Raw genomic sequence first — 57,671 nt, forward strand, 5'->3', positions numbered from 1 at the left:
TCCCTCATTGGGGGGGTTGGGTTTGCGTGTCTTGCTTCTAGTCGTGTGTTGGGGGGTGTGTTGGGTGGTGGGGGGGGGGGGGGGGGGTGTTTCCCTCCCTTCCCCCCCCCCCCCCCCCCCCCGGTCCGCCGCTAGACGGCGAGCAGCCGGTGCACCGACTCGTCCTGGAGGTCGGCGCGGACGCCGGCACGGGCCACCTCGCCCGCGTCGAGGATGACGAACCGGTCGGCGATCCGCAGGGCAAGTTCGAGGTACTGCTCGACCAGCAGGATCGCCAGTCCCAACTCGTTGTGCAGCCGCTCGATAGCGGCCTCGATCTCCAGGATGATCGACGGTTGGATGCCCTCGGTCGGCTCGTCCAGCAGCAGCATCTTCGGGCGGGTGACCAGGGCCCGCGCGATCGCGAGTTGCTGTTGCTGGCCGCCGGAGAGGAAGCCGGCCCGGCGGCGCAGCAGTGGCGGCAGGGCGGGGAAGAGGTCCAGCGCCTCGTCCACCGCGCTCCGGTCGCCGCCGCCGGGAGACGCCTCCAGCGCCACCTGGAGGTTCTCCCAGACGGTGAGCTGGGGGAAGGTCTCGTGCCCCTGCGGCACGTAGCCGAGGCCGAGGCGCACCCGCTCGTGGGTCTTGAGCCGGGTGATGTCCCGGTCGCCGAACTCGATGGTGCCCTTCTTCGCCGGCAGTACCCCCATGATCGCCTTGAGCAGGGTGGTCTTGCCGACCCCGTTGCGCCCCATCACGCAGACCAGGGAGCCGGCGGGCGCCCACAGGTCCACCCCGAACAGGGCCTGCGCCCGGCCGTACGCGACGTCCAGTCCCGACACCCGCAGCAACTAACCCGCCTCCTTGATCAGCTCGGTGCTCTCCCTACGGGTCCGCCCGAGGTAGACCTCCTGCACCCGGGGATCGGCCTGCACCTGCGCCACCGTCCCCTCGCAGAGCAACCGGCCCTCGTGCAGGACGCTGACCGTGCTGGCGAAGCGGCGCAGGAACTCCATGTCGTGCTCGATCACGATCACGGTGTGTTCCCGGGCCACCTCCTGCAACAGCTCGCCGGTACGTTCCCGTTCCGGCCGGCTCATCCCGGCCACCGGCTCGTCCAGCAGCAGCAGGCTCGGCCGCTGCACGACCAGCATGCCGATCTCCAGCCACTGCCGCTGGCCGTGCGAGAGCACCCCGGCGGGCCGGTGCGCGAGTTCGGTCAGCCCGGTCGTCTCCAGTGCGGCGGCGACCTCGTCGGAGGTGCCCCGGCGCCGCCGCAGCAGGGCGCCGATCCGGCGCCGGAAACTGGCCGCGAGGTCGAGGTTCTCCAGCACCGACAGCTCCTCGAAGACCACCGAGGTCTGGAAGGTGCGCCCGACCCCGAGCCGGACGATCCGGTGCTCGCGCCGACCGACGAGTTCGGTGCCGGCGAAGGTCACCGAACCGGACGCCGGTTTGGTCAGCCCGGTGATCACGTCGATCAGGGTGGTCTTGCCGGCGCCGTTCGGCCCGATCAGGAAGCGCAGTTCACCGGCGGCGACGGTGAAGTCGAGATCGGTGATGGCCCGGAAGCCGGAGAAGGTGACGTTCAGCCCTCGTACCCGGAGCAGTTCGGTCATCTCGCCACCTCGCTCGGCTCGGGCGCCGTGGCGGACGGCGTGGTGTCCACCGGCGGCTGGTCCGGTGGTGTCACCGGCGATCGGGTACGCCGCCGGCGCACCGCCGCACGCCCGTCGGCGAGCAGGCCGGCGAGTCCGCGCGGTGCCCAGAGCATCACCGCGATGAACATCGCGCCCTGGAGGTAGATCCAGTTGTCGGCCGACTCCTCGCTGAAGACCGTCTTGGCGTAGTTGACCAGCAGCGCGCCGCCGACCGCCCCGGCCAGCGAGAAGCGACCGCCGATGGCCACCCCGACCAGCAGTTCGAGGGAGGCGACGATGCCCAGGTTGGCCGGGCTGAGCAGGCCGACCATCGGCACGAACAGGGCACCGGCCAGCCCGGCCATGCCGGCCGAGATGGCGAACGTGATGGTCTTGACCACGGCCGGGTCGTAGCCGAGGAACCGTACCCGGTCCTCGCCGTCGCGGATCGCGACCAGCAGTTTGCCGAACCGGCTGTGGCTCAGTTGCCAGGCGACCAGGAAGGTCAGCCCGAGCACCAGCACCACCACCAGGTAGAGCAGCCGTTTGTCGGCCGGGTCGTAGAGGTCGAGGCCGAAGAAGAACTGGAAGTTGGTCAGCCCGTTGGTGCCGCCGGTCAGGCCCTGCTGACCGACCAGCAGGATGACGAACGCCGCCGCCAGGGCCTGGGACAGTACGGCGAAGTAGGCGCCCCGGACCCGCTGGCGGAAGACCAGCAGGCCGAGCAGGACCGCCACGGTCACCGGTAGCAGCACCGCCATGGCGATGGCGAAGACCGGGTTGGCGAACGGTCGCCAGAGCGCGGGCAGGCTCTCCACCCCGCTCCAGACCATGAAGTCGGGCAGCCCGCCCGGCCCGGCCTCGCGCAGTTTGAGGTGCATGCCCATGGCGTAGCCGCCGAGGCCGAAGAAGACGCCCTGGCCGAGGGTGAGCATGCCGCCGCGCCCCCAGGCCAGGGCGATGCCGACGGCGACGATGGCGAAGCAGAGGTACTTGCCGAGCAGGTCCAGCCGGAACGGCGAGAGCAGGTTCGGCGCGGCCAGGAAGAGCAGGGCCACCACGAGGAAGAGCAGCGGTCCGCCGAGCCGGCCGCGCCAGCGGCGACCGGTGGCGGGGGCCGCCGGGGCGCTCATGCCAGCCCCCTGGTCCGGACCACGAACATGCCCTGCGGCCGGAACTGGAGGAAGGCGATGATCACCGCGAACAGCACCACCTTGGCGAAGCTGGCGCCGTTGTCGACCCAGAACTCGACGAAGCTGTTCAGGATGCCGAGCGCGAACGCGGCGATCACCGCACCGCGCAGTTGGCCGAGCCCGCCGGCCACCACGACCAGGAACGCGTCGACGATGTAGTTGGTGCCCAGGGTCGGGCCGACCGGGCCGATCAGGGTCAGCGCCACCCCGGCGACCCCGGCCAGGCCGGACCCGATGAAGAAGGTGAGCTGGTCGACCCGGCCGGTGGCGACGCCGCTGACGGCGGCGAGCTGCCGGTTCTGCATCACCGCGCGCATCCGCCGGCCGTGTCGCAGCTTGGTCAGGTAGGCCCAGATGCCGATCACGCAGGCGGCGGCGAGCAGCATGATGAAAATCCGGTTGTACGGCAGCCGTACGCCGCCGAGGTCCAGCCCGCCGGTGAGCCAGCCGGGTGCGCGTACCTGGACGTTGGGGGCGCCGAAGATGTCCCGGGCCACCTGTTGCAGGACCAGGCTGACGCCCCAGGTGAGCAGCAGGGTGTCCAGTGGCCGGCCGTAGAAGTGCCGGATCGCCAGCCGTTCCAGGACCAGCCCGAGCAGCCCGCCGACTCCGAACGCCACCGGGATGGCGGCCGGGACCGCCTGCGCCCCGAACACCGGTTGCAGCAGGTACGCCGTGTACGCCCCGGCCATGATGAACTCGCCGTGCGCCATGTTGATGACGCCCATCTGGCCGAACGTGAAGGTCAGGCCGAGCGCGATGAGCAGCAGCACCGCGCCGATGCTCGCGCCGATGACCAGTTGGTTGAGGGTGGCCACGTCTCGACTCCTCCCGCCGTCGCCTCAGGAGAGCCCGCTGGCCCAGGGGTAACCCTTGAGGTACGGGTCGGGCTTGATCGGCTTGCCGGAGTTCCAGACCTCCTTGATCTGCCCGTCCGGCTGGACCAGCCCGATCCTGGCCGTCTTGTAGACGTGCTGGTTCTCGCCGTCGATGGTGACGGTGCCCTCGGGTGCCTCGAACGTGATGCCGCCGGCCGCCGCCTTGACCGCCGCCACGTCGACGCTGCCGGCCTTCTTCACCGCCTCGGCCCAGAGGTGGACGGCGTTGTAGCCGGCCTCCATCGGGTCGGAGGTGACCTTCGCGGCGCCGTACTTGGCCTTGAACGCCTTGACGAAGGTGTCGTTACGGGCACCGGTGGTGGTCTGGTAGTAGTTCCAGGCGACCAGGTGTCCGGCGACGTTGTCCGGGCCGATGCCGACGACCTCCTCCTCGGCGACGCTGACCGAGACCGTGGGCATCGCCTGCGCGGTGATGCCGGCGCTGCGCAGCTGCTTGAAGAAGGCGACGTTGCTGTCCCCGTTGAGGGTGTTGAAGACCGCGTCCGGCTTGGCCTGTTGGAGCTTGTTGACCACGGTGCTGTACTCGGTGTGGCCGAGCGGGGTGTACTCCTCGCCGAGGATCTCCATCCCGTTCGCGGCCGCGTACGCCTTGATGATCTTGTTCGCGGTACGCGGGAAGACGTAGTCGCTGCCAACCAGGAAGATCTTCTTCTTGCCCTGTTCGGCGAGGTAGTCCAGACCGGGCACGATCTGCTGGTTGGTGGTGGCCCCGGTGTAGAAGATGTACGGCGAGCTCTCCAGGCCCTCGTACTGCACCGGATACCAGAGCAGCGCCTTGTTGCGCTCGAAGACCGGCAGCATCGCCTTGCGGCTGGCCGAGGTCCAGCCGCCGAAGACGGTGGCGACCTTGTCCTGCGAGATCAGCTTCTGCGCCTTCTCGGCGAAGGTGGGCCAGTCCGACGCGCCGTCCTCGACCACCGGCTCGATCTTCTTGCCGAGCACACCCCCGGCGGCGTTGATCTCCTCGATCGCCAGCAGTTCGGCGTCCCGTACGGTGACCTCGCTGATCGCCATCGTGCCGCTGAGCGAGTGCAGGATGCCGACCTTGATGGTGGCCGAATCCCCGGCCGAGCTGCCGGGATCCTCGACGCAGCCAGCCGTCAGGAGAAATGTCGACAATATACAAACGGCGGCCAGCCGGTTGCGCAACCCTCGTGCCATCCGGGTCTCCTTCGAGTCGATGTCGGAGTGCCGCCACCGTAGGAACCAGGGATTTCATGAATCTGAGTACATCGATGTCATGCGTGTTAACGGCTTCTCACGCGCCCGACGAGCAGCGGGTGAGTATCGATCGCACCCCAGGTCAGAGGCTATACATGGCGGGTATACACGTCGTGTAGAGTGCTCCGCATGTCAATCGGGCAGACCTTCCTCGGGCTCCTGGAGTCCCACCCCCGCCACGGCTACGACCTCAAGCGGGCCTACGACGAACGGTTCGGACACGGCCGACCGCTGCACTACGGTCAGGTCTACTCGACCCTGGCCCGGCTACTCAAGAGCGGCCTGGTCGAAATCGACGGCGTCGAACCGGGCGAGGGCCCCGAACGCAAGCGGTACGCCGTCACCGCCTCCGGCGTCACCGACGTGCAGACCTGGCTGGCCAGCCCGGAGAAGCCCGACCTCTACCTGCAGAGCACCCTCTACACCAAGGTCCTGCTCGCCCTGCTGACCGAACGGAACGCGGCCGAGATCCTCGACGTGCAGCGGGCCGAACACCTGCGTCTGATGCGCGAGCTCACCCAGCGCAAGCTCGGCGGCGACCTGTCCGACCAGCTCATCTGCGACCACGCCCTGTTCCACCTGGAGGCCGACCTGCGCTGGCTGGAGCTGACCACCGCCCGCCTCGACCAGCTCGCCGCGACGGTGCGCAAGTGACCGCCGAACCAGGGCCCGACCAGCGGCCCACCGACGCCGCCGAGCCGCTCCTGGTCGCCCTCGACCTGCACAAGACGTACGGGTCGACGCCGGCCCTGGACGGGGCGTCGATCACCGTACGGGCCGGCGAGATGGTCGCCGTGATGGGCGCGTCGGGATCCGGCAAGTCCACCCTGCTGCACTGCCTGGCCGGCATCGTCCGGCCCGACTCCGGACAGGTCCGCTACCGGGACCGGGAACTGTCCGCGATGTCCGACGGCGAGCGCAGCGCGCTGCGCCGGGGCGAGTTCGGCTTCGTCTTCCAGTTCGGCCAACTGGTGCCCGAGCTGACCTGCCTGGAGAACGTGGCCCTGCCACTGCGGCTGGACGGGGTCCGACGCCGGGAGGCCGAGCGGCGGGCCGCCGAGTGGCTGGAGCGCCTTGAGGTCGCCGACGTGGCCGGCAAGCGGCCGGGCGAGATCTCCGGCGGCCAGGGGCAGCGGGTGGCGGTCGGCCGGGCCCTGGTCACCGCCCCTCGGGTGATCTTCGCCGACGAGCCGACCGGAGCCCTGGACTCGCTCAACGGCGAACGGGTGATGCGGCTGCTGCGCGAAGCCGCCAAGCAGACCGGTGCGGCCGTGGTGCTGGTCACCCACGAGCCCCGGGTGGCCGCGTACTCCGACCGTGAGGTGGTGGTCCGCGACGGCCGCAGCCGCGACCTCGAACTGGTGTCGCCGTGAGCCGTGACCACCACGACCGGCGGTCCGGGCCCGGCCGCTGGCGCGACGACCTGCTGCTCGGCGCCCGGCTGGTCTTCGTCGGCGGCCGGGAGGGGCTGCTGCGGAGCACGCTGGCCGCGATCGGCGTCGGCCTCGGCGTGGCACTGCTGCTGGTCGCCGTCTCCATCCCGACCATGCTCGGCGACCGGTCCGAGCGCGGCGCCGCCCGCGACGACCAGCAGTACGAGATCGAGCTGACCGCGCCCGCCGCGAACACCGCGCTGATCGGCCAGTTCAACACCAGGTTCGGCGATCACTCGCTGCGCGGCCGGGTGCTGCGACCGGAGGGACCGGACGCCCCGGTGCCGCCCGGCCTGGACCGACTGCCCGGACCGGACGAGATCGTCGTCTCGCCGGCCCTGGCCGACCTGCTCGCCTCCCCCGAGGGCACGCTGCTGCGGCCCCGACTCGACTACCCGATCGTCGGCACCATCGGCGACCGGGGCCTGACCGGCCCCCGCGAGTACGCCTTCTACCTGGGCAGCGACCGGATCAGCATGGGCCAGTCCGGGATCGGCCGGATCGACCACTTCGGCGACCCGAGCACCGGCGAGGGGCTCGACCCGGTTCTGCTGCTGCTCGTGGTGATCATCCTGGTGGTCCTGCTGCTGCCGATCGCCGTGTTCATCGGCACCGCCGTACGTTTCGGCGGCGAACACCGGGACCGCCGGTTGGCGGCGCTGCGCCTGGTCGGCGCCGACCGGCGGATGACCATCCGGATCGCCGCCGGGGAGTCCCTGGTCAGCGCCCTGCTCGGGCTCGCCGCCGGGGCGCTGTTCTTCCTCGTCGGGCGACAGTTCGTCGGGCTGTTCGCCCTCCAGGAGATCAGCGTCTTCCCGGCCGACGTCCGCCCCGACCCGGTGCTGACCGTGCTGATCCTGCTCGGCGTGCCGGCCACGGCCGTGGGGGTTTCGCTGCTCGCCCTGCGCCGGGTGGCGATCGAACCGCTCGGCGTGGTCCGCCGCGCCACCGGGACCCGACGCCGACTCTGGTGGCGACTGATCGCACCGGTCGCCGGTGCCGCCCTGCTCTTCCCGCTGGCCGGCTCGGTCAGCCGGGCCGGGGAGCCGGTCAACTCGGCCCGGATCGCCGTCGGTGTGCTGCTGCTGCTCGTCGGGGTGACCACCGTGCTGCCCTGGCTGGTCGAAACCGTGGTGGGCCGGCTGCGCGGCGGTGGCGTCGCCTGGCAGCTCGCCACCCGGCGGCTGCAACTCGACAGCGCCGCCTCCGCCCGCATGGTCAACGGGGTGGCGGTCGCCGTCGCCGGTGGCATCGCGCTCCAGATGCTCTTCGGCGGCGTCTCGCCGACCTACCGCACGGAGACCGGCCAGGACCCCACCCGAGCCGACATGTACGCCGAGATCACGCTCGGCGACACCGGCGGCACCAGCGCCGACGCCGCCACGATCGAGGAGCGGCTGCGGACCACCACCGGGGTCCGGTCGGTGACCCCGGTGGTGCAGACCTACCTGTTCCCCGCCGGCACGACCCCCGGCAGGGACGGGAACCGCCGGGTCTGGCCGCTGCTGGTCGGTGACTGTGCCGCCCTGGCCGAGGTGGCCACCCTCGACCACTGCGCCGACGGCGACACGTTCGCCGTACCGGGCGAGGGGTTGGAGTCGCTGCCGTCGGGCGGGCAACGGGTCGAGGTCGGCTCGCCGGAGGACGTCACCGGTCGGCCCTGGACCGTGCCGGCCGGGATCCGCGCGGCGACCAGCCGACCCTCCCCGGACGCGGGCAACCGCAGCGGGATCCTGGCCACCCCCGGGGCGGTGGACCCGGCCGCCCTGCGGGACTCGCTGATCTTCGTCTACCTGCGACTGGACCCGGCGGTGCCGGACGCGGTGGAACACGTACGCAACACCGCGGCGGGCATCAGCCCCGTGATGAACATCTGGCCGCTGCGGGCCACGGCCGAGAGCAACAGGTTCGGCGACATCAGCCGTGGCCTGTTCGTCGGGGTGGTGGCGGTGCTGCTGCTGATCGGCGCGAGCCTGCTGGTCACCACCCTGGAGCAGTTGCGGGAACGACGCCGGCTGCTCGCTGTACTGGTCGCGTTCGGCACCCGGCGCACCACGATGATCTGGTCGGTGCTGCTCCAGACGGCGGTGCCGGTGCTGCTCGGGCTGGCTCTGGCGACCGTACTCGGCGCCGGCCTCGGCGGGGTGCTGCAACGGATGGTGCAACTGCCGGTACGGCTGGACTGGGTGAGCCTGGCCCAGCTCTCCGGCGTGGCCGCCGGGGTGGTACTGCTGGTGACCGTACTCAGCCTGCCGGCGCTCTGGCGGCTGATGCGCCCGGACGGGCTGCGGACCGAATGACGGCGGTGTGCGGGCCCCTTTCCCCACCGGAGAGGGGCCCGTGCACGGTCAGCGGGCGAGGCGGGCCGCTCGCGCGTCGCGCTTCTCCTCGAACCGGGAGGCCGCCTGGTCCAGCTCCTCCAGGTGCGCGGCGAGCTGCTCACGGGCAGCCTCGCCGTCGGCGTCCAGCCCGGTGACGTTCCAGACGTCCCACTGGCGCAGCACCGGCACCAGCACGTCGTCCCGGTGCTGGCGCAGGTCGTAGATGCCGGCCAGGGCGATCGCCACCGACTTGCGGGTGAAGCCGTCGATGCCGTTGCCGGGCATCTGGAAGTTGGCGGCCACGTCCGCCACCGCCCGCATCGCCTGGCTCGGTGCCAGCGCGAAGGCGGCGGCGAGCAGGTTGCGGTAGAAGATCATGTGCAGGTTCTCGTCGGCCGCCACCCGGGCGAGCAGCTGCTCGCAGAGCGGGTCGCCGGTGACCCGGCCGGTGTTGCGGTGCGAGATCCGGGTGGCGAGTTCCTGGAACGACACGTACGCCAGCGAGTGCAGCACCTCGTCCGGGTGGTCGTTGCTGAACCCGGCGGACATGTGCACCATCCGGGCCCGCTCCAGCGCCACCGGGTCGACCGCCCGGGTGACCGTCAGGTAGTCGCGGATCGCGACCCCGTGCCGGCCCTCCTCGGCCGTCCAGCGGTGCACCCAGGTCCCCCACGCGCCGTCGCGCCCGAACAGCTTCGCGATCTCGTGGTGGTACGACGGCAGGTTGTCCTCGGTGAGCAGGTTGACCACCAGCGCGGTCCGGGCCACCTCGGGAAGCTTGAAGTCCTCCGGGGACCACGGGTCGCCACCCAGCAACCCGTCGAACGTCCGCCCGTCGCTCCACGGCACGTACTCGTGCGGGAACCACTCCTTGGCGACCGCGAGGTGCCGGTCGAGGTTCTGGGCGACGACGGAGTCCAGCTCGGTCAGCAACGCGGTCTGGCTGAGCGGACGGGTGATGGCGGCAGTCACGGGCTCTCCCTACGGTGGCGTAAGTTACGCTACCGTAGGTCAAGCCGGACCGCAGCGCCAGTCCGCCCGCTCAGCCGGCCCGCTTGCTCAGCCGGCCCGCCCGAGCCGCCCGACGCTCAGCTGACCAGGGGACGCAGGTCCTCGACCGGCGGTGTCCAGTCCTCCGCCGTGGCCGGCACCTGCTCGCCGGAGCGGATGTCCTTCACCTCGTCCACCGCGTCCTGCGCGCCCGGGAACCACACGTACGGGATCCCGCGCCGCTCGGCGTACCGGATCTGCTTGCCGTACTTCGCCGCCGACGGGGAGACCTCGGTGGCGATCCCGCGCCGGCGCAGCGCCGCCGCGATCCGGTCACTGGACGGCCGGTCCTCCTCGGCCGAGAGCGCCACCAGCACACAGGTCGGCACCAACCGGGAGACGTGCAGCTCACCCGCGCCGAAGAGGAGCCCGAGCAGCCGGGTCACGCCGATCGAGATGCCGACACCGGGGTACGTGGTCGAGCCGGCGGTGGCCAGGTTGTCGTACCGGCCGCCGGAGCAGATCGAGCCGAACCGCTCGTAGCCGCGCATCTGCGTCTCGTAGACCGTACCGGTGTAGTAGTCCAGGCCACGGGCGATGCGCAGGTCGGCGACGCAGAGGCCGGGCGAGTGCGCCCCCGCCGTCTCCACCACCGTGACCAGCTCGGCCAGCCCCTCGTCGAGCAGCGGGTGCTCCACCCCGAGGGCCCGGACCGCGTCGGCGAACGACGCGTCCGGCCCGCTGATCTCGGCCAGGGCGAGACACGCCTTGGCCTGCGCCTCGGTCGCGCCCGCGGTCTCGACCAGCAGCGCCGCGACCCGGTCCGGCCCGATCTTGTCGAGCTTGTCCACGGCACGCAGCGCGGCATCCGGGTCGGTCAGCCCGATGCCCCGGTAGAAGCCCTCGCTGACCTTGCGGTTGTTCACCTGGATCACGATCGGCGGGATCGGCAGGCCGCCGAGGGCGTCGCCGATGACCAGCGGCAACTCGGCCTCGTAGTGCGCCGGCAGGGTGTCCCGGTCGACGATGTCGATGTCGGCCTGGAGGAACTCCCGGTAGCGCCCCTCCTGCGGGCGCTCGCCCCGCCACACCTTCTGGATCTGGTAGCGGCGGAACGGGAACTGCAACTTGCCGGCGTTCTCCAGCACGTAGCGGGCGAACGGCACGGTCAGGTCGAAGTGCAGGCCCAGGGCGTCGTCACCGGCCGGACCGCCCGGGTCCTCCTGCAACCGGCGCAGCAGGTAGACCTCCTTGGAGGTCTCCCCCTTGCGCAGCAACTGGTCCAGTGGCTCGACCGACCGGGTCTCCAGCGGCGCGAAGCCGTACAGCTCGAAGGTCCGCTGGATCCGGTCGACCACGTACTGCTCGATCATCCGCTGCGGCGGGGCCCACTCGGGGAAACCGGAGATGGGCGTGGGCTTGCTCATGATGCTCCTTGAACTCCCGCGCGACGCGCGCGGGCGGGATCTGGGTGACGCGAGGCGCGGACCTGCTACCAGCCCCGCTGGGAACCGGCCGGTCGCGCTTCGTCGGACGAGACGACCTGACGCAGGTACGGGTTGCTCGCGCGCTCGCGGCCGATGGTGGTCTCGGGTCCGTGGCCGGGCAGGACGACGGTGTCGTCGGCGAGCGGGAGGATCTTGTCCCGCAGGCTGGTCAGCATGGCCGGCATGCTGCCCCCCGGCAGGTCGGTGCGGCCGATCGAACCGGCGAACAGGACGTCCCCGGAGAGGCAGAGCTGGTCCGCCTCCCAGATCGATCCGACCGCCGGCAACCGGAAGAGCACCGACCCGCCGGTATGGCCCGGTGCGTGGTCGACGGTGATCTCCAGCCCGGCGAGGCTCATGCTCGCGCCGTCGGTCAGCTCGGCCACGTCCTCCGGCTCGGCGTACGGCAGCCGGCCGCCGAAGAGCTGGTTCAGCTCGGCGGAGAGCCCCTTGCTCGGGTCGGCGAGCAGTTCCCGGTCGGCCGGATGCACGTACGCGGTGATCCCGCGGGCACCGCAGACCGGTGCGACGGAGAAGACGTGGTCGAGATGGCCGTGGGTCAGCAGGACGGCGGCCGGCTGCAACCGGTGCTCGTGCAGGAGGGCGTCGAGTTGGTCGATCACTCCGATTCCCGGGTCGACCACGACACACTGCTCTCCCGGCGCGGTCGCGAGCACGTAGCAGTTGGTGCCGAAGGCGTCCGCGGGAAACCCGGCGACGAACACGTCCGCTCCCCTCCCGTCGACGTTGGCGTCCCCCGCAGCCTATCCGTCGGGCCGCTCGGGTGCCGCGCCGCACACACCGTCCGGGCCCCGTCGAGGCGTCCCGCCCGGCGGTCCGGGTGTACCGGCGGATCGGACACCGGGTCACGTACGCCGCACGCGGTGTCGGCCGAGTCGATCGGCGTGGGGGGATATATCCGATAGAACGGTCAGCAGTAGTGCCGACGGGCGGTCCGGGGACAGAGATTTACGCAGCGGCCACCTCGTACACCACATTCTCAGGAGATAGCCGTACACTCTGGCGGGCGTGTGGCGTGGCGCACTTGACGCCCGACGGCGGAAACGTGGCCGTCCGCCACGACCAGGGTAGAGGGAAAAGGAGCGCGGGTGGCTTCCAGCAGGGACCGGCAGCGCAAGTTGGCGCGTGCCAAGCTCGACCGGCAGATGGCTCGGCGAGCCGCCTCCGCCCGGCGTCGGCGACAGATCCAGGCCGGGGTCGGCGCGGCTCTCGCGCTGGCGCTGATCGTGGTCGGGTCGGTCTGGGCGCTCGGCGGTTTCGACCGCGAGCCGAGCCCGGCCGCAGCGCCGGAGATCTGCGCCTGGACCCCGCAGGACGCCGCGTCGAACAGCAGCCTCAAGGACGTCGGCCAGCCGTCGACCACGGGGCTGCCCACCGCCGGCACCCGCCCGATGACGATCACCACCAACCAGGGCAGCCCGGTCACGGTCGACCTCGACCTGGCCAACGCGCCCTGCGCCGGGGCGAGCTTCGCCCACCTGGCCGGCCGGTCGTTCTACGACAACACCACGTGCCACGAGATCACCGCCGACGGCGCGCTGCGCTGCGGCGACCCGAGCGGCACCGGCCAGGGCGGCCCCACCTACACCTTCACCAGCGAGAACGTGCCGTCGGCACCGGCGCCGGAACCGAGCCCGTCGGCCAGCCCGGCAGCGGGCCAGCCGCCGCTCTACCCGGCCGGCACCGTCGCCCTGATCGGCAGCGCGCCCGGCGCCAACGGCAGCCAGTTCCTGATCTTCTTCAAGGACTTCAACCCGACCGAGCCGGCGTACCCGATCGTGGGGAAGGTCAGCTCCGGCCTCGACGTGATCCAGAAGATCGGCACCACCGAACTGGTGGACAATGGCAGTGGCGAGAAGGTCAAGCCGAAGACCGACGTGGTGATCCAGAGCCTGACCGTCGGCGAGGTCGCCACCGACGCACCGCCCGCCGCCCCACCGGCGACGCCGACCGCCAGCCCGTCGGCGGCCGGGCAGTCCTGAAGCAGAGCCCAGAAACCAGCCGCGGACGCAGCACCGCAGCGTTGATAGCCCAGGAGGAGTCACCGTGACGTCCACGAGAGAGCGGCAGCGCGCCGCGGCGCGGGCACGGCTCGAACGGGAGATGGCCCAGCGGGCCGCCGCCGCCCGTAAGCGCCGCCAGCTGCAGACGACCGTCGGCGCCGGGGTGGCTCTGCTACTGGTCATCGCCGGCACCGTGTGGCTGGTCGCCAGCCTCGGCGACGACAACAAGGCCACCGACGCGGCGCCGGTCGGTGCCGGCTCGACCCAGTGCACCTGGACCGACATCCCGGCCGACCAGCGGACACCGACGACCAAGGACGTCGGGCTGCCGCCGACCTCGGCACCGAACGTCGGCTCGCAGACGATGACCATCGACACCGGGCTCGGGCCGATCACCGCCAAGCTCGACCTGTCGAAGGTGCCGTGCACGGCGGCCAGCTTCACCCACCTGGCGGAGAAGAAGTTCTTCGACAACACCAAGTGCCACCGACTGGTGACCGAGGGCCTCCAGGTGCTCCAGTGCGGCGACCCGAGCGCCACCGGCGCCGGCTGGCGGGACAGCGACGGCACCGGTGGCCCGAGCTACCGGATGGCCGAGGAGAACCTGCCGACCGAGCAGCGTCCGCCGTACCCGGCGGGGGTCATCGCGATGGCCAACTCCGGCCAGCCCGGCTCCAGCGGCAGCCAGTTCTTCATCGTGTACGGCGACTCGCAGCTCGACGCGACCTACACCGTGCTCGGTACCGTCACCAGCGGGATGGACCTGGTCAAGGAGGTCGGCGCGGCCGGCGACGACGGCGCCTTCGCCCAGCAGGCCGGCGGCGGCCACCCGAAGAAGGAAGTTCTGATCAAGTCGTTGACGATGAGCAGCGTGGCCGGCTGAGCAAGCCGCCACCAGCGCCACGGCAACGAGAAGGGGCGGTCCGCTACGGCGGGCCGCCCCTTCTGTTCGTCCTCGGTCGTGCTGCCGCTTCCGTGCCTGCCGTCGGTTCCGGGCGGGTCAGGCGCCGGAGGTGACCCGGTAGGCGTCGAAGACGCCGTCGACCTTGCGGACCGCGGCCAGCAGGTGCCCCAGGTGCTTCGGGTCGGCCATCTCGAAGCTGAACCGGCTCACCGCCACCCGGTCGCGGGTGGTGGTGACGGTCGCGGAGAGGATGTTGACCCGCTCGTCGGAGAGGACCCGGGTCACGTCGGCGAGCAGCTTGTGCCGGTCCAGCGCCTCGACCTGGATCGCCACCAGGAAGGTCGACGCCGAGGTGAGCTTCCAGCTCACCTCCACGATCCGCTCCCCCTGCACCCGGAGGTCCTCGGCGTTGGCGCAGTCGTCCCGGTGCACGCTGACCCCGCCGGAGCGGGTCACGAAGCCGAACACCGAGTCCGGCGGCACCGGGGTGCAGCATCGGGCGAGCTTGATCCACACGTCGCTGACCCCCCGGACCACCACACCGGGGTCGTGGCTGGAGGTACGGCTGCGCGGCGGACGGGTGGCGACGGCGGTCTCGGCGATGTCCTCCGCCGCGCCCTCCTCGCCGCCGTAGCCGGCCATCAGCCGCTGCACCACCGACTGGGCGGAGACCTGGCTGTCACCGACCGCCGCGTAGAGCGACGCCACGTCGGCCAGGTGCAGGTCCCGGGCGATCGCCATCAGGTTGTCGGAGCTGAGCATCCGCTGCAACGGCATGCCCTGCTTGCGCATCTGCTTGACGATCGCGTCCTTGCCGGCCTCGATCGCCTCCTCGCGGCGCTCCTTGTTGAAGTACTGACGGATCTTCGTCCGGGCCCGGGGGCTCTTGACGAAGCCCAACCAGTCCTGGGTCGGGCCGGCGGTGTCGGACTTCGAGGTGAAGATCTCGATCACGTCGCCGTTGGAGAGCGTCGACTCCAGCGGCACCAGCTTGCCGTTGACCCGGGCGCCGATGCACTTGTGCCCGACCTCGGTGTGCACCGCGTACGCGAAGTCGACCGGAGTCGACGCCGTCGGCAGCGGGATCACGTCGCCCTTCGGCGTGAAGACGTACACCTCCTGGCTGGACAGGTCGAAGCGGAGCGCGTCGAGGAACTCGCTCGGGTCGCTCGCCTCCCGCTGCCAGTCCAGCAGCTGCCGCAGCCAGGTCATCTCGTCGATGTTGGCCGGCGGGCCGACGACGGTCGCGCCCTTCTGCTCCTTGTACTTCCAGTGCGCGGCGATGCCGAACTCCGCGGTGCGGTGCATCGCGTACGTCCGGATCTGCATCTCCACCGGCTTGCCGCTCGGGCCGATCACGGTGGTGTGCAGGGACTGGTACATGTTGAACTTCGGCATCGCGATGTAGTCCTTGAACCGGCCCGGTACGGGCTGCCAGTTCGCGTGGATCACACCGAGCGCGGCGTAGCAGTCGCGGACCGTCTCGACCAGGATCCGCACCCCGACCAGGTCGTAGATGTCGTTGAAGTCCCGGCCCCGGACGATCATCTTCTGGTAGATCGAGTAGAGGTGCTTCGGGCGCCCGGTCGTCTCCGCCTTGATCTTGGCGGCCTTGAGGTCGACCTGCACCTTCTGCGTCACCTGGCGCAGCAGTGCCTCGCGCTGCGGCTGGTGCTCGCCGATCAGCCGGTTGATCTCCTCGAACCGCTTGGGGAACAGCGTGCCGAAGGCGAGATCCTCCAGCTCCCACTTGATCGTGTTCATACCCAGGCGGTGCGCCAGCGGGGCCAGGATCTCCAGCGTCTCCTTGGCCTTCTGCTCCTGCTTGGCGCGGGGCAGGAAGGTCAGCGTACGCATGTTGTGCAGCCGGTCGGCGAGCTTGATCACCAGGACCCGGGGGTCCTTGGCCATCGCGACGACCATCTTCCGGATCGTCTCGGCCTTGGCCGCGTCCCCCAGCTTGACCTTGTCGAGCTTGGTGACCCCGTCGACCAGCAGGGCCACCTCGGCCCCGAAGTCGATCCGCATCTGGTCCAGGCCGTAGTTGGTGTCCTCGATGGTGTCGTGCAGCAGCGCGGCGACCAGCGTGGTGGTGTCCATGCCGAGGTTGGCCAGGATGGTGGCCACCGCCAGCGGATGGGTGATGTACGGGTCACCGGACTTGCGGTACTGCCCCGAGTGCCAGCGGGCGGCCATGTCGAAGGCGCGTTGCAGCAGCCGGGCGTCCATCTTGGGGTGGGCGGCCCGGTGCGTGGCGATCAGCGGTTCGAGCACCTCGCTCACCTGCGGCGTCTGCCAGGGAGCGTTGAACCGGGCCAGCCGGGCCCGGACCCGCCGCCCGGTCGGCGCGCTGGCCAGACCGAAGCTGGACGTGGGCGCGCCGGGTTCGTCGGTGGTGACGAGGCGACCGGCCATGCCGATCGGCACCACGACGCCACCGACCGGGACGATCGGTACGGGTACGGATGTCGCGGTCGCGCCGAGACCGTTGACCGGGGACCCCGACGGGGCGACCGCGATCGGGACGACGGCGGCGGGATCGTCACCGGCCACCGCCGCGATCGGTACGACGACAGCACCGTCACCGGAGGCGCCGTTACCGCCGTGGAGCGCGCCGCCGTTGCCGGGCTGGGCCGCGCCGGGGTGACCGTTGTCAGCACCCGACGTGCCATTGCTGCCGGACCGGGGAGTTTCCGCCCCGTCGACACCGGGCTCCGGGTCACCGGGGCCGGGATCATCGGCCGCCACGCCGTCGGTGTGAACCGAAGCGACGTCACCGGACTCACCGGCGGGGGCGGCGGAACTGGCACCGGCGGTCGCGGTCGGAACCGACGCGCCGACCGGATCGGCCACCTGGGCGACACCGCCGGCCTCGCTGGTCGATTGCACCGTGCCCTCCGCCGGAGGGGCGACATCGTGGGACACCGGCCTCCTCACACCTCGCTTGGGACGAGCCGACCGTAACCGGTCGGCCGGGTCCTGCGCCAGCCCGGTAGAACGGCCTCCACCTGGTCAGCGAAAGGCAATGCTACCCGTCCCGACGGCCGGATGCCGCTCCCCCGTACGCACCGGATCGGGCCCCGACGACAAGACCTACTAAACGGTCAGAAGTGCATGGACAGGACGGGGGGCCAGGCGCTCGCGGCCCCCGAGGAAAGAGAGTTCCAACAGTACGGACAGCCCCGCCACGGTCCCACCGGCCCGCTCGACCAGGCTCAGCGTCGCCTCCGCCGTACCGCCGGTGGCGAGCACGTCGTCCACCACCAGTACCCGGTGACCGGCGGTGAAGGCATCCTGGTGCACCTCCAGGGTGGCCTCGCCGTACTCCAGGGCGTAGGAGGCGGCGTACGCCGCACGGGGCAGCTTGCCGGCCTTGCGCACCGGCACCACACCCACCCCGGTCGCGTACGCGATCGCGGCGGCGAGCACGAAGCCGCGCGCCTCGATGCCGGCGACCACGTCGAACGAGTCCCGCCCGTGGTATTCGATGATCCCGTCGATCACCCCACGGAACACCTCACCGTCGGCGAAGAGCGGCATCAGGTCCTTGAACACCACTCCGGGCCGGGGAAAGTCCGGTACGTCCAGCACCCGGCTGGCCACCAGCTCCGCCGTGGCCGGGCCGCTGTCGCCCCGTACCCCGGTCTGGGTCTCCGTCACGCTGCTCCTCTCGCCGGACGTCCACACCGGTCACGCCATACGAAAGGCGCCCGGCACGCCGCTGAAGCCAGCATGCCGGACGCCCCCTTCGTCTGTTCCGCCAGGGTCAGCGGCGCTTGGCCCCACTCGGCCGGTTACCGCCACCGCCACCCGGTCGACCACCCCGGGCACCGGAGGGCCGCTTGCCCGCAGGACGGGCACCGACCTTCGGGGCGGCGCCGGCCAGGGCCGCCGCCTCCTCGTCGGTCGGTTCGGCCGCGACGGTCGCGTCGCCGACCGGTTCCTCGCCGGTCCGGGCAGCCGGCCGACGGGCACCGCCGGCCGGGCGTCCGCCACCGGTGGAACGCCGGGCCAGGACCCTCTTGGTGTGCGTCTGGATCCGCGGCTCGTAGTCCTTGAGCACGCTCAGCACCGGGGTCGCGAAGAAGATCGAGGAGTAGACCGCGATACCCATACCGAGGAAGAGCACCAGACCGAGGTCCTCCAGGGTGCCCGCGCCGAGCAGGCCGGCACCGATGAAGAGCAGACCGCCGACCGGCAGCAGCGCCACCAGACCGGTGTTGATCGACCGCATCAGGGTCTGGTTGATGGCCAGGTTGGCCGCCTCGCCGTAGGTCTGGGTGCCACTCGCGGTGATGCCGCGGGTGTTCTCCTGGACCTTGTCGAAGACCACCACGACGTCGTAGAGCGCGAAGCCGAGGATGGTGAGGAAGCCGACGATCGTCGAGGGGGTCACCTCGAAGCCGACCAGGGCGTAGATACCGGCGGTCAGCGCCAGGTTGAGGAAGAGCGACGAGACGGCGGCGACCGCCATCCGCCACTCGAACCGCAGGATCAGGTAGATCATGACCAGGACGACGAAGACCACCAGGCCGAGCACGGCCCGTTCGGTGACCTGGTCACCCCAGGCCGCGCTCACCTGGTTGATGCTGATCTGGTCCTCGGCGATGCCGAACTTGCCGGCCAGGTCGGCCTGGACGTCGTTGGACTGCTGGGTGTTCAGCTCGGTGGTGCGCAGCTCGTAGAAGGAGCCACCGACACCGTTGACCGTCTGGGTGGAGACGACGTGTGCGCCCTCGTCGCCACCGAGGCTGCTCAGTGCCGCGTCGACCTGCTCCTCGGCGTGGTCGATCGTGCCGACGCTGGCGGGCACCTGGAAGGAGTTGCCGCCGGAGAACTCGATGCCGAGCTTGAACCCGGGGGTCCAGAGGCTCACGATCGCGACCAGCGCCAGCCCGAGGGCGATGCCGATCCACAGCCGGCGACGTCCGATGATGTTGAGACCGGCCTCGCCCTGGTAGAGCCGGGTGGCCAGACCGCTACGGCGGCTCATGCCGCTACCTCGCTTTGCTCTGCGCCGGCCGGGTGGGCCGGGGCGCTGCCCTGGATGACTGGCTCGCTCATGCTAGGCCTCCTTGGCGCGCGGGTTGCGCGGCTCGGTCGGCTCGGCCTCGGCCTTGTGCAGCACCCGTCCGAGTCCGCTGACCCGGGGCGACAGGAACGCCCTGGTGTTGGCGAACATCGTCATGATCGGATGCCGGAAGAGGAAGACGACGACCAGGTCGAGGATCGTGGCCAGACCGAGCGCGAACGCGAAGCCCTTCACCGTACCGACCGAGACGATGTAGAGCACGACCGCCGCGAGGATGGAGATGGCGTTGGCCGAGATGATCGTCCGCCGGGCCCGGGCCCAGGCGCGCGGCACCGCACTACGCGGGCTGCGTCCCTCGCGGATCTCGTCCTTGAGTCGTTCGAAGTAGATGACGAACGAGTCGGCGGCGACACCCAGGGAGACGATGAATCCGGCGATGCCGGCGAGGGTCAGGGTGAAGCCGATCTGCCGGCCGAGCACGATCAGCGCACCGAAGACCAGCAGGGCCGAGAGGCCCAGGCTGAGGATGATGACCGTACCGAGCAGGCGGTAGTAGAAGAACGAGTAGATCGCGACCAGCAGCAGACCCACCCCGGCGGCCAGCAGACCGGCCTTGAGGTGGCTGGAGCCGAGCGTCGCGGAGACCGTCTCCTGCTCCTGCGGCTCGAACGTCACCGGCAGCGCGCCGAAGCGGAGCTGGCCGGCGAGGGTGTTGGCGTCCTTGCTGGTGAAGTTGCCGGTGATCTGCGAGTCGCCGGTGAGCACGCCCTGGATCTCGGGCGAGGAGACGATCTCGTTGTCGAGCACCACGGCGACCCGGCAGTTGCCGTCCGGGCCGAGCGCGCTCTGGTCGCAGCTGCCACCCTGGTTGCCGAACGCCTCGCGGGTGAGGTTGGTCCAGGCCTTCTGCCCGTCGCCGGTGAAGTCGAGGCTGACCACCCACTGGCTGTTCTGGTCCAGCACGCCGCTGGCGTCGCTGACATCGGTGCCCAGCACCTTGGCCACGTCGAGCAGGTTCTTGACCGGGCCCTCACAGGCCACGACCTGCTGGTCCTTGGCGCTGATCGAGGCCGGCGGGCGCTGTCCGAGCAGGTCACAGGTGATCGTCGGTACGTTGAACTGCATCGTCGTGGGCAGCGCGGCGACCTCGCGGCCGGTCAGCTCACCGAACGGCTTGAGCGTGTCGAGCAGGGTCGGGTCGGCGGTCAGGTCGGCCGGCGCCTGTAGCGCGCTGGCCGCCTGCCAGGCCGCCGGGCCCACCTTCTGCTGCACCGCGGCCCGCGCCTGCTCCACGCTCTGCGGCACCGGAGCCTCGGAGGCCGAGGGGCTCGGGGCCGGGCTGGCGGGTGGACTGGTGGCACCGGCGCTCGGCGTCGGGGCCGGCGCCATCCCGCCCTGCCCACCGGCGGACGGCGTGGTGCTCGGCGCACCCGCCGCGGGAGCGCTCGGGGTGGCACCGGGTGACGGGGTCGCCGCCGCTCCGGACGGGGTCGGGGTCGCGGCCGGCGTCGGCTGGGCCGCGCTCGGCGCCCCACCGTCGGTCGCCTTGATCACCTTGCGGAACCGCAGTTCGGCCGCGTTGCCGACCTCGCTGAGGTCGCGGCTCTGGCCGGGCAGCGAGATGACGATGTTGCGGTTGCCCTCGGTCACCACCTCGGCCTCGGAGACACCCTGGGCGTTGACCCGGTTCTCGATGATCTGCCGGGCCTCCTCCAGGTTCTCGGCCGTGGGGGGCTGGTTGTTGAGGCTGGTCGCCTCGAGCGTCATCCGGGTGCCACCGACGAGGTCGAGGCCCAGCTTCGGCTCCAACCGGTCGCGGAAGCTCCCGCTAGCACCGCCGGCGAAGAAGACTAAGAGGTAGAGGACGACGAAGATGCCCCCGAGTACGGCTAGCTGCCGCCCGGGGTGCATCTGTCCCTGAGGTGGTGCCACGGCTGTCCTGTCTCCCTGCACGGTTCGGCCGCTGGTGGTGGGCGGCGGTGGGCGCGCCGGCATGCCCGGCGACATGCGTACCTCTCCGGCGTGGAGTCACGCCGGTACAGCTATTAACTATCTTCGATCGGTAACCCGCCCGGTGGACCGGGGTGGGTTACTCCTTCGCTTCGACCTCGTCCGAGATCGTCTCAAGCTTCGGAGCCTGGTTGATCACCCGGGCCACCGCGGGGCGGGCGTACTTGTTGTGCACTCCGGGGGCCACCTCGAGGGTGACTGTCTCGTCGTCGACCGAGGCGACGGTGCCGTGGAGGCCACCAATGGTGACCACCTCGTCGCCGGGGCCGATCGAGGACTGCATCTGCTCAGCCTCGCGACGGCGCTTCTGCTGCGGCCGGATCATCATGAAATACATGACGCCGAAGAGCAGGACAATCATCAGGATCGGCGTGAAGCTGCCGGCTCCACCGCCGCTTGCTGCCGCTTCCAAAACCACGATAGGACCTTCCCATTGGCTCCGCCACGACGTGGTACGTCACGACGAAAGCGAAATCTCCTGTCTCTACAGACAGATCGCGGCGAAGTCTAGTCGGTGAGTCTGTGTACGCCGAATGCGGCACGGATCACAAACAGATCACGGCACTTACGACTCAGCGGTGAACAGATCGGGCGTCGACCCCGGACCAACACCAAATGTACCATTTGGCGGCGTACGCCCCAGATGGTGCCAGGCCGCCTCGGTGGCCACCCGACCGCGCGGGGTACGAGCCAGCAGCCCGGCCCGGACCAGGAACGGCTCGCACACCTCCTCCACCGTGTCCGGCTGCTCCCCCACCGCCACGGCCAGCGTGGAGAGGCCGACCGGCCCGCCCCGGAACGAGTCGATCAAGGCGGTGAGCACCGCCCGGTCGAGCCGGTCCAGACCGAGCGCGTCGACGTCGTACACCTTGAGGGCGGCGCGGGCGGTCTCCAGGGTGACCACGCCCTCGGCCCGGACCTCGGCGAAGTCCCGCACCCGGCGCAGCAGCCGGTTGGCGATCCGGGGCGTGCCCCGCGACCGGCCGGCGATCTCGACCGCCCCCTCCTCGGTGATCGGGACCCCGAGAATGCGCGCCGAGCGGTGCAGCAGCGCCTCCAGATCGGCCGCGCTGTAGAAGTCGAGGTGCGCCACGAAACCGAACCGGTCCCGCATCGGGCCGGTCAGCAGCCCGGACCGGGTGGTCGCGCCGACCAGGGTGAACGGCTCCACGTCGATCGGAATCGCGGTCGCGCCCGGACCCTTGCCGACGATCACGTCGACCCGGAAGTCCTCCATCGCGCTGTAGAGCAGTTCCTCGGCCGGCTTGGCGATCCGGTGGATCTCGTCGATGAAGAAGACGTCACCCTCGGCGAGACTGGTCAGGATCGCGGCCAGGTCGCCGGAACGCTCGATCGCCGGCCCGCTGGTGACCCGGATGCCGGTGCCGAGCTCGGCGGCGACGATGTTGGCCAGGGTGGTCTTGCCCAGTCCCGGCGGACCGGAGAGCAGGATGTGGTCGGGCGGGCTGCCCCGGCCCATGGCGCCCTTCAACAACAGGTCGAGCTGGTCGCGTACGCGGTGCTGGGCGATGAAGTCGGACAGCCGCTTCGGTCGGACGCTGACCTCGGCGTCCCGTTCGGCGTCGTCCGCGTACGCCGAGACCAGCGGATCGGGATCGGTCATCGGGTCTTACCGAGCAGCCGGATCGCCTGCTTGAGCAGGACCGGCACCGGCGGCGTGGGGCCGTCGATCGTCTCCGCCACGGTGGCCACCGCCTGGTCGGCCTGGGCGACACTCCAGCCGAGCCCGACCAGCGCCTGCCGGATCTGGTCCGGCCACGCCCCGCCGACCACACCGCCCGCGCCGTCCGGCCCGATCGCCACCGGCCCGATCTTGTCCCGCAGTTCGAGCACCAGCCGCTCGGCGCCCTTCTTGCCGATCCCCGGCACCCGGACCAGGGTGGCGGTGTCGGAGTTGGCGATCGCCTTGCGGACCACGTCCGGCGAGTGCACCGCGAGCACCGCCTGGGCCAGCCGGGGTCCGACCCCGCTGGCCGTCTGGAGCAGCTCGAACAGGTGCTTCTCGTCGTCGTCGGCGAAGCCGTAGAGGGTGAGCGAGTCCTCCCGGACCACCAGCGTGGTGGCCAGCCGGGCCTCGCTGCCCAGCCGGAGCCCGGCCAGGGTGCCCGGCGCGCAGTGCACGGCCAGCCCGACCCCACCGACCTCGATCACCGCGGTGTCGGGCCCGAGCCCGGCCACCACGCCCCGCACACTGGCGATCATCGTGTTCCTCCACCCCGGGCGGTGTCCGCCCCAGTACGTCGCGGTGCGGTGACCGACGCGGCCCGTCTCGGTGCGGTGACCGCCGCGGCCCGCCGGGCGGCGGCGTCCGCTGCCTCGGCCAGCCGGGCGCGGGTCCCGCCCCGCCACACATGACAGATGGCCAACGCCAGCGCGTCCGCCGCGTCCGCCGGCTTCGGCGGCGCGGCCAGCCGGAGCAGCCGGGTGACCATCGTGGTGACCTGGTCCTTGTCGGCCCGACCGGACCCGGTCACCGCCGCCTTCACCTCGCTCGGCGTGTACGTCTGCACCGGCAGCCCGGCCCGCGCCCCGGCCAGTACGGCGATCGCGCTGGCCTGGGCGGTGCCCATCACGGTCCGGGTGTTGGACTGGCTGAACACCCGCTCGACGGCGACGCTCTCCGGTTGGTGCTCGGCGACCAGCTCGGTCAACGCCCGGTCCAGGTGCAGCAGCCGCAGCGACAGGTCGGCGGCCGGATCGGTGCGGACCACGGTGTACGCGACCAGGGTGCACGGCCGACCGGGAACTCCCTCGACCACGCCGACCCCGCACCGGGTCAGCCCCGGGTCGACGCCCAACACCCGCACGCCGCCTCCCCTGGCCCATTCGCCGGTCGGCGGACAGCCCCCGCACCGGCAGTACACGTGTTCGACACCCTACTTGCGGGCCCGAAACGGGGACACGCCGACACGCCCGCCACGACCACCGCCCGGCCCCGCCGGCCGTCGAGCGGCGGCGTCGGGCACCGGAGCCACATAGGGTTCCCCGCGAGTATGTGTGCGCTGCCCATGTGCGCCCGCCCGTCGGGGTCGTAGCTTCTTGCGCCATGACGGCAGAAAGCGTGGCGGATCCCCACGTCGTACGGCTCGACCTGTCGGGGCGCAACGCGCTCGTCACCGGTGGTGGGAGCGGCATCGGCCGGGCCTGCGCGGTGCGGCTGGCGGCGGCCGGCGCACAGGTGACCGTGGTCGACCGCAACGCCGAGGCGGCCAAGGGGGTGGCGGCCGAGATCGGCGGGCACGCGGTGGCGGCCGACCTGTCCGACCCGGCGGCGACCGCCGCGCTGGACGCGGCCGTGGACATCGTCGTCAACAACGCCGGCCTGCAACACGTCGCGCCGATCGAGGACTTCCCGGCGGAGCGGTTCGCGTACATCCACCGGGTGATGGTGGAGGCGCCGTTCCTGATCGTGCAGCGGGCCCTGCCCCGGATGTACGAGCGCGGCTGGGGGCGAGTGATCAACATCTCCTCTGTGCACGGGTTGCGGGCGTCGCCGTACAAGTCGGCCTACGTGTCGGCCAAGCACGCCCTGGAGGGGCTCTCCAAGGTGGTCGCGCTGGAGGGGGCGGCGCACGGGGTGACCGCGAACTGCATCAACCCGGCGTACGTGCGTACCCCGCTGGTCGAGGGGCAGATCGCCGCGCAGGCGGCCACCCACGGCATCCCGGAGAGCGAGGTGGTCGAGAAGATCATGCTGGCTCGGGCGGCGATCAAGCGCCTGATCGAGCCGGAGGAGGTCGCCGAGCTGATGGCGTACCTCTGCTCGCCCGCCGCGTCGTTCATCACCGGCACCGCGATCGCGGTCGACGGGGGTTGGACAGCAAACTGAAGATCCCCACCCGCACAATGGGTCCCATGTCGTCGCCGATCGAGTTCCTGGAGCTGCTGGCCCGCGAGGCCGCGGCGGTGGAGTTCGAGGGGCCGCTGGTGGCCGCCCGCGCCGCCGGCCTGCCGGCCGAGCGGCTGGTCGAGTTGGAACAGGCGAAGGTGGTCGCGCTGCGGGTCCGCGCGCTGCTGGAACGCCGCCGCCAACGCGAGGTCGAACTCTCCGGCCTGTACGACACCGCCAGCGACCTCGCCGGCCTACGTGACCTGGACGCGGTGCTGCACGCGATCGTGCACCGGGCCCGGCACCTGCTCGGCACCGACGTGGCGTACATGACGCTCAACGACGAGCCGCACGGCGACACGTACATGCGGGTGACCGACGGGTCGGTGTCGGCCCGGTTCCAGCGGCTGCGGCTGCCGATGGGGGCCGGACTCGGTGGGCTGGTGGCCCAGAGCGGCACCCCGTACGCGACCGCGAACTATCCCGAGGACGCCCGCTTCCACCACACCGGCGAGATCGACGCCGGGGTGGGCGAGGAGGGGCTGGTCGCCATCCTCGGCGTACCGCTGCGGCTCGGGGCGAGCGTGATCGGGGTGCTCTACGCGGCGAACCGGTCGGCCCGCCCGTTCGCCCGCGAAGAGGTGGCCCTGCTGGTCTCGCTCGCCGCGCACGCGGCGGTGGCGATCGACACCGCCCGGCTGCTCGCCGAGACCCAGGCCGCGCTCGCCGAACTCTCCGCCGCCAACGGCACCATCCAGGCGCACAGCGCGTCGGTCGAGCGGGCCGCCGCCGCGCACGACCGGATGACCGCGCTGGTGCTGCGCGGCGGCGGGGTGGAGGACGTGGCGGCGGCCGTGACCGAGGTGCTCGGTGGCGCGCTGCTCGCCCTCGACGCCGACGGCCGGCTGCTGGCCCGGGTCGGCACGATCAACTCCCCGGAGCGGGCGGTGCTGGTCGAGGCCGTGGTCGCCTCCCGCACCGAGGGACGCAGCGTCCGCCGGGGACCCCTGTGGTACGCCGCCGTGGTCGCCGGTACGGAGAACCTCGGCGCCCTGGTGCTGCATCCCGACGACGAACTGGTCAACGCCGACCAGCGGATCCTGGAGCGGGCCGCCCTGGTCACCGCGCTGCTGCTGTTGTTCCGCCGGACGGTGGCCGAGGCCGAGGGGCGGGTCCGGGGCGAGTTGCTCGACGACCTGATCGCCCGTCCGGTGCGCGACGCCGAGGCGCTGCGCAGCCGGGCCCGCCGGCTCGGGGTGGAACTGGACGCGCCGCACGTGCTGGTGGCGGTCGGCGACGACGTGATCGCGGCGACGGGTTCGGCCCGGCAGCGGGTGGTGTCGTGGGCGACCACGTACGCCTCGACCCGGGGTGGACTGGCGGCGGCCCGCGACGGCCGGGTGGTGCTGATGCTGCCCGGTCAGGACGCGGGTGCGGCGGCGCGGGCGGTGGTCCGGGACCTGAGCCGGGTGACCGGGCGGCCGGTGACCGCCGGGTCCAGTGGCCCGTCGACCGGGCCGGCGGCGCTGGGCACCGCGTTCCGTGAGGCGGACCGCTGCCTGACCGCGCTCTGGGCGTTGGGCCGGGCCGGTGAGGGGGCCAGCACCGCCGAGCTCGGCTTCGTCGGGCTGCTGCTCGGGGCGGTGACCGAGGACGGCGACCGGGACGTGGCCCGGTTCCTGGCCGACACCGTGGGCCCGGTGGTCGACTACGACGCCCGGCGCGGTACGGCGCTGGTGAAGACGTTGGAGGCGTACTTCGGGGTGGGTGGCAGCCTGGCTCGGGCGGCGGAACAGTTGCACGTGCACGTGAACACGGTGACCCAGCGGCTGGAGCGGGTCGGGCAACTGCTCGGCCCGGACTGGCAGAAGCCGGAGCGGGCGCTGGAGGTCCAGCTCGCGCTCCGGCTGCACCGCCTCCGTACGCCGACCGCCTGACCGCCGTACCGCCGGGGGCGGCCGTCAGCCGGCGGCGATGCCGGTGAACAGGGCGTCGACCAGCCGCTCGGGCAGGTTCTCCTCGCTGAGTTTCGGGTGCCAGTTGAGCAGCCGCTGGAGCAGCACCGGCGCGGTCAGCATGACCAGGGTCAGCTCGATGTCGAGGTCGGGGCGGAGTTCCCCGCGTTCGATGCCGCGCAGCAGCACGTCCCGCATCACCTGCCGGCGGGGTTCGAGCAGCTCCTGGTAGAGCCGGTGCATCGAGGGGTCGCGCTGGATGGTCGGCATCATGCACGGGAAGATCGACGCCGCTCGGGCGTCCGGGTTGCGACCCACCTGGCTGAGCAGGATCACCAGGTCCTCCCGGACGTTGGCGCCGTTCGGCATCGTCGGCGGACCCTTGAGGGTCCGCAGCGTGTCGATGACCAGGGCGTCCTTGCCCGACCAGCGGCGGTAGATGGTGGCCTTGCCGACGCCCGCGCGGGCGGCGATCGCCTCGATGGAGAGCGCCTCGATCGTGGTGCCGTCGGCGAGCAGGTCCAGCGTGGCTTCCACGATCGCCTCGTCGACGCGGGTGCTCCGCGGTCGCCCGGGCGACCGCGGAGCATCAGCGGTGGTGGTCATGTCGGTCATTGTTTCCGACTTATGACGCTGGTGCCAGTTCCGGTGTTTCCGCTGCCTGCGGCTGGACGTGCGCCTCGGTCGCGGCGCGTCCGGGCATCCAGCGCAGCACCACCAGGATGCCGAGGGCGGCGACGACGGCCGACAGCCCGGCCGCCCAGTGCATGGCCGAGACGAAGGCGTCGTTGGCCGCGTCGATCACGCCCTGTCCGGCCGGGCCGAGTTGGGCGGCGGCGGCGTACGCACCGGAGATCGACTCGCTCACCGCGTCGCGGGCCGGTCCGGGCAGTGCGTCGGTCGCGGGCGCGATCTGGTCCCGGTAGACCCCGGACAGGACCGAGCCGAGGACCGCGACGCCGAGCGCGCCACCGATCTGCCGGAAGGTGTTGCTGACCGCCGAGCCCACACCGGCCTTCTCCCGGGGCAGGGACGACATCACCGACTCGGTGGCCGGCGCCATGATGTTGGCCATCCCGACGCCCTGGATGAAGAACGACACGACGAGCACCCAGATCGACGTCTCGGCTCCGATGAAGACGAACGCGGCGAGCGCGACCGCGGTCAGGAGCAGGCCGACGGCGGAGACGGCCTTGGCGCCGTACCGCTTGACCATCGCGGCGCTGCGCGGGGCGAAGATCAGCTGGGCGGCCGCGAACGGCAGGAACAGCACCCCGGTACGCAGCGGCGAGTAGCCCCGGACCAGTTGCAGGTAGAACGAGCTGAAGAACATCACGCCCATGGCGGCGAAGAAGGTCAGCCCGACGACCGCGACCGGCGCGGCGAAGCGGGGAATCCTGAACAGCCGGACGTCCAGCGACGGGAACTCGACCCGCCGCTCGTAGAACACGAACGCGGTCAGGACGGCCAGGCCACCGACGAGCGCCGCCCAGACCAGGGGCCGGTCGAAGCCGTGCTCGCCTCCGTCGATGACGCCGTAGGTCAGTGCCACCAGGCCGATCACCGAGAGCAGCACCCCGATGACGTCGATCTTGTTGGGTCGCGGGTCACGCGACTCGGGCACCAGCACGAACGCGGCCACCAGGCCGACCAGCACCACCGGTACGTTGATCAGGAAGACCGAGCCCCACCAGAAGTGCTCCAGCAGCAGCCCGCCCAGGATCGGGCCGATCGCCACGGCGAGGCCGACGGCGCCGGCCCAGACGCCGATCGCGCGACCCCGTTCGCGGGGGTCGAAGACGTTGGAGATGATCGACAGGGTGGCCGGCATGATCGCCGCCCCACCGAGCCCCATCAGAGCCCGCGCCCCGATCAACTGGCCGGGGTTCTGGGCGTACGCGGAGAGCAACGACGAGGCCCCGAACATGGCCAGCCCGAGCAGCAGGAACCGCTTGCGCCCGAGCCGGTCGCCGAGCACCCCGAAGGTGAACAGCAGTCCGGCGAAGACCAGCGTGTAGGAGTTGATCGCCCATTCCAGGTCTCCCTGGCTGGCGCCCAGGCCGTGCACCGGGTCGGAGAGCGTCCGCAGCGCGACGTTGAGGATCGTGTTGTCCAGGACCACCACCAGCAGGCTGATCACCAGCACGCCGAGGATCACCCAACGCCTGGGGTGTCCGGTGTTCTCGAATGGTTGTGGGTTTTGCATCTAGTACGCCCCTACCCCCGGTACCCCGTACCGCAAAACGATACGGAACAGACTCGTAACGTAAGAGAAGCTAGCCCTCCGAGATGCGATACGGAAACGTACCGTATCGGTTTGTGACCCACCTCACCGCGATCGCGCAACCGGGAAGACGCTGGTCAGGTCAGGGCGGTCAGGGCCCGGTCCACGTCGGCGGGGGTGGAGTAGACGTGGAAGGAGGCGCGGACGCGACCGGCGCGGACGGCCGCCCGGATGCCGGCGTCCGCGAGACGCCGCTGCGCATCGGGTACGTCCACCGTCACGATGGCGCTGTCGCCGGGCGGCTGCCCCAGACCGGCGAGGAACCGGTTGGCCAGCGACACGTCGTGCGCCATGATCGCCGGCAGTCCGATCTCGGCGACCAGTTCCAACGCGGGCGCCGCCCCGACATGGTTGAACCAGGCCGGGGAGAGGTCGAACCGCCGGGCGTCGGCGGCCAGCCGCAGCGGTGGCCCGTAGTAGGAGTCGTGCGGGTCCTCGCCGGCGTACCAACCGGCGGCGAGCGGGGTGAGCCGGTCGCGCAGCGCCGGGGCGAGGTAACCGAACGCGGTACCCCGGGGCGCCATCAGCCACTTGTACGCGCTGACCACCACCGCGTCGGCCAGTCCCGCGTCGAACGGCAGCCAGCCGCAACCCTGGGTCGCGTCCACCACCACCCACGCGCCGTGCGCACGGGCCGCCGCCACCACGGCCTCGTACTCGGCGACCGCCCCGGTGGCGGACTGGACCAGGCTGAACGCCACCAGGTCGGTACCGGCGTCGATCGACTCGACCAGTCGCGCCGCCGGTACGGTCCGCACCCGTACGCCCCGGTCGGCGTGCACCAGCCACGGGAAGAGGTTCGAGGTGAACTCCTCCTCCGGCACCAGCACGCTGGTGCCGGCCGGCAGCGCGGCGGCGATCGGGGCGAGCAACTGGGAGGCCGCGGCACCCACGCAGACGTCGGCGACCGGGACCCCGACCAGCCCGGCGAACGCGGTGCGGGACCGGTCGGTCGCCGCTCCCCACCCCTCCCACGACGTACGCCCGACCTGCCACTCGCCCAGCGCCTGCTGCAACGCCGTCCAGGCCGGTCGGGGCGGCAGCCCGTAGCTCGCGGTGTTGAGCCAGCCCGGCTCGGGATTCCACAGTTCCTGTGCCGATACAAGATCCATATCGCCAGGCTAGGCGGACGCGCGGCCCGCGTCAGCGTCCAATCGACGCCCGCCGGTTCGGCCCGACGTGTCGCCCTGTCTGCCAGGCGGCCGGTTTGGCCCGTCGCCGCCGTCGGGCAGGCCGTCGGGGTGGCGGGAACGGTGGGCCGGCTCAGCGGATGTTGGCGGTGTGGCCGAGGGAGTAGCGGCCGGGTTGGGGCCAGACGGTGAGCCCGTGCGGGCCGGAGCCGACCGGGATCCGGGCCAGCAGTCGGCCGTCCGCGGTGCTCATCGCGTACACCTCGTCGTGGTAGCGGCCGGAGAGCCAGAGCACCCGACCGTCGGCGGAGAGCCCGCCCATGTCCGGGCTGCCCCCGCCGGGGATCCGCCAGAGTCCGGCCGGGCTGAGCGTGGCCAGGTCGATCAGGCTCACGCTGCCCTCGTCCCGGTTGGTCACGTACGCGAGGGTGCCGTCCCGGCTGAAGTAGATGCCGTGCGCGCCTTTGCCGGTGGGGATGAAACCGGTGCGTCTGGTGGCCGCCCCGTCGAAGACGTACACGCCGCCGGCCATCATGTCCGCGACCAGGAAGTGCCGCCCGTCCGGGGTGAGCCGGGTGTCCTGCGGCATGCCGTCGGCGACCACGTCCAGGTCGAACTGGCGCAGCTTCGTCCGGGTGACCACGTCGACGACCAGCATCCGGTTGCCGAACTCACAGCTCACCAGCATCGTCCGCCCGTCGACCGAGTAGTCGAGGTGGTTGATCCCGGCGCACTCGGGAAAGGTCACCGAGCCGGTCGGGCGCCAGGTGGCGACGTCGTAGAAGTCGAGTCGCCGGTAGAACTCGGCGACCACGATCCCCTGCTTGCCGTCCGGGGTGAAGTACAGGTTGTAGACGTCCTGCACGTCGATCAGCTTGCCCGGTCTGCCGGTACGCGGGTCGATCGGCACCAGGCCGCCGGAGGGCACCCGGCTGGACGCGACGTAGAGCGTACGCAGGTCGTAGGAGGGGACCACGTGCTGCGGTTCCGGGCCGCCGGGGAACTTGTCCACCACCTTGTACGTGTCCGGGTCGATCACCCACACGTCGTCGCTGCCGGTGTTCGGCACGTACACCAGGGGTTTGTCGCCGCGTACCGCCTCGATCAGCTGGTCGGCACCGGCGGCGGCGTACACGTTGGTGGTGGAGGTGTAGGGCGGCATCCCGGCGATCAGTTCCAGGGCCGGCGTGGCCTGCGGCTCGGCCTGCTGGGCAGGAGGACCGGACGCCGGGCCGGCTTGCTGCGGCGACTGCTCGGTGCAGGCGGTGAGCGCGACCACCAGGGCCACCACCGACCCGGCGAGGATTCTCTGCCCTCTGGTCACGACCCGACTTTACCGACGAAACCTCGTAACTTTCGCTTTACATATATTCCGGGCCGTCCACCCCGTGTCGGTGGGGTGGACGGCCGCAGGGGCGGTCGGCGAGGGTCAGGCCCGAGCACCGGCGGCTGCCGGCGCGGCGGTGTCGGTGTCGGCCGGCGTCTCGTCGTCGGCCGGTCCGTGGTCGTCGAGCATGGTCGCCTCGTCGAACGGCCGGTCACCGGCGAGTACGGCACGCGCCTGCTCCCGGTCGAACTCGCGGGTCCAGGTGCCGATCAGTACGGTCGCCACCGCGTTGCCGGCGAAGTTGGTCAGCGCGCGGGCCTCGGACATGAAGCGGTCGATGCCGACGATCAGACCGACCCCGTCGACCAGGTCCGGCCGGTGGCTCTGCAACCCACCGGCGAGGGTGGCCAGGCCCGCACCGGTGATCCCGGCCGCGCCCTTGGACGCGATGACCATGAAGACCAGCAGTGAGATCTGCTCGCCCACGGCCAGCGGCTTGCCCATCGCCTCGGCGATGAACAGCGAGGCCATGGTCAGGTAGATCGCGGTGCCGTCGAGGTTGAACGAGTAGCCGGTGGGCACGGTGATGCCGACGACCGGCTTGCTCACCCCGAAGTGCTCCATCTTGGCGATCAGGCGGGGCAGCGCCGACTCCGACGACGAGGTGGAGACGATCAGCAGGAACTCGCGGCCCAGGTAGCGCAGCAGCGAGAAGATCGAGATGCGGGCGACCAGGCGAAGCAGCAGGCCCAGGATGACGATCACGAAGATCGCACAGGTGACATAGAAGCCGATCATGATCTGGGCCAGGCTCTTGAGCGCGTCCACCCCGGTCGCGCCGACCACCGCGGCCATCGCGCCGAACGCGCCGATCGGTGCCAGCCACATGATCATCGTGAGGATCTTGAAGACCAGCCGCTGGGCCACACCGACCGCGCGCAGCACCGGCTCGCCCCGGCGGCCCAGCCCCTGCACGGCGAAGCCGACCAGGAGCGCGACCAGCAACGTCTGGAGCACCTCGCCCTCGGTCAGCGCCGACAGCAGCGAGGTCGGGATGATCCCGAGCAGGAAGTCGACCGTACCCTCGCTCTTGCCGCTGGCCTGGGCCTGACCGGCGGCGGCCAGGTCGTCGCCGAGGTGCAGACCCGAGCCGGGGTGCACGATGTTGCCGACGACCAGCCCGATGGCCAGCGCCACGGTCGACATGACCAGGAAGTAGCCGAGCGCCAGGCCGCCGACCTTGCCGACCTTCGCGGCCTGCCGGACCGACCCGACCCCGAGCACGATGGTGCAGAAGATGACCGGGCTGATCATCATCTTGATCAGCGCGACGAAGCCGGTACCGATCGGCTTCAGCGCCTTGGCCGCCTCCGGCGCGACGAAGCCGAGCACGATGCCGGCGACGACGGCGACGATGACGGCGAGGTACAGATAGTGGGTGCGGTCCCGTCGTGGCCGGGCGGTAGGGGTGTCCATGCCCGAGACTGTGGCCTGGATCTCACGTACGCACAGCCTTGCGTTCATTGTGTTCACCGGGCCGACCCCAACCCGAAACAACAAACTGATCCCCGGCGTCGTCAAGCGCCGGAGCCGTCACACAGGGAACACTGGTGCGCATGTCCAGACGACGATGGAGCATCGCGGGCCAGCTCTTCGCCCTGCAGGTCCTGGTCGTCACCCTGCTGGTGGTGGCCGGCATGGCCGGGGCGGTGCTGCTCGCCCGCGCCGACGTACGCGACGCCGCAACGGAGGAGGTCCTCGCGGTGGCGGAAGCCGTCGCCCGCTCCCCCGACGTGGCAACCGCGCTGCGCTCCGCCGACCCGGCCGCCACGCTCCAGCCGTACGCCGAATCGACCCGCCGGGCCACCGGAACCGACTTCATCGTGGTGATGGCACCCGACCGCACCCGCTACTCGCACCCCAACCCGGCCCAGATCGGTCACCCCTTCGTCGGTGAGATCGAACCGGCGCTCGCCGGCCGGGCCTTCACCACGATCAACATCGGCACCCTCGGCGAGTCCGTCCGGGCGGTGGTGCCGGTACGCGGCGAGGGCGGCACCGTCGTCGGACTGGTCTCCGTCGGCATCACCACCGAGGCGATCAACCGCAAGCTGATCGCCCAGGCACCGGCGCTGCTCAGCGCCACCGCCGCCGCGCTCGCCCTCGCCGCCGCCGGATCCTGGCTGCTCAGTCGCCGCCTGCGCCGGCAGACCCACGGGCTCGGCCCGACCCAGATCACCCGGATGTACGAGTACTACGACGCGGTCCTGCACTCGGTCCGGGAAGGGCTGGTCGTGCTCACCCCCGACCGGCGGGTGGCCCTGATCAACGACGAGGCACGGCGGCTGCTCGGGCTGGCCGGAGCCGATCCGGTGCAGGACCGCCCGGTCGCCGAACTCGGCTTCCCACCGGCCGTCGCCGACCTGATCCTCTCCGGCCGCCCCGCACACGACGAGCCGATGCTCGCCGGTGACCGGGTCCTGGTGGCCAACCAGCGGGCCACCACGTTCGGCGGCCGGTCGGTCGGCACCGTACTGACCCTGCGCGACCACACCGAGCTGCGCAGCCTCGCCAGCGAACTCGACTCGGTACGCGGACTCAGCGAGGCCCTCCAGGCACAGGCGCACGAGTCGGCGAACCGGCTGCACACCGTACTGACACTGGTGGAGCTGGGGCGTACCGACGAGGCGGTGCAGCTCGCCACCGCCGAGCTGACCCTCGCCCAGCAGCTCACCGACCGGGTGGTCGGCGCGGTCACCGAACCGGCGCTGGCCGCCCTGCTGCTCGGCAAGTCCGCCCAGGCCGGTGAACGCGGCGTGGACCTGGTGGTCGATCCCGACTCCCGGCTCGACGGTCATCCGCTGCCCATCGGCGACCTGCTCACCGTGGTCGGCAACCTGCTCGACAACGCCCTGGAGGCGGTCGGCGGCACCGAACCGCCCCGGCAGGTCCGGGTCTTCGTCGGCGCGACCGACCGGGAGGTGACCGTCCGGGTCGCCGACAGCGGACCGGGACTCGACCCGGCCCAGGTCACCGACGCCTTCCGGCGCGGCTGGTCGACCAAGAGCGCCGGCCGGGGACTCGGCCTGGCCCTGGTCGGCCAGGTGGTGTCACGCTACGACGGCAAGGTCGACGTGAGCCGTCCCGCCGCAGGTGGCACGCTGTTCAACGTCCGGCTGCCGATCCCGGCCCGGCTACCGATCCCCCGGGAGTCCCCGACATGACCACCATCCGGGTGCTGGTCGTGGAGGACGAGCCCCTGCTCGCCGACGCACACCGCGCCTACACCGAGCGGGTACCGGGCTTCGCCGTCGTCGGCGTCGTGCACACCGCCCGGGACGCGATGGCGGCCCTGCGCGCCGGTGGCGGCGACGGGGTGGACCTCGTACTGCTGGACTTCCGGCTGCCCGACCTGCACGGCCTGGACGTCTGCCGGGCGCTGCGGGCGGCCGGCAGCAGCACCGACGTGCTGGCCGTGACCTCTGCCCGGGACCTGACCATGGTCCGCGCCGCGGTCGCCCTCGGGGTGACCCACTACCTGCTCAAACCATTCACCTTCGCCGCGTTCCGCGACAAGCTGGAGCGGTACGCCGAGTACCGCCGCCAGGCCCTCGCCGACGGCGCCGTGGTCGCCCAGCACGAGGTCGACCGGATGTTCGCGACGTTGCGCGGTGCCGACGCCGACACCCTGCCCAAGGGGCTCGGCACGGAAACCCTGGACGCGGTGCTGGCGGTGCTGCGCACCGAGCCGGGCCTGTCCGCCAGCGAGGTGTCGACCCGGACCGGCACCTCCCGGGTCACCGCCCGGCGCTACCTCGAACACCTGGTCGGGATCGGGCGGGTCAGTCGCAGCTCCCGCTACGGCACCCCCGGCCGCCCCGAGGTCGAGTACCGGCCGACCTAGCAGCGGCGGGTCAGGCGGGCGTCCGGTCGGCGTGCCAGGAGTGCCAGAGCGCGGCGTACGCGCCGTCGCCGGCCACCAGGTCGTCGTGGGTGCCGAGTTCGGTGATCCGGCCCTCCTCCAGCACCGCCACCCGGTCCGCGTCGTGCGCGGTGTGCAGGCGGTGCGCGATCGCGACGACCGTACGCCCGGCCAGGACCGCGGCCAGCGCCCGCTCGGTGCTCCGCGCCGTCCTCGGGTCGAGCAGCGCGGTCGCCTCGTCCAGGATCAGCGTGTGCGGGTCGGCCAGCACCACCCGGGCCAGCGCGAGCTGCTGGGCCTGTGCCCCGTCGAGCCGGTGACCGCCCTCGCCCAGCTCGGTGTCCAGCCCGTCGGGTAGGTCGTCGGCCCAGTCGGCGCCGACCGCGTACAGCGCCGCGCGCAGCTCCCCGTCACCGGCGGTGGCCGCCGCGACCAGCAGGTTGTCCCGCACCGAGCCGAGGAACACGTGGTGCTCCTGGGTGACAAGGACCACCTGCCGGCGCAGCCGTTCCGGCGGCAGCTCGGCGATCGGCACCCCGCCGACCGTCACCGCACCGGTACGCGGCACGTCGACCCCGGCGAGCAACCGGCCCAGCGTCGACTTGCCGGCACCGGACGGCCCGACCAGCGCCAGCCGCTCGCCCGGCCGTACGGTCAGGTCGACCCCGTGCAGCACGTCACGCAGCCCGTCGTAGGCGTAACGCACACCGGTCACCTCGATCCGGTCGTCGGCCGGCTCGGGATGGGCCGGCGGTGCCGACCGGGCGGCCCGCCCCAGACCCTCGACGCGGGCGAACGAGGCGCCGCTGCTCTGCAACTGGTCCAGCCAGTTCAGGATCGTGTCCAGCGGATCGGAGACCTGCCGCAGGTACAGGGCCGCCGCGACGACCGTACCGAGGCTCACCGCGCCCCGGTCGTAGAGCAGCCCGCCGAGCAGGAGCACCCCGACCACCGGCAGCACGTGCGAGATGTCCGTACCGGGGTAGAGCACGCTACGCAGGAACAGGGTCCGCAACCGGGCCCGCCGGCACCGTTCGATCGCCTCGATGCAGGCGGTTATCCGGCGCTGTTGCAGCCCCAGCACCTCGACCGTACGGGCGCCGGAGGCGGTGGCGGCGAGCACCTCGGCGAGGTGTGAGCTCTCCGCCCCCTCGGCGAGGTACGCGGGGTGGGCCCGGCGCAGATACCAGCGGGTGACGAACCACATGCCGAACAGGCCGAGCAGGCCACAGGCGCCCAGTGGCGGGGAGAGGACGAAGACCGCGCCGAACAGGAAGAACGCCTGAACTCCGGCGATGAACACGTCCGGGGCGACGTCGCGCAGGGTGGTGCCGACAGCGGCGACGTCGGTGGTGCCCCGGGCGGTCAGGTCACCCGGTCCGACCCGCTCCACCACCGAGGTGGGCAGCGTCAGGGCCCGGTCGACGTACTGCTCCCGGATCCGGGCCGAGGTCCGCTCGCCGAACCGGTGACCCAGCCAGCGGGCGTAGCGGGTCAGCACGAACTGGACCAGGGCGGCGGCCAGGATGACGAGGGCCAGCCGGTCCACCTCGGCCACCCCGCCGCCGCCCTCGACCGTGTCGACGATCCGGGCGAGCAGCCACGGTCCGACCAGTCCGGCAACGGCGGCGAGCACGTTCAGCGCGATCATGGCGACGAAGACGCGTCGGTCGAGCCGGATCAGTCGCAGCGCCGCCCGCCATACCCGCCGCGGCTCGGCGACCGGCAGTCCGCCACCCGCCGGTTGCGCCGCGCCGGTCACCGGACCACCTGCTGGACGGGCAGACCCGGCGCGTCGGCGCTGTCGAGGGTGTCGCGGGTGACCAGCCGGCGGTACGCCGCAGCGGCGGCCAGCAGTTCCCGGTGCGTGCCGGCGGCGGCGACGTGGCCGTCGACCAGGTGGTACACGGTGTCCGCCCGGTCGAGCAGCAGCGGTGACGTGCTGACGACCAGGGTGGTGCGCCCGGACCGGGCAACCGCCAGCCGGGCGGCGACGGCCGCCTCGGTGTGCGCGTCGACCGCCGAGGTCGGCTCGACCGCGAGCAGCACCTCGGGATCGGCCAGCAGGGCCCGGGCCAACCGGACCCGCTGCCGCTGCCCGCCGGAGAGATCGCGTCCCTGCGCGTCGACGGTGGAGTCGAGCCCGTGCGGGGCACCGAGGACGACGTCCTGCGCGACGGCGGCGTACACGGCCGCCATGATGCTGTCGTCGTTCCGGTCCCACCGGCCGGCGATCATGTCGCGCAGGGTGCCGGCGAACAGGTCCGCCTCGTTCTCGGCGACCAGGATCCGGTCCCGTACGTGTGCCGGGTCGACCGCGTCGAGTCGGACGTCGCCCCAGGTCACGTCCGAGTCGACCAGGCCGCCGAGGCGGTCGACCACGGCCACCGCGTCGGCGGGACGGGCGCTGGCGAGCACGGTCAACCGGCCCGGCGTCAGCTCGACACCGGACGCGGGATCGTGCAGCACCGCCGGTGATTCGGGCGGGGCGGCGGTGACCGTACGACCGGCCCGGTCGGGCGCGAGTTCCAGGAAGCGGATCACCCGCCGGGCGGCTACCAGGCCACGGCTGAGATCGAGGCCGCCCTCGATGAAGAAGTACACCGGCACCGCCAGGACGGCCACGTACCCGTAGACGGCGACCAGTTCACCGACGCTGATGTCGCCCGACGCGGCCGTCCGGGCGGCCAGCCAGGTCACCGCGGCGAGGAAGATCGCCGGCAGGCCGACCCCGAGCGCCTGGATCCAACTCGTCACCGCACCGACCCGGTACCCGTCGTCGCGCAACGTCCGCGAACCCTGCCGGTACCGCTCGGCGTACCGCTCCTTGCCACCGAGGCCGCCCAGCACCCGCAGGCCGCCGACGATGTCCACCAGCCGGGCGGCGAGCGCGCCCTCGCGTTCCCGGTACACCAGGCCCACCCGCTGCAACCGGCCCAACAGCGGGCCGACCAGCACGGCCAGCAGCGGAACCCCGAGCAGGACCACCACCGCGAGCAGCGGCGAAACCGTCAGCAGCAGCGCGGCCACCGTGACGTATGCGACCACCGCCCCGACGCCGGGACCGGTGAGGGTCAGCACCCGGCCGATCACCCAGACGTCACCGATGCCGATGGTGACCACCTCGCCGGCCGTGACCCGGCGAGGCAGTACGGCACCGAGCCGGGTCGCCTGCCCGACGACCACCCGCACCGTACGGAAGGCCGCGTCCATCCGGATCCTGGTCATCGTCCGGTGCCGGAGCATCCCGACGAAGGCGTTCAGCACCCCGACGCCGAACAGCACTCCCACCCAGCCGACCAGCGCCGTCGAGTCCCCCGCCCGCAACCCGTCGTCGATCGCCCGGCTCAGCAGGTACGGCGGCAGGGTCAGGCAGACCATCCACACCGTGCCCAGCGTCGCGCCCGCCAGGACCCGCCGCCACTGGCTGGTCACCAGCCACCACAGGTACCACCCCGGACCGCGTACGTCCGGTTCTCCCGGATCCTCGTACGACTGCGCCATCCCCGTACCTTATTGGCCGGGAGCCACCCGGCGGGCCTCGCGGCGGTGCGGTAAGCGTCACCACGACCGGTGGGCGCGAAGCGTGTCAGGTCGATTCGGAAAGGTCAACATCCGCAGGCCACCGCCGGTCGACGACCGGCTGTCGTCGCTACCGCCGGTGATACAGTCCACCGGCCTGATCGGCCCGGGGTCGAGCGCGGTCGGGAACCGGGGAGGAAGCATGGGAAGGTCCATGGTCGACGGCGACGAGCGGCGCGGCCTGGTCTTCCTGCCCGGGATCGTCGGCCACCGGCGCCGGACGGTATCCGAGTTCGAGTACCGGCGAGCGAGGCGAAGACCCGCTTCCTGCCCAACGCCAGCCGCGAGCTGCGGGCACCGGTGACGGCGGTGATCGGGCTGTCCCGGTTGCTGCTCGACCTCGCCAAGGCGGAGTCCGGCACGGTCGAGCCGAGCTGGACCGACATCGAGCTGCGGGCCCTGTTCGGCGGCACCCCGGAGGTCGAGAGCCGCCCCGGCACCGGCAGCGCCTTCACCGTCCGGCTACCCGTACGACCGATGCGATGAGCGCCGCGGACCCGGCGGCGTCGGGCGCCACGATCCTGGTGGTCGACGACCGGGACACGAAGCGGTTCCTGCTGGTGAGTTGGCTGACCCGAGCCGGTTTCACCGTGCTCCAGGCCGACAGCGGCACGGCGGCCCTGGAGCTGATGGAGCACCGCGACGTCGACCTGCTCGTGCTCGACGTGCGGCTCGGTGACATGACCGGGTTCGAGATCAGCGAACGGATCAAGGCCGATCCGCGCTGGGCGTCCCGACCGGTGATCCACGTGTCGGCGCACGCGGTGGACGTCACCGACCGGATCATGGGGTTGACCAGGGGCGCGGACGCGTACCTGGTGGAACCGATCGAGCCGGACGAGCTGATCGCCACCACCCACGCCGCGCTGCGCTACTACCGGGCCCGGCGCCGGGCCGAACTGCTCGCCGCCCGGCTGGCCCGGCTCGCCGACACCACCCTGGCGGTCAACTCCGCCCCCACCCTGGTCCAACTCCTCACCGCCGCCGTGGCCGGGGCCGCGCAGATCTTCGGTACGGGCGCGGTCGTCGCCGCGCAGAACACCGACGGTGAACGGCTGATCGCCACCACCGCCGAGCCCGGCACACCGGTGACGATCCGGTCGTGGCCGCTCGACCCGACCCCGGTCCCGCTCGGCGTCGCGTTGCGCACCGAACCGCCGACCGCCTGGCCGCTGCTCACCGGAGCCGACGAGCAGATCGCCGTCGCCACCGCGCGACTGCGCAACGACCGGCCGGGCGTGCAGATCGCCGTGCCGGACTCGGCCCTGGCCGCCGAGTCCATCGTGCTCAGTCAGCTCGTCCAGGCGCTCGCCGCGGCGGTCGAGGCGCAACGCTCGTACGACCAGGAGCACCGGATCGCGGTGACGCTGCAACGCAGCCTGCTGCCCCGTACGCTGCCCCGGATCCCCAATTTGGACCTGGCCGTCCGGTACGAGCCGGCGAGCGCGCACACCGAGGTCGGCGGCGACTTCTACGAACTCGCGATGATCGACGGCCGGCTGCTGGTCGCGATCGGCGACGTCGCCGGCCACTCCCTGCACGCGGCGACCGTCATGGCCGAGCTCCGGCACGCGATCCGGGCGTACGCGGTGGACGGGCATCCGCCGGGCGCGATCGTGGCCCGGGTCGACAAGCTCCTGCGTACGCTCCTGCCGGGCGAGTTCGCCACGCTCTGCGTACTGACCCTCGAACCGCATACGGGCCGGATCCGCCTGGCCAGCGCCGGCCACCTTCCCGCCCTGCTGATCGCCCCCGACAACTCCCCCACCTTCGTCGAACACACCGCCACCCTGCTGGGCGTACGGGCGACCCGCCCCGACGACCTGGAATTCGACCTACCCCCCGGCGCCACCCTGGTCCTCTACACCGACGGCCTGATCGAACGCCGAGACGTGGACATAGACCATCGCATGGCCGCCCTGGCCGCCGTCTCCACCCCGGTGAACGAGGATCTCGACACCTTCTGCGGCCACCTCCTAACCGCCCTAGCCCCACCCGAAATCACCGACGACATAGCCGTAGTAGCCCTCCGCCGCCACTGACGCCTACCCCGTTGATCATGAAGTTAGGTACGCGATCAGAGCCCTGAACCCGCGCCAACTTCATGGTCAACTTTGAATCAGGGGTTGGGAGGAGGTGGATCAGGGGGCGAGCACTCCGGTGTTTTGGCAGGCGGTCGGGTGCCAGCGTCCGTCCTCTTTGGTCATGACGAACAGTGGCGTGCCCTCGTCCGGGCCGTCGGGGGTCCGGTAGAGTTGGCGGGCCTTGATGGCGGCAACGTCGGGGCGAAGGAACAGCACGTGTACGACCTCGAACGTGACTGTCGAATCCGTCATCCCACCGGGAAGCACCCGGTGCGTGAACTCGGAGACCTTGTCGCGCCCAATCAGGAGCTTCCCTCCGCCCGTCGTCCAGATCGCGTCGGCCCGGAACAGACCGACGAACTCGTCGGGCAGCTCGTTGTTCTGGGAGTGCTCGATCGTGGCGACCACCCGCTTGATCGCCTCGATCTCGGTCTCGTACGCCTGCTCGCTGATGTCCGTCGCTTCCATGCCGAGCACCCTCACACTTGAAGCAAGCTTGAGGTCGAGCCATCTCTCTCCACCGCTACGCACCACCTCGGGGCTCGAACATGATCCACGCGCGCTGAGCTGTCGCCGGACAACCTTCCACGACAGCTCAGCGCGCGTGGATCATCAAGGTGGACGCCATCCAAGACCGATGTCGGTGCGGGTGCGTGTCTGTTTGCCGACACAGGGGTCGCATCTGCTGTCGGGGATTGTGGGGATCCGGTTTATTCGGGCAGCCGGCCGACATCGCGCGAGATCGAATTGGACGCGAGGTGTCGCGGGCTGCTTCGATGTGATCGAGCCCCAAGCAGCCGGGACGGTGGGTCGGGTTGGAAGGTTTGGCCGTGGCCGAAAATCCAGGGAAAGACTTCTTCATCAGCTATACCGAGGTGAACCGCTCGTGGGCCGAGTGGATCGCGGCCGAGTTGGAGCGTGCGCGGTATTCGACGGTGTTGCAGTCCTGGGACTTCCGGCCGGGCACGGACTTCGTACAGAAAATGCAGGAAGCCGTGACCTTGGCGGCCCGGACGATCGCGGTGCTCTCCCCGGCGTATTTCGGCTCGAAGTTCGGGGAGGCCGAGTGGCGGGTCGCGTTCGCCAAGGATCCCAGCGGGGAGCTTGGCCTGCTGCTCCCGGTGCGCGTGCAGCCGTGTGAACCGCCGGGCCTGCTGGCGACCCGGGTGTACGTCGATCTGGTCGACGTGGACGAGGCCGGTGCGCGAAGGAAGCTGCTGGCGGCGGTCGACGCGAACAGGCCACGGCCCACCTCCGGTACCTACCCCGGCAAAACTGGTTCCGGCGCTCGGGAACGGTTTCCCGGCCTGGGTCCGGAAGTGAGCAACCTCCCCGCGCGTAACCGCAACTTCTCCGGCCGGGACGCGATGTTGGAGCGGCTGCACGCGGAGCTTCTGAGCGAGTCCACGGCTGCGGTCGTGCCCACTGGGGCGCTGCACGGGCTGGGTGGTGTCGGAAAGACCCAGTTGGCGTTGGAGTACGCGCACCGGTTCGCCAGCGACTACGACGTGATCTGGTGGATCGCGGCCGAGCAGCCCACCACGGCCGTAGCGACATTGGCAGGTCTCGGGCGGCGGTTGGGCGTACCGGCGGCAGTAGAGCAGGCGGAGATGGTCGCCGGATTGTTCGACCTGCTGCGGAGTCGTAGGCGCTGGCTGCTGGTGTACGACAATGCGGAGCGCCCCGATCAGTTGGCCGGGTTGCTGCCTTCGGGCGGGGGTGGTCATGTGCTGGTGACGTCTCGATGGTCCGCTTGGTCCGCCCAAGCCTCACCCCTGGGGTTGGGGGTGCTCGCCCGCCCGGAGTCGGTCGAGATCCTTCGTCGCAGGACACGCGTCACCGACGAGACTGCGTTAGCCGAGTTGGCCGAGTTGGTGGGTGATCTGCCGTTGGCACTGGAGGAGGCTGCGGCATATCTGGACGAGACCAAAGAGAGGCTTCCTGACTACTTGGAACTCCTCCGCGCCCGTGAGCGCGAGTTGTTCGAGCTGGATTCTGTCGACGCGGCGAATGGTGATCCGGACCGCCGACGGGTGGCGACCGTGTGGTCGGTTTCGCTGGACCGTGTCAAGGCTGAGGCGCCAGAGGCCGGGGCGCTGTTGAATCTGCTGGCGTTCCTCGCGCCGGATGTTCCGCGCGCGCTCCCAACGGAACAGCCGGAGATGCTGCCGAAGGCCCTCGCGTCGATGGTTTCCGACCGGCTGATGTACAACCGGGTGCTGGCGGCGTTGGGACACTATTCGCTGGCGACGGTCAACTCCGAAGTCGTGGGGCTACACCGACTAGTGCAGGCGGTGATCCGGGCCCGGCTCGGCAAGGAAGGAGAGCGGACCTGGGCCGAGACTGCGGTCGACCTGCTGAGGGCGGCCTTTCCGAAGGCGAGTTGGGAGGTGCACACGTGGCCGGACTGTGAACAACTGTTACCGCACCTGCTCTCGGTTGCCGATCACGCGCAGCGGCTTGAGGTGGCCTTGGAGAAAACTGGGTGGCTGTTGCATCGGGCCTCGGCCTACCTGCGGGGACGTGGGCAGTATCGGCAGGCTCGTCCTCTGGCCGAGCAAGCGGTGAGGGTGAATGAGAAGGCGCTCGGTGCAGACCGCCCTGATCTGGCCAGACTCCACGACGAGTTGGGCCGGGTGTTGCGCAACCTCGGAGACTTGAGGGGCGCCCGAACACAATTTAGGCGCGCCCTCGAAATCATCGAAGCGGCCGTCGGCCCCAACCACCCCAACGTGGGCACCTCGCGCAGCAACCTCGGCAACGTGCTGCGGGACCTGGGAGACCTGAACGCCGCCCGCACACAATACGAACGCGCCCTCGAAATCAGTGAAGCAGCCCTCGGCCCCAACCACCCCAACGTGGGCACCTCGCGCAGCAACCTCGGCAACGTGCTGCGAGACCTGGGAGACCTGAACGCCGCCCGCACACAATACGCACGCGCCCTCGAAATCGGTGAAGCAGCCCTCGGCCCCAACCACCCCGACGTAGGCACCTCGCGCAGCAACCTCGGCAGCGTCCTGCAGGACCTGGGAGACCTGAACGCCGCCCGCACACAATACGAACGCGCCCTCGAAATCGCTGAAGCAGCCCTCGGCCCCAACCACCCCGACGTAGGCACCCGGCGCAGCAATCTCGGCAGTGTGCTGCGGGACCTGGGAGACCTGAACGCCGCCCGCACACAGCTCGAACGCGCCCTCGAAATCAGTGAAGCAGCCCTCGGCCCCAACCACCCCAACGTAGGCACCCAGCGCAGCAACCTCGGCAGTGTGCTGCGGGACCTGGGAGACCTGAACGCCGCCCGCACACAATTCGAACGCGCGCTCGAAATCAGTGAAGCAGCCCTCGGCCCCAACCACCCCCACATGGGCACCCAGCGCAGCAACCTCGGCAACGTCCTGTGGGACCTGGGAGACCTGAACGCCGCCCGCACACAGCTCGAACGCGCTCTCGAAATCGGTGAAGCAGCCCTCGGCCCCAACCACCCCAACGTAGGCACCCGGCGCAGCAACCTCGGCAGCGTCCTGCAGTCCCTGGGAGACCTGAACGCCGCCCGCACACAGTTTGAGCGCGCTCTCGAAATCGGTGAAGCAGCCCTCGGCCCCAACCACCCCCACATGGGCATCCGGCGTAACAACCTCGGCAGCGTCCTGCAGTCCCTGGGAGACCTGAACGCCGCCCGCACACAGTTTGAGCGCGCCCTCGAAATCAGTGAAGCAGCCCTCGGCCCCGATCACTCCAACACGTGCATCGTCCGCCGCAACCTGGACAGCGTGATCACCCTTCAAGGGGGTCAGGTGCCGCAACAGGTCACTCCAGCAGCGCCGTCCGTTGATCGAGAGGAGAACGGGTTGTGAGTGAGTCGTACGAGGTGGTGTTGGCGTACTGGAGTGAGCATCGGCAGCAGCTTCGGCAGTCTGAGACGCAGCGGTCGGTGCTGACCAATTATCTGCTGGTCATCGCCGCTGGGTTGAGCAGTCTGATCGTTCAGCAGAAGTTCGCGCTCGGCACGCTTCCGTTGGCGGTGCTCGTGCTCGGGCTTGGTTTGTACGGCGCGCTGTCGGCTGCGAAATACCACGAACGGGCCGAGTATCACCTGGTTCAGGCACGGGCGCTGACCGAGACGCTGAAGGGCATGGGCGCGCTCGCGGACGATCCACACATTCCGGAATTCCGCGAGGCCCACTACCGTGCCTACCCACGGCTGCACCGGATCCGTCTGCACTGGCTGTGGACCGGGCTACACCTGGCGGTGGCGCTTTACGGCGCGGTGCTTGCCGTCATCATCCTGGTCTGATAGCGCGACGGGGCAACGCTGGGTGGCTGCGACGGGCGCCGCAGCCACCGCGTGCTGGTCAGCTTCGGTGGGACAGGTCTGCGAGGAACGCGCGCCAGGCGTTCTCCGGGAATGCCAGCACGGGACCGGCCTGGTCCTTGCTGTCACGGACGGAGATCACACCGGGCAGCCCCGCCACCTCGACGCAGTTGCCCTCGCCACCGGAGCGAGTCGACTTACGCCAGACACCATCAGTACGCACTGTTGAACTCCTTGGCTATCGATGCGATCAACTCCCTGGATTCTTCCGGATCCAGGGCCTGCTCGGTGAGCGAGCGCCAGGCATCTTCGTAGGTCGCGATCTCATACGGTTTGTCGAGGTAGACAGCGCCACATGGCCCGTCCATGTAGACGGTTGCCGGCTCCGGCTCTCGGACGTTCTCGGTCGCGAAGTCCAGGATTGTGAACTGCCCGATCATCGCCCAGCGCCCCAGTCCGGCGTTCAGCGGCAGGACCCGGATGCTGAGGTTGTGCCGTTGCCCGGCTGCCACAAGGTAGTTGAGCTGTCGGGCCATCGCCGCACGGTCGCTCAGCGAACGTCGAAGCACGAACTCCGTCAAGATCACGTCGAGTTGCGGTCCAGGTGGAACTGCCCGAGACAAGAGCCCCTGCCGCCGGACCCGGACGTCTGTCTTGGCGCGGCGTTCCGCCTCAGGCATGTCCGGATGGTCGAGTCTCATGATCTCCTGCACGTACTCCACGGTCTGTAACAGACCTGGGATCAGACTCGTCTCGTACTGGCGAATTCTGACCGCTGCTGCTTCGAGGCCGATGTAGAGCTTGAACCACTCCTTGACGGCTTCGCCGTAGCTGTGCCACCAGCCGTGGGACTTGGTTTCGCGGGCCAGGCCGCGCAGCTTCTCGGTCCGTTCCGGGGTGGCGCCGTAGAGGCGGCACATGGCCTCGACGTCGTTCGGGTGCATCGGCACCTGGCCGGTCTCGTAGCGCCAGATCCGGGGCACCGACCACTCCAGGGCCTTCGCCGCCGCCGTGGCGGTGATGTGCGCGTCCTCGCGAAGCTCCCTCAGATACCTACCGAGTTGCCTACGCGGGACGGTGCTCTCGTCAACGTCCACGTTACGTCCCCCTCTGCCGTCGCGTAAGGCGCCTCATTCCCCGGTGTCGATTCTGGTGCACGGCATTGCGCCAAGCCAAGAGGTCACTGAAACATTCTTTACAACTCGCCGGTCCCCACCCGGCGAGCACCGGCAGGGGCACGGGTGAATTCACCAACGCCACATTTCCCGACCCGTGCCCCTGCACGGAGAGATCGCGGAGAGATGAGGACGATGTTTCCCGAACCGAACCGGCGATTGATCCGGCTGGAGCGCGACGACTACCACGGCGGTGAGCGCCCGGTGGTCCTCCGGGCGCCGACTCCGACCGACGACCCCGAGTGGTGTGACCTGCATGGCGTCCGGATCGCCGGTAACGGCGACCGCCGGGGAGAGCTTCACCTCAGGGTACGGACCAGCGCGCTGTACGCCCGACGCGAAGACGAGGAGTCGTGGTGAGTGAAGATCACATGGCGGTACGCCCCGCCTGGTCCTGCACCTGTGGCGCTGCCGAATGGCCGTGCGAACGGGCCCGCACAGTGCTTCTGCTCACCACCGATCGAATCAGTCTCGCGATGTTCGCCTCCGGCTGGATGACCGGTGCCGCTCGGGATCTGCCGGACATGACGCCCATCCAGCTTTTCGAGCGCTTCATGAAATGGACGCGCGAATAGGCGTACACAAAAATTCTCCATTGTATCGAGCCGAAAGGATCCGTGTTGGCCACCACCACATCGGACCCGGAGTTGCGCGACGCCGGGGGCGCCGACATCTCCGGCATCTGCCACATTCTCGCTGAGGTGTTCCGGCACGAACCGGTCGCACACTGGCTCGTCCCCGACGCCGACCAGCGCTACCCGGTCCTCTACGACCTCTTCGGCGAACTGGTCGCGCACACCCTTCAGGCTGGCGCGGTGCACGTCAGCACCGAGCTTTCCGCCGTCGCCCTCTGGCATCCCCGGATCGACCCGCCCCGCCAACCGCCCGAGTTTCCCGCGCGCCTGCACGCCGCCGCCGGCCCGTACGCGCAGCGGTTCGCCCTACTGGAGACCACGCTGGGCGGGCACCATCCCGGCAGTGCGCACCACCATCTGAGCTGGCTCGGCGTGCATCCGCTGCGTCGGTCACAGGGCATCGGCGGTGCGCTGCTCCGGCACCAGCACCGGATCCTCGACGCGGCCCGCGTCCCCACCTACCTGGTCGCCGGGAGCGAGTCCGGCCGCGACTTCGCCCAGCGGCACGGGTACGTCAGCGAGGGCCGGATCATCCTGTCCGATCGGGGTCCGTCGCTCTGGCCGATGTGGCGCACCCCGCAAGCCAACCCGCAGCCCTGGCGAGCGACCTCATGATCTTGGAGAGTTCGGCTCGCCATGGCCGGCCGAACTCTCCAAGATCTCCCGATCCTCACCCGGCACACCCCGCATACATGGCATGCCTGGCAGAGCCGGCGTAGCGGTTGCGTCGTTCCGGGTTCACTCAACGTGCCAGACAGCGCCGGCAGGCTCTGTAGCTGCGGATACTTCATTTCGCGTTCGGCTGGCGTTGCCCGTGCCGGTGATCATCGTTCCGAGCTGTCGCCCCTAATGTGCGCCGACCCTCCGTCACATCAGGGAGTTTTGAGCATGCAGCAACCCGTCGACAATTCCGTTCCGGGCGCCGCGAGCCGCCGTACGTTCCTGCGGGGTGCCGGTCTGGTCGGTGCGGGCGCGGCGGCGGCCGGTGTGCTCGGCGTCGCCGCCCAGCCCGCCCTCGCCGCCGACCCGGCCAACGCCAACGCCACCAGCGGCAACGGCAAGGTCGATCCGGAGAATCCCCGGTTCACCATCGCCGTCATCCCGGACACGCAGTATCTCTTCGACGGCGACCGGGGCGACCCGGCCCCGCTGACCGCGAGCCTGCGCTACATCCTCGACCACCGCGAGGAACACAACATCGTCTTCGCCGCGCACCTCGGGGACGTGGTCGAGAACGCCGCCGCGTCCGAGCTGACCGCCGCCGGCAAGGTCTTCGACATCTTCGACAAGCGCAGGATGCCGTACAGCGTGCTGGCCGGTAACCACGACATCGACTCGCGTACGGACGACCAGCGCGGGCCGAGCGCCTATCTCGACGTGTTCCCGCCGTCACGGTTCGCGCCGCTGCCAACCTATGGTGGCTCGACGCCCGACGGCTACAACACCTACCATCTCGTACGCGCCGCCGGCATGGAGTGGCTCGTCTTCGCGCTCGACTGGCGGGCTTCCGCCGGCACGATCGCCTGGGCGAAGCAGGTCCTCGCCGCTCACCCCCGTACGCCGGCGATCCTCACCACCCACGAGGTCGCGTCGGCCGACGCGGCCGGCAAGGCCACGTTGTCGGCCTACGGCCAGCAGCTCTGGAACAACCTGGTCAAGGACAGTGACCAGATCTTCCTGACGCTCAACGGGCACTACTGGCCGCCGGGGCGGACCGTGCTCACCAACACCGCCGGGCACGACGTGCACGTGCACGTCACCGACTACCAGGACCGCTACTACGGCGGCAGCGCGATGATCCGGCTCTACCACTTCGATCTGGCCCGGAACACCATCGACGTGGAAACCCTGTCGCCGTGGATTCTGGGCAAGGTCGCCGAGCGGCGCAATCCGCTGGAGGAGGGCGAGATCGAGCTGACCGGCCCGGTGGACCGGTTCAGTCTCCCGATCGACTTCCGGGAGCGGTTCGCCGGCTTCGCCCCGGTGCCGGTGCCGCCGGTCCGCCCGGTGAAGGAGATGCTGGTCAAGGGGACCGTCGGCTACTGGCGGTTCGACCAGTCGGCGACCGACGGGGCGACCGTCCCGGATGGATACCGGGTCAACGACCTCTCCGGCAACGGTAACCACCTGACCCGGGTCACCCTCGCCGGCAGCGACGCCACCGCGCTGCGCTGGTCGGCCGAGCACCACCCGGCGCAGCCGACCCGGTCCAGCCTGCGGTTCGACGGAGCCAAGAAGCCGGCCCGGGGCGCCTACCTGCGTACGGCCGACGCCGCGCCGATGAACACGATGACGTTCACCGGCGGTTACACGATCGAGGCGTTCGTCAAGCTGCCCGCCGACGCCAAGTCGACCAACCACGCGTGGATGAGCGTGGTGAGCCGGTTCGGTGCGGGTGCCGACGCCGGCAAGACCGGTGGCGACCCGGCGGAGCCGTTGGCGACGCTCTCGCTGTCGGACGGGATGGCGTTGCAGTGGGCGGTCTTCCCGACCAACCAGAACGACATCTCCACCAACTGGGGTCACGAGATGCGTACCGGTGAGTGGTTCCACGTCGCGGTGGTCAACGACGGCCAGCACACCGTCCTGTACGTCGACGGCGCCCCGCTGCTGCGCAACCCGAGCACCCCGGCGGTCGGCCTGGCCAGCTCGGGTGAGCCGTGGTTCTTCGGCGCGTACCACTACGACCGGCTGATCGAGCAGGGCTTCTACGGCTGGCTCGGTGACGTACGCGTCGTCGACCACGCCCTGCCCGTCGCCCGCTTCATGAACGCACCGACAACAGCTTGACAGTCTGAACACGCTGGGTCGTGCCTACCGGCACGACCCAGCGAACAAGCGTCGAGGTTACGGCTATACCGACGAGCGGATGCGCTCCTGTTGGAACTGCGGCACCACGTTGGCGACTGTCTCGAAATCAGCGTCCTGGTGCAGCACAACGAGCTTCAGCTTGATGGCTGTCGCGACGATGTGATAGTCGGCAACCGAGAGTCCCTGGTGGGCACTGTGTCCGGCGAGTTCGAGACGTACCGCGCTGACGAGGCGCCAGACGTCGTCGGGAACCGGCACCCAGGGGTACAGGTCCCGTAGCCCCTCTTCCACCCGTCCGTAACTCTTCGCATCGGCGATGGCCAGTGTTTCCACCAGGACTGGCTCACAGATGGCGATCAGGCCCCGAGTCGCCAGATCGGCCCACTCGGGCTCGACCTGGCGACGCAGGACCCTGACCAGCGCACTGGTATCGATGAGGTACTTCACTGATCCAGCTCATCGAGCCGATCGAAGTGGAAACCGCCCTCATCCGCGACCTGCTGGAGATCTGCCAACGCCCGCTGCCGACGCTCCCGGCTCCCCTCGACCGCCTGTCGCAACGCCTCGGTCACCGTGTCCTTCTTGGTGGACGTGCCGAGTGCGACCGTGGCCTCCGCCAGAAGGTCTTCATCGAGATCCAACAGAGTCTTCGCCATGAGCCACCTCCTGCCAGAAGGATATAGCCAAGCCTGTCGTATATCTGAACGGGACGTGGAACTAGTCGACGGCGGCCATGACCTCGTCGGAGATGTCGAAGTTGCCGTAGACGTTCTGCACGTCGTCGGAGTCCTCCAGCGCGTCGATCAGCTTGAAGATCTTCCGCGCGCCGTCCTCTTCGAGCGGGATGGTGACGCTCGGGACGAGCGACGACTCGGCCGACTCGTACTCCATGCCGGCTTCCTGGAGTGCGGTGCGGACCGCGACCAGGTCGGTCGGCTCGGAGATGACCTCGAACGCCTCACCGAGGTCGTTGACCTCTTCGGCACCGGCGTCGAGGACCGCGAGCAGCACGTCGTCCTCGGTCAGGCCGGCCTTCGGCACGATCACGACGCCCTTGCGGGTGAACATGTACGACACCGAGCCAGCGTCGGCGAGCGAGCCGCCGTTGCGGGTCAGTGCGGTGCGTACCTCGGTCGCGGCCCGGTTGCGGTTGTCGGTGAGGCACTCGATCAGGAGCGCGACGCCGTTGGGGCCGTAGCCCTCGTACATCACCGTCTGCCAGTCGGCGCCGCCGGCTTCCAGGCCGGAGCCGCGCTTGACGGCACGGTCGATGTTGTCGTTCGGGACCGAGCTCTTCTTCGCCTTCTGGATGGCGTCGTAGAGGGTCGGGTTGCCGGTCGGGTCACCGCCGCCGGTCCGCGCCGCGACCTCGACGTTCTTGATCAACTTGGCGAACATCTTGCCGCGCTTGGCGTCGATGACCGCCTTCTTGTGCTTGGTCGTCGCCCACTTTGAGTGGCCGGACATCTGTTACCTCCGTCGCTAACCCACGCGTCAACAGTCGACTGCCCGCTCATCTTCCCGGCGAGTCCGCCGATTCACGACAATCAGGCCGGGTGAAGATCCGCTGTCGGCTCTGGGCGGAAGGCGATTTGACCAGACTGCCCGGCCGAACCCGGCAATCCTACCGGCGCGACCCATCCGGCCGTCACACCCCGTCAGCCCGTGGCGTCCCACCCGCCCCGGGCGGTGCCACCACCGCGCCTCAGGCGGTGGCGTCCCGGACCAGGTCGACGAAGTACTGGTGCACCCGCAGGTCCCCGGTCAGCTCCGGGTGGAACGCGGTGGCGAGCAGGTTGCCCTGCCGTACGGCGACGATCCGCCCGGCCGCCGGACCCTCGGTCACCCGGCCCAGCACCTGCACCCCGTCACCGACCCGCTCCACCCAGGGCGCCCGGATGAACACGGCGTCGAACCGGGGACCCGGCACACCGGTGATCTCCACCGGGGCCTCGAACGAGTCGACCTGCCGGCCGAACGCGTTGCGCCGTACGGTCATCTCGATGCCGTCGAAGCCGCGCTGGTCGGGCCGCCCGTCGAGCACCTCGGTGGCCAGCATGATCATGCCGGCGCAGGAGCCGTAGACCGGCATGCCGTTGCTGATCCGCTTGCGGATCGGCTCCAGCAACTCGAACTCGGCGACGAGCTTGCTCATGGTGGTGGACTCGCCGCCCGGAATGACCAGGGCGTCGACGTCGTCCAGCTCCGCCGGCCGGCGAACCGGCCGGGCGATGGCGTCGTCGGTGCTGGCCAGTGCCAGCAGGTGCTCGCGTACGTCACCCTGCAACGCGAGCACGCCGATGGTGGTCATCTGTCGCCCCCGTCGGTTACCGGGCTCACCAGCCACGCTCGGCGAGGCGGTGCGGCTGCGGGATCTCGTCGACGTTGATGCCGACCATCGCCTCGCCCAGCCCACGGGAGACCTTGGCCAGCACGTCCGGGTCGTCGTGGAAGGTGGTCGCCTTGACGATCGCGGCGGCGCGCTGCTCCGGGTTGCCGGACTTGAAGATGCCCGAGCCCACGAAGACCCCCTGGGCGCCGAGCTGCATCATCATCGCGGCGTCCGCCGGGGTCGCGATGCCTCCGGCGGTGAAGAGTACGACCGGCAGCTTCCCGGTCTCGGCCACCTCACGAACCAGCTCGTACGGTGCCTGGAGCTCCTTCGCCGCGACGTACAGCTCGTCGGGGGCCAGGGAGGTGAGGCGGCGGATCTCGCCCAGGATCTTGCGCATGTGGGTGGTGGCGTTGGAGACGTCACCGGTGCCGGCCTCGCCCTTGGAGCGGATCATCGCCGCCCCCTCGGTGATCCGGCGCAGCGCCTCGCCCAGGTTGGTCGCCCCGCACACGAACGGCACGGTGAACGCCCACTTGTCGATGTGGTTGGCGTAGTCGGCCGGGGTCAGCACCTCGGACTCGTCCACGTAGTCGACGCCGAGCGCCTGGAGCACCTGGGCCTCGACGAAGTGGCCGATCCGGGCCTTGGCCATCACCGGGATGGAGACCGCGTTGATGATGCTGTCGATCATGTCCGGGTCGCTCATCCGGGAGACGCCGCCCTGGGCCCGGATGTCGGCGGGCACCCGCTCCAGCGCCATCACCGCGACCGCGCCGGCATCCTCGGCGATCTTCGCCTGCTCGGCGGTGACCACATCCATGATCACGCCGCCCTTGAGCATCTCGGCCATCCCGCGCTTGACTCGGGCACTGCCGACGACGGGGTTGGCGGACTCGGGCTGCACGGCGGAATCGGACACGCTCAGTCACTCCTCGGGGCTTGATTCACATTCCGCCCCGATGTTACGCGCGCCCCCGCCCGCTTCCGACAGCCAATCACTCCCCCCGTGGCCTCCCCTGTGGTCAGCCTCACCCTCCCAACCCAGGGCCGCACTCGTAGAGAAAGAGGGGCAATGACGCGGCGGACACCCCCTCTTTCTCTACAAGAGTGCGGATCTTGGGGGTGGGGGGTGGGGGGTGGGGGTGGACGGGAGGGGGTGGAGGGTGGGGTCGTCGACGTCGAAGTAGGTGGGGCGGTCGTGTTTGCGGGCCATCCGGAACAGTCGTACGACGGGACGGCGGCGGGCCGACAGCGCGTCGCGTACGAGATCGGTGTGCACCTGGCGGGCCAGACCGAGCCGGCGGCTGGCCGCGATCACCGACCCGGCGGCCGGGTCGTCCAACGACAGCGGGGTGAGCCGCAACTGGCGGGTGAGGTCGTTCTCGGCCGCCTCCCGCTCCTGCGGGCCGGCGTCGAGCGCGATCCGGGCCGCCGCGTAGAGCTCCACCGCGAAGTGCTCCTCGGCCAGGACGGCGGCCGCGGCGGCCCGGCGCAGCAGGTGGGCGTCGAGGGACCGGGCGGCCGAGGCGGCCCGGATGTGCAGCCGGTCGACCCGACCGGCCGTCCAGGACAGGTAGACCGCGATCAGGGCGACCACGGCGACAGCAACCACCAACCACCACATGTGCGGCATCGTCGTGCGGCTCCTCATCCCGTCCGGCCGGAGGCGTGGGTACGCCGCCGGCACCTCCGTACGAGCCGACCGCCGGACCGGCTCAGCGTGGGCCCACCCACTCCTGGTCGATCACCCGTCCGTCGGTGGCCTCGATCGCAGCTGCGTATACCTCCAGAACCCGGCGGGCAACCGTCGGCCAGTCGAACGTCGCCACGACCTCCCGCGCGCACGCCGACAGGGCTGCCCGACGATCCGGGTCGTCGAGCAGTTCGACGAGCGTACGACGCAGCGCCTGGGCGTCCCCGGTGGGGAAGAGCTGCCCGGCCCGGCCGCCGTCGAGCACCCGGCGGAACGCGTCCAGGTCACTGGCGACGATGGCGGCCCCGGCGGCCATCGCCTCGGTGAGGATCATCCCGAACGACTCGCCGCCGGTGTTCGGTGCGACGTAAACGTGGACGCTGCGCAGCATGCGCGCTTTGTCCGCTTCGGAGACCAGGCCGAGGAAGGTGACCCGGTCGCGCAGGTCCGGCGGCACGTCCTCCATCAGCTCGGTCGGCTCCCCCGGACCGGCGACCAGCAGGCGCAGGCCGGGGCGCTCGGCGGCGAGTTCGACGAACGCCTCCCGGAGCAGCGCGAACCCCTTGCGCGGCTCGGTGAACCGGCCGAGGAAGCCGATCGTGCCGCCGCTGCCCGGCGCGCACTCCCCCGGCCAGCCGGGCAACGGTTCGGCGTCGGCGAACTTCGCCACCGCCACCCCGTTGGGGATCTCCACCGCGCCGCCGTCGAGGTGTTCCACCTGCACCTTGCGGGCCAACGCGCTGACCGCGATCCGGGCGGTGACCCGTTCCAGCACGATCTGGAGCATGTTCTGCGCGGCGGCCAGCGCCCGGGACCGGGTCATCGCGGTGTGGAAGGTCGCCACCACCGGGCCGCGCGCCGACATCACGGCCAGCAGCGACAGGCTCAGCGCCAACGGCTCGTGCACGTGCAGTACGTCGAAGTCACCCCGGGCGATCCAGCGGCGTACCCGGGCGGTGGAGACCGGGCCGAAGGTGATCCGGGCCACCGACCCGTTGTACGGAAACGGCACCGACCGACCGGCCGACACGACGTAGGGCGGCAGCGGCGAGTCCTCGTCCGCCGGGGCCAGCACGCTCACCTCGTGACCGAGACCGATCAGGGCCTCGGCCAGGTCCATGATGTGGTTCTGCACCCCACCCGGCACGTCGAAGGAGTACGGGCACACGATGCCGATCCGCACTGCGCCCTCCCCCTCAGGCCGGCCCGGGGGCGGCTGGTGTCACGGGGTCCGTCTGTGCCCGATCCTCCCCGGCCAGCCACATCCGCTGCAACATGTGCCAGTCTTCCGGATGCTGGGCGATACCGGCCGCGAGATGGTCGGCGATGTCCTGGGTGAGTACCCGTACCCGCTCGGCGAGGGTGCCGCTGGACGGGTCCGGCAACTCCAGCGGGCCGATCAGTTCGGCCAGCGCCTTGTCCGGTTCGTACCACATCGAGGCGACGTAGAGCGGTGCGCCCGTACTGAGGGCGAGCAGAGCCGGACCGGCCGGCATCCGGGTACGGGCGCCGAAGAAGCGGACCTCGATCCCCCGCCGGGTCAGGTCCCGGTCGGCGAGCAGCGGCACCACGTGCCCCTGCCGGACCCGCTCGGCGAGTACGTCGAACGGCGGCTGCTGCCCACCGGTCAGCGGGATGATCTCCATCCCGAGCCCCTGCCGGAACTCCAGGAACCGGGTGTAGATCGCCTCCGGCTTGAGCCGCTCGGCGACGGTGGTGATCGGCCAGCCCATCGCCGCCACCCAGGCCCCGGCCGCGTCCCAGTTGCCGCCGTGCGGCAGCGCGATCACCGCGCCCCGGCCGGCGGCCACGTCGGCGGCCAGGATCTCCGTGCCGACCAGCTCGAACGTGGCGAGCCGCTGGGCGTGCGACAGCGACGGCAGCCGGAACAGCTCCAGCCAGTACCGCGCGTACGACCGCAGCCCGCGCCGGACGAGTTGGTCGAACTCGTCCGGTGGCAGGTCCGGGCCGACGACCTGGCGCAGGTTGTTCGCCAGCCGCTTGACGCCGGGGCCGCCGCGCCGGAACGCCCGGTCGGCGCCGAACCGGAACACGGCGGCGGCCAGCGGCTTCGGCACCGTACGGGTGATCCGCCAGCCGGCCAGATAGCCCAGCTCGACCAGATTCACCCGACCACACCGTTCCCGGTGCTCGGTTCGACCGCGTCCTTCACCGGTCGGCCGGTCGCCCGGCTCGGCGACCGACGCCCGACCCGGTCGGTCATCCGGCTCGACGCTCCACGCCCGACCCGGTCGGTCTTCCCGCTCAACGCTCCACGCCCGACCCGGTCGGTCATCCGGCTCACCGGTCCACGCCCGACTCGGTCGGCTGGGACGGGCGGGCCTGCTGGGCGGCCTGGCGGTAGACGTGCGTCATCCGCTGCCCGACGGTGAAGACCGACACCGCGGCCAGCAGCCAGAGCGCGACGGTGAGCGCGTGGTCGATCCCGGCGCCCTGGAGGATGCCGCCGATCCCGACGATGATCAGGCGCTCGGTGCGCTCGGCGACGCCCACGTTCGCGGTCATCCCGAGCCCTTCGGCCCGTGCCTTCACGTAGGAGACGACTCCGCCGGCGACCAGGCAGACCAGCGCACCGGCCACTCCCCAGCGGTCGCCCTCGGTGGCGAGCCAGAAGGCCACCGCGCCGAAGACGGCGCCGTCGGCCACCCGGTCCATGCTCGAATCGAGGAAGGCGCCGAACTTGGTCGAGCCACCCGACATCCGCGCCATCGTCCCGTCGAGCAGGTCGGTGAGTGCGAAGAAGGTGACGATGACGGCACCGGTGACGAGGTGACCGCGGGCGCCGAAGCCGAGGGCTCCGATCAGCACCCCGACGGTGCCCGTCACCGTTACCGCGTTGGGGGTCACGCCGCGACGCAGCAGCGCGCGGGCGACCGGTTCGATGACGCGGGTCAGGCCCGCTCGGGCAGATACTTGGAAGATCTTCGCCATGGCGGTCTCACGATAACGGTCGTCGCCCCGATCGTGGTAAGCCCGGTGGTGTCACTTGCCGCTGCGGGGTTGTGTACCGTCCGCCGCGGGCGTGGGATCGAATGAGGGAACGTGAGCTAAGTCACGCAACGAAACGACATGTTCCTGACATCCGGCATGCTATCGCAGGATATCGCCACGAAGCGGCCGCGTCGCTTACCGTCGGGATTCCGCCCCGGTGCGGTCCACCCGCTCACCCATGCGGCGACCACACCCCACACCGGCATGTCGTCGCAGGCCAGCGGCATGTCGTCAACGACCGACCACCGGCAGAGGGAGGTGCGCCCGATGGCGCAGAAGAGTCAGGGCAGCGAAGGCACCGGCCTGGCGCCGATGGCGGACGAACCCGCCCGGATCCGCAACGTGGTCCTCGTCGGCCACTCCGGCGCCGGCAAGACCACCCTGGTCGAGGCGCTGCTCGCGGCGACCGGCACGATCAGCCGCGCCGGGAG

51 protein-coding genes and 3 pseudogenes (1 of these 54 running past the window's edge) are annotated in these 57,671 nt (G+C 70.7%); 18 read left to right on the top strand and 36 right to left on the bottom strand.

Annotation, left to right across the window (positions count from 1 at the left end; genetic code table 11):
- Positions 1-131: 131 nt before the first annotated feature.
- Genes urtE through urtA form a run of 5 tightly spaced genes read right to left on the bottom strand, consistent with a single transcriptional unit; the run spans position 132 to position 4,872 of the window.
- The gene (urtE, locus tag ACZ6QQ_RS28460) at positions 132-821 is read right to left on the bottom strand and encodes an urea ABC transporter ATP-binding subunit UrtE (RefSeq protein WP_465880631.1); all 690 of its coding nucleotides are present in this window, start codon (positions 819-821) and stop codon (positions 132-134) included.
- Between the two features lie 9 nt (positions 822-830).
- Complete coding sequence (urtD, locus tag ACZ6QQ_RS28465; protein WP_465880448.1) at positions 831-1,598, bottom strand: urea ABC transporter ATP-binding protein UrtD; 768 nt, start codon at positions 1,596-1,598, stop codon at positions 831-833.
- Positions 1,595-2,752: an urea ABC transporter permease subunit UrtC gene (gene urtC / locus ACZ6QQ_RS28470; RefSeq protein WP_465880449.1), complete on the bottom strand. Its 1,158-nt coding sequence runs from the start codon at positions 2,750-2,752 to the stop codon at positions 1,595-1,597. Before urtC ends, urtD begins: the two co-directional genes overlap by 4 nt.
- Positions 2,749-3,630 (bottom strand): urea ABC transporter permease subunit UrtB, encoded by an 882-nt coding sequence (urtB, locus tag ACZ6QQ_RS28475; protein WP_465880450.1) that lies wholly within the window; start codon positions 3,628-3,630, stop codon positions 2,749-2,751. The genes urtC and urtB overlap by 4 nt, the downstream gene beginning before the upstream one ends.
- Before the next feature lie 24 nt (positions 3,631-3,654).
- On the bottom strand, positions 3,655-4,872 hold the full coding sequence (gene urtA / locus ACZ6QQ_RS28480; RefSeq protein WP_465880452.1) for an urea ABC transporter substrate-binding protein: 1,218 nt from the start codon (positions 4,870-4,872) through the stop codon (positions 3,655-3,657).
- 189 nt (positions 4,873-5,061) lie between these two features.
- On the opposite strand from urtA, the gene ACZ6QQ_RS28485 reads away from it, so the two are divergent.
- From ACZ6QQ_RS28485 to ACZ6QQ_RS28495, 3 genes are read left to right on the top strand one after another with little or no spacing between them, the layout of a single operon-like run.
- On the top strand, positions 5,062-5,586 hold the full coding sequence (locus ACZ6QQ_RS28485) for a PadR family transcriptional regulator (RefSeq protein WP_465880454.1): 525 nt from the start codon (positions 5,062-5,064) through the stop codon (positions 5,584-5,586).
- Positions 5,583-6,305 carry an ABC transporter ATP-binding protein gene (locus ACZ6QQ_RS28490; RefSeq protein WP_465880455.1) on the top strand — a complete coding sequence of 241 codons (723 nt, stop codon included), beginning with the start codon at positions 5,583-5,585 and terminating at the stop codon, positions 6,303-6,305. The genes ACZ6QQ_RS28485 and ACZ6QQ_RS28490 overlap by 4 nt, the downstream gene beginning before the upstream one ends.
- The gene (locus ACZ6QQ_RS28495; RefSeq protein ID WP_465880456.1) at positions 6,302-8,665 is read left to right on the top strand and encodes an FtsX-like permease family protein; all 2,364 of its coding nucleotides are present in this window, start codon (positions 6,302-6,304) and stop codon (positions 8,663-8,665) included. Before ACZ6QQ_RS28490 ends, ACZ6QQ_RS28495 begins: the two co-directional genes overlap by 4 nt.
- Before the next feature lie 48 nt (positions 8,666-8,713).
- Here ACZ6QQ_RS28495 and ACZ6QQ_RS28500 read toward each other — a convergent pair whose 3' ends face one another.
- From ACZ6QQ_RS28500 to ACZ6QQ_RS28510, 3 genes are all read right to left on the bottom strand, one after another.
- The gene (locus ACZ6QQ_RS28500) at positions 8,714-9,658 is read right to left on the bottom strand and encodes an acyl-ACP desaturase (protein WP_465880457.1); all 945 of its coding nucleotides are present in this window, start codon (positions 9,656-9,658) and stop codon (positions 8,714-8,716) included.
- A gap of 116 nt (positions 9,659-9,774) precedes the next feature.
- Entirely contained in the window at positions 9,775-11,103 is a 1,329-nt protein-coding gene (gene hisS, locus ACZ6QQ_RS28505; RefSeq protein ID WP_465880458.1) for a histidine--tRNA ligase, read from the bottom strand.
- A 65-nt stretch (positions 11,104-11,168) separates the two neighbouring features.
- A complete protein-coding gene (locus ACZ6QQ_RS28510) occupies positions 11,169-11,888 on the bottom strand; it encodes an MBL fold metallo-hydrolase (protein ID WP_465880460.1) in 720 nt (239 codons plus the stop codon).
- 384 nt (positions 11,889-12,272) lie between these two features.
- Here ACZ6QQ_RS28510 and ACZ6QQ_RS28515 point away from each other — a divergent pair, with 384 nt between their 5' ends.
- Positions 12,273-13,166: a peptidylprolyl isomerase gene (locus tag ACZ6QQ_RS28515; RefSeq protein WP_465880461.1), complete on the top strand. Its 894-nt coding sequence runs from the start codon at positions 12,273-12,275 to the stop codon at positions 13,164-13,166.
- A 64-nt stretch (positions 13,167-13,230) separates the two neighbouring features.
- Positions 13,231-14,070 (top strand): peptidylprolyl isomerase, encoded by an 840-nt coding sequence (locus ACZ6QQ_RS28520; RefSeq protein ID WP_465880463.1) that lies wholly within the window; start codon positions 13,231-13,233, stop codon positions 14,068-14,070.
- A gap of 117 nt (positions 14,071-14,187) precedes the next feature.
- Here ACZ6QQ_RS28520 and ACZ6QQ_RS28525 read toward each other — a convergent pair whose 3' ends face one another.
- From ACZ6QQ_RS28525 to ruvC, 8 genes and pseudogenes are all read right to left on the bottom strand, one after another.
- Positions 14,188-16,644, bottom strand: coding sequence for a RelA/SpoT family protein (locus ACZ6QQ_RS28525; RefSeq protein WP_465880632.1), 2,457 nt, complete (start codon positions 16,642-16,644; stop codon positions 14,188-14,190).
- A 543-nt stretch (positions 16,645-17,187) separates the two neighbouring features.
- Positions 17,188-17,751 carry an adenine phosphoribosyltransferase gene (locus tag ACZ6QQ_RS28530; RefSeq protein WP_465880464.1) on the bottom strand — a complete coding sequence of 188 codons (564 nt, stop codon included), beginning with the start codon at positions 17,749-17,751 and terminating at the stop codon, positions 17,188-17,190.
- 106 nt (positions 17,752-17,857) lie between these two features.
- Positions 17,858-19,084, bottom strand: a complete 1,227-nt coding sequence (gene secF, locus ACZ6QQ_RS28535; protein WP_465880465.1) for a protein translocase subunit SecF — start codon at positions 19,082-19,084, stop codon at positions 17,858-17,860.
- A gap of 72 nt (positions 19,085-19,156) precedes the next feature.
- A complete protein-coding gene (gene secD, locus ACZ6QQ_RS28540; protein ID WP_465880466.1) occupies positions 19,157-21,055 on the bottom strand; it encodes a protein translocase subunit SecD in 1,899 nt (632 codons plus the stop codon).
- A gap of 157 nt (positions 21,056-21,212) precedes the next feature.
- The gene (gene yajC, locus ACZ6QQ_RS28545) at positions 21,213-21,545 is read right to left on the bottom strand and encodes a preprotein translocase subunit YajC (RefSeq protein ID WP_465880633.1); all 333 of its coding nucleotides are present in this window, start codon (positions 21,543-21,545) and stop codon (positions 21,213-21,215) included.
- A gap of 153 nt (positions 21,546-21,698) precedes the next feature.
- Entirely contained in the window at positions 21,699-22,757 is a 1,059-nt protein-coding gene (ruvB, locus tag ACZ6QQ_RS28550; RefSeq protein ID WP_465880467.1) for a Holliday junction branch migration DNA helicase RuvB, read from the bottom strand.
- Positions 22,754-23,356 (bottom strand): Holliday junction branch migration protein RuvA, encoded by a 603-nt coding sequence (ruvA, locus tag ACZ6QQ_RS28555; protein ID WP_465880468.1) that lies wholly within the window; start codon positions 23,354-23,356, stop codon positions 22,754-22,756. Before ruvA ends, ruvB begins: the two co-directional genes overlap by 4 nt.
- A gap of 92 nt (positions 23,357-23,448) precedes the next feature.
- A pseudogene (gene ruvC / locus ACZ6QQ_RS28560) lies at positions 23,449-23,961 on the bottom strand (crossover junction endodeoxyribonuclease RuvC); the annotation flags it as partial.
- 239 nt (positions 23,962-24,200) lie between these two features.
- Between ruvC and ACZ6QQ_RS28565 the strand changes: the two are divergent.
- Complete coding sequence (locus ACZ6QQ_RS28565) at positions 24,201-24,983, top strand: 3-hydroxybutyrate dehydrogenase (RefSeq protein WP_465880470.1); 783 nt, start codon at positions 24,201-24,203, stop codon at positions 24,981-24,983.
- Positions 24,984-25,000: 17 nt separating this feature from the next.
- Positions 25,001-26,920, top strand: a complete 1,920-nt coding sequence (locus tag ACZ6QQ_RS28570) for a helix-turn-helix domain-containing protein (RefSeq protein WP_465880471.1) — start codon at positions 25,001-25,003, stop codon at positions 26,918-26,920.
- Positions 26,921-26,944: 24 nt separating this feature from the next.
- Here the strand turns inward: ACZ6QQ_RS28570 and ACZ6QQ_RS28575 are convergent, their stop codons facing one another.
- The 5 genes from ACZ6QQ_RS28575 to ACZ6QQ_RS28595 form a co-directional block, all read right to left on the bottom strand.
- Positions 26,945-27,475 carry a TetR/AcrR family transcriptional regulator gene (locus ACZ6QQ_RS28575; RefSeq protein WP_465880472.1) on the bottom strand — a complete coding sequence of 177 codons (531 nt, stop codon included), beginning with the start codon at positions 27,473-27,475 and terminating at the stop codon, positions 26,945-26,947.
- 88 nt (positions 27,476-27,563) lie between these two features.
- Positions 27,564-29,144, bottom strand: a complete 1,581-nt coding sequence (locus ACZ6QQ_RS28580; RefSeq protein ID WP_465880474.1) for an MFS transporter — start codon at positions 29,142-29,144, stop codon at positions 27,564-27,566.
- Positions 29,145-29,299: 155 nt separating this feature from the next.
- Entirely contained in the window at positions 29,300-30,334 is a 1,035-nt protein-coding gene (locus tag ACZ6QQ_RS28585; protein ID WP_465880475.1) for an aminotransferase class V-fold PLP-dependent enzyme, read from the bottom strand.
- 151 nt (positions 30,335-30,485) lie between these two features.
- Complete coding sequence (locus ACZ6QQ_RS28590) at positions 30,486-31,676, bottom strand: YVTN family beta-propeller repeat protein (protein WP_465880476.1); 1,191 nt, start codon at positions 31,674-31,676, stop codon at positions 30,486-30,488.
- Between the two features lie 105 nt (positions 31,677-31,781).
- Positions 31,782-33,155 carry a cation:dicarboxylate symporter family transporter gene (locus ACZ6QQ_RS28595; RefSeq protein ID WP_465880477.1) on the bottom strand — a complete coding sequence of 458 codons (1,374 nt, stop codon included), beginning with the start codon at positions 33,153-33,155 and terminating at the stop codon, positions 31,782-31,784.
- Positions 33,156-33,295: 140 nt separating this feature from the next.
- Between ACZ6QQ_RS28595 and ACZ6QQ_RS28600 the strand changes: the two genes are divergently transcribed.
- Positions 33,296-34,903, top strand: coding sequence for a sensor histidine kinase (locus ACZ6QQ_RS28600; RefSeq protein ID WP_465880478.1), 1,608 nt, complete (start codon positions 33,296-33,298; stop codon positions 34,901-34,903).
- Positions 34,900-35,583, top strand: coding sequence for a response regulator (locus tag ACZ6QQ_RS28605; RefSeq protein ID WP_465880480.1), 684 nt, complete (start codon positions 34,900-34,902; stop codon positions 35,581-35,583). The genes ACZ6QQ_RS28600 and ACZ6QQ_RS28605 overlap by 4 nt, the downstream gene beginning before the upstream one ends.
- A 10-nt stretch (positions 35,584-35,593) precedes the next feature.
- Here the strand turns inward: ACZ6QQ_RS28605 and ACZ6QQ_RS28610 are convergent, their stop codons facing one another.
- On the bottom strand, positions 35,594-37,363 hold the full coding sequence (locus ACZ6QQ_RS28610) for an ABC transporter ATP-binding protein (protein ID WP_465880481.1): 1,770 nt from the start codon (positions 37,361-37,363) through the stop codon (positions 35,594-35,596).
- Positions 37,360-38,982, bottom strand: a complete 1,623-nt coding sequence (locus ACZ6QQ_RS28615; RefSeq protein ID WP_465880635.1) for an ABC transporter transmembrane domain-containing protein — start codon at positions 38,980-38,982, stop codon at positions 37,360-37,362. The genes ACZ6QQ_RS28610 and ACZ6QQ_RS28615 overlap by 4 nt, the downstream gene beginning before the upstream one ends.
- A gap of 444 nt (positions 38,983-39,426) precedes the next feature.
- On the opposite strand from ACZ6QQ_RS28615, the pseudogene ACZ6QQ_RS28620 reads away from it, so the two are divergent.
- Positions 39,427-39,591 (top strand): annotated as a pseudogene (locus tag ACZ6QQ_RS28620) (sensor histidine kinase); the annotation flags it as partial.
- A 74-nt stretch (positions 39,592-39,665) separates the two neighbouring features.
- The gene (locus tag ACZ6QQ_RS28625) at positions 39,666-41,225 is read left to right on the top strand and encodes a SpoIIE family protein phosphatase (protein WP_465880482.1); all 1,560 of its coding nucleotides are present in this window, start codon (positions 39,666-39,668) and stop codon (positions 41,223-41,225) included.
- 99 nt (positions 41,226-41,324) lie between these two features.
- Here the strand turns inward: ACZ6QQ_RS28625 and ACZ6QQ_RS28630 are convergent, their stop codons facing one another.
- Entirely contained in the window at positions 41,325-41,735 is a 411-nt protein-coding gene (locus tag ACZ6QQ_RS28630; protein WP_465880483.1) for an SgcJ/EcaC family oxidoreductase, read from the bottom strand.
- Positions 41,736-42,097: 362 nt separating this feature from the next.
- On the opposite strand from ACZ6QQ_RS28630, the gene fxsT reads away from it, so the two are divergent.
- Positions 42,098-45,121, top strand: coding sequence for an FxSxx-COOH system tetratricopeptide repeat protein (fxsT, locus tag ACZ6QQ_RS28635; protein WP_465880485.1), 3,024 nt, complete (start codon positions 42,098-42,100; stop codon positions 45,119-45,121).
- On the top strand, positions 45,118-45,561 hold the full coding sequence (locus ACZ6QQ_RS28640; RefSeq protein WP_465880486.1) for a hypothetical protein: 444 nt from the start codon (positions 45,118-45,120) through the stop codon (positions 45,559-45,561). Before fxsT ends, ACZ6QQ_RS28640 begins: the two co-directional genes overlap by 4 nt.
- A gap of 58 nt (positions 45,562-45,619) precedes the next feature.
- Here the strand turns inward: ACZ6QQ_RS28640 and ACZ6QQ_RS28645 are convergent, their stop codons facing one another.
- The gene (locus tag ACZ6QQ_RS28645; RefSeq protein ID WP_465880487.1) at positions 45,620-45,802 is read right to left on the bottom strand and encodes a DUF397 domain-containing protein; all 183 of its coding nucleotides are present in this window, start codon (positions 45,800-45,802) and stop codon (positions 45,620-45,622) included.
- Positions 45,792-46,676 (bottom strand): helix-turn-helix domain-containing protein, encoded by an 885-nt coding sequence (locus ACZ6QQ_RS28650; RefSeq protein ID WP_465880488.1) that lies wholly within the window; start codon positions 46,674-46,676, stop codon positions 45,792-45,794. The genes ACZ6QQ_RS28645 and ACZ6QQ_RS28650 overlap by 11 nt, the downstream gene beginning before the upstream one ends.
- 213 nt (positions 46,677-46,889) lie before the next feature.
- Between ACZ6QQ_RS28650 and ACZ6QQ_RS28655 the strand changes: the two genes are divergently transcribed.
- The 4 genes from ACZ6QQ_RS28655 (at position 46,890) to ACZ6QQ_RS28670 (ending at position 50,179) form a co-directional block, all read left to right on the top strand.
- Positions 46,890-47,114, top strand: a complete 225-nt coding sequence (locus tag ACZ6QQ_RS28655) for a hypothetical protein (protein ID WP_465880490.1) — start codon at positions 46,890-46,892, stop codon at positions 47,112-47,114.
- The gene (locus tag ACZ6QQ_RS28660; RefSeq protein ID WP_465880491.1) at positions 47,111-47,329 is read left to right on the top strand and encodes a hypothetical protein; all 219 of its coding nucleotides are present in this window, start codon (positions 47,111-47,113) and stop codon (positions 47,327-47,329) included. Before ACZ6QQ_RS28655 ends, ACZ6QQ_RS28660 begins: the two co-directional genes overlap by 4 nt.
- A 45-nt stretch (positions 47,330-47,374) precedes the next feature.
- Entirely contained in the window at positions 47,375-48,004 is a 630-nt protein-coding gene (locus tag ACZ6QQ_RS28665) for a GNAT family N-acetyltransferase (RefSeq protein WP_465880493.1), read from the top strand.
- Between the two features lie 273 nt (positions 48,005-48,277).
- Entirely contained in the window at positions 48,278-50,179 is a 1,902-nt protein-coding gene (locus ACZ6QQ_RS28670) for a LamG-like jellyroll fold domain-containing protein (protein ID WP_465880494.1), read from the top strand.
- 63 nt (positions 50,180-50,242) lie between these two features.
- Here the strand turns inward: ACZ6QQ_RS28670 and ACZ6QQ_RS28675 are convergent, their stop codons facing one another.
- The 10 genes from ACZ6QQ_RS28675 to pgsA all read right to left on the bottom strand — a co-directional run bounded on the left by ACZ6QQ_RS28675 (position 50,243) and on the right by pgsA (position 57,180).
- Entirely contained in the window at positions 50,243-50,647 is a 405-nt protein-coding gene (locus ACZ6QQ_RS28675; RefSeq protein WP_465880495.1) for a PIN domain-containing protein, read from the bottom strand.
- Positions 50,644-50,856, bottom strand: a complete 213-nt coding sequence (locus ACZ6QQ_RS28680) for a type II toxin-antitoxin system VapB family antitoxin (RefSeq protein WP_465880496.1) — start codon at positions 50,854-50,856, stop codon at positions 50,644-50,646. The genes ACZ6QQ_RS28675 and ACZ6QQ_RS28680 overlap by 4 nt, the downstream gene beginning before the upstream one ends.
- Before the next feature lie 61 nt (positions 50,857-50,917).
- Entirely contained in the window at positions 50,918-51,667 is a 750-nt protein-coding gene (locus ACZ6QQ_RS28685; protein WP_363597974.1) for a YebC/PmpR family DNA-binding transcriptional regulator, read from the bottom strand.
- Positions 51,668-51,905: 238 nt separating this feature from the next.
- On the bottom strand, positions 51,906-52,511 hold the full coding sequence (pdxT, locus tag ACZ6QQ_RS28690; RefSeq protein WP_465880497.1) for a pyridoxal 5'-phosphate synthase glutaminase subunit PdxT: 606 nt from the start codon (positions 52,509-52,511) through the stop codon (positions 51,906-51,908).
- A 25-nt stretch (positions 52,512-52,536) separates the two neighbouring features.
- Positions 52,537-53,454 (bottom strand): pyridoxal 5'-phosphate synthase lyase subunit PdxS, encoded by a 918-nt coding sequence (gene pdxS / locus ACZ6QQ_RS28695; RefSeq protein WP_465880498.1) that lies wholly within the window; start codon positions 53,452-53,454, stop codon positions 52,537-52,539.
- A gap of 180 nt (positions 53,455-53,634) precedes the next feature.
- Complete coding sequence (locus ACZ6QQ_RS28700; RefSeq protein WP_465880499.1) at positions 53,635-54,168, bottom strand: hypothetical protein; 534 nt, start codon at positions 54,166-54,168, stop codon at positions 53,635-53,637.
- Positions 54,169-54,250: 82 nt separating this feature from the next.
- A complete protein-coding gene (locus tag ACZ6QQ_RS28705; RefSeq protein WP_465880501.1) occupies positions 54,251-55,411 on the bottom strand; it encodes a glycosyltransferase family 4 protein in 1,161 nt (386 codons plus the stop codon).
- Positions 55,412-55,424: 13 nt separating this feature from the next.
- A complete protein-coding gene (locus ACZ6QQ_RS28710) occupies positions 55,425-56,357 on the bottom strand; it encodes a phosphatidylinositol mannoside acyltransferase (RefSeq protein ID WP_465880502.1) in 933 nt (310 codons plus the stop codon).
- Positions 56,354-56,524 (bottom strand): hypothetical protein, encoded by a 171-nt coding sequence (locus tag ACZ6QQ_RS28715; RefSeq protein ID WP_465880503.1) that lies wholly within the window; start codon positions 56,522-56,524, stop codon positions 56,354-56,356. The genes ACZ6QQ_RS28710 and ACZ6QQ_RS28715 overlap by 4 nt, the downstream gene beginning before the upstream one ends.
- A 5-nt stretch (positions 56,525-56,529) precedes the next feature.
- Positions 56,530-57,180: a phosphatidylinositol phosphate synthase gene (gene pgsA, locus ACZ6QQ_RS28720; RefSeq protein WP_465880504.1), complete on the bottom strand. Its 651-nt coding sequence runs from the start codon at positions 57,178-57,180 to the stop codon at positions 56,530-56,532.
- Between the two features lie 327 nt (positions 57,181-57,507).
- Here pgsA and ACZ6QQ_RS28725 point away from each other — a divergent pair.
- Positions 57,508-57,671 (top strand): annotated as a pseudogene (locus ACZ6QQ_RS28725) (GTP-binding protein) (its annotated part continues 1,348 nt past the right edge of the window); the annotation flags it as partial.

Source organism: Micromonospora sp. NPDC049529 (assembly GCF_055586685.1).

Coding starts and splice junctions, on each gene's coding strand:
- urtD (WP_465880448.1), bottom strand. CDS start 1,598: ATGACCGAACTGCTCCGGGTACGAGGGCTGAACGTCACCTTCTCCGGC.
- urtC (WP_465880449.1), bottom strand. CDS start 2,752: ATGAGCGCCCCGGCGGCCCCCGCCACCGGTCGCCGCTGGCGCGGCCGG.
- urtA (WP_465880452.1), bottom strand. CDS start 4,872: ATGGCACGAGGGTTGCGCAACCGGCTGGCCGCCGTTTGTATATTGTCG.
- ACZ6QQ_RS28485 (WP_465880454.1), top strand. CDS start 5,062: ATGTCAATCGGGCAGACCTTCCTCGGGCTCCTGGAGTCCCACCCCCGC.
- hisS (WP_465880458.1), bottom strand. CDS start 11,103: ATGAGCAAGCCCACGCCCATCTCCGGTTTCCCCGAGTGGGCCCCGCCG.
- secF (WP_465880465.1), bottom strand. CDS start 19,084: ATGAGCCGCCGTAGCGGTCTGGCCACCCGGCTCTACCAGGGCGAGGCC.
- ruvB (WP_465880467.1), bottom strand. CDS start 22,757: ATGACCGATCCCGATCCGCTGGTCTCGGCGTACGCGGACGACGCCGAA.
- ruvA (WP_465880468.1), bottom strand. CDS start 23,356: ATGATCGCCAGTGTGCGGGGCGTGGTGGCCGGGCTCGGGCCCGACACC.
- ACZ6QQ_RS28565 (WP_465880470.1), top strand. CDS start 24,201: ATGACGGCAGAAAGCGTGGCGGATCCCCACGTCGTACGGCTCGACCTG.
- ACZ6QQ_RS28570 (WP_465880471.1), top strand. CDS start 25,001: ATGGGTCCCATGTCGTCGCCGATCGAGTTCCTGGAGCTGCTGGCCCGC.
- ACZ6QQ_RS28580 (WP_465880474.1), bottom strand. CDS start 29,144: ATGCAAAACCCACAACCATTCGAGAACACCGGACACCCCAGGCGTTGG.
- ACZ6QQ_RS28585 (WP_465880475.1), bottom strand. CDS start 30,334: ATGGATCTTGTATCGGCACAGGAACTGTGGAATCCCGAGCCGGGCTGG.
- ACZ6QQ_RS28595 (WP_465880477.1), bottom strand. CDS start 33,155: ATGGACACCCCTACCGCCCGGCCACGACGGGACCGCACCCACTATCTG.
- ACZ6QQ_RS28600 (WP_465880478.1), top strand. CDS start 33,296: ATGTCCAGACGACGATGGAGCATCGCGGGCCAGCTCTTCGCCCTGCAG.
- ACZ6QQ_RS28605 (WP_465880480.1), top strand. CDS start 34,900: ATGACCACCATCCGGGTGCTGGTCGTGGAGGACGAGCCCCTGCTCGCC.
- ACZ6QQ_RS28615 (WP_465880635.1), bottom strand. CDS start 38,982: ATGGTCTGCCTGACCCTGCCGCCGTACCTGCTGAGCCGGGCGATCGAC.
- ACZ6QQ_RS28625 (WP_465880482.1), top strand. CDS start 39,666: ATGAGCGCCGCGGACCCGGCGGCGTCGGGCGCCACGATCCTGGTGGTC.
- ACZ6QQ_RS28630 (WP_465880483.1), bottom strand. CDS start 41,735: ATGGAAGCGACGGACATCAGCGAGCAGGCGTACGAGACCGAGATCGAG.
- ACZ6QQ_RS28655 (WP_465880490.1), top strand. CDS start 46,890: ATGTTTCCCGAACCGAACCGGCGATTGATCCGGCTGGAGCGCGACGAC.
- ACZ6QQ_RS28670 (WP_465880494.1), top strand. CDS start 48,278: ATGCAGCAACCCGTCGACAATTCCGTTCCGGGCGCCGCGAGCCGCCGT.
- ACZ6QQ_RS28680 (WP_465880496.1), bottom strand. CDS start 50,856: ATGGCGAAGACTCTGTTGGATCTCGATGAAGACCTTCTGGCGGAGGCC.
- ACZ6QQ_RS28685 (WP_363597974.1), bottom strand. CDS start 51,667: ATGTCCGGCCACTCAAAGTGGGCGACGACCAAGCACAAGAAGGCGGTC.
- pdxT (WP_465880497.1), bottom strand. CDS start 52,511: ATGACCACCATCGGCGTGCTCGCGTTGCAGGGTGACGTACGCGAGCAC.
- ACZ6QQ_RS28700 (WP_465880499.1), bottom strand. CDS start 54,168: ATGCCGCACATGTGGTGGTTGGTGGTTGCTGTCGCCGTGGTCGCCCTG.
- ACZ6QQ_RS28715 (WP_465880503.1), bottom strand. CDS start 56,524: ATGACCGACCGGGTCGGGCGTGGAGCGTTGAGCGGGAAGACCGACCGG.
- pgsA (WP_465880504.1), bottom strand. CDS start 57,180: ATGGCGAAGATCTTCCAAGTATCTGCCCGAGCGGGCCTGACCCGCGTC.